The following is a 55,988-nucleotide window of genomic DNA, read 5'->3' as shown; positions in this document are numbered from 1 at the left end:
TGGAGGCGCGGGCCATCAGTACGGGGAGCGTCGGCACGCCCTCCTTGAGGTCGGTGCCAGGCGTCTTGCCGGACTCCTCGGTCTCGGAGGCGATGTCGAGGATGTCGTCGGAGAGCTGGAACGCCGTACCGACGAGCTCGCCGTACTCCGTGAGGGCGGCGACCACGGCCGGTTCGGCACCGGAGAACAGGGCGCCGTAGCGCGCAGACGTGGCGATCAGCGAGCCGGTTTTGCCAGCGACGACCTCGAGGTAGTGCTGCAGGGCGTCGTCCTCGGGGCCGGGCGTCACCGTCTCGAGGATCTGGCCCTCGACCAGGCGGGTGAAGGTCTCGGCCTGGATCCGCACGGCTTCCGCGCCGAGCTGCGACGTCAGCTCGGACGACTTCGCGAACAGGAAGTCGCCCGTCAGGATCGCGACGAGGTTGTCGTAGCGCGAGTTCGCCGAGTCGGAACCGCGGCGCAACTCGGCCTCGTCCATGACGTCGTCGTGGTACAGCGAGCCGACGTGGGTGATCTCGACGACGCAGGCCGCCGTGAGGACCTCGGGGGCGTCCGGTCGCGGTCCGACCTCGGCCGCGAGCAGCACCAGGAGCGGACGGAAGCGCTTGCCGCCGGCCGCCAACAGGTGGCGTGCCGCCTCGGTGACGTACGGCGCCCGGCTGGTCGCGTGGCCGAAGAGGGCCTCCTCGACCGTGGCCATCCGCTCGCGCAGGCGCTCAGCGAGGGCAGTGTCAACGATCGGCAGGGCCAACTCGGCCGGGCTCGGAGCGGGAGTCACCTGATGAAGTCTCCCGCATTCGTGACCAGATCCAGCACCGGCCCCGGCACGACGCCCAGGACGAGGGTTGCGGCGAGGCACACGACGATGGTGCCGGAGGTCAGCAAGGACGACGCCGTGACCTCTCCGACGCCGTCCGGGTGGGCCTCGGTGAAGAACATCAGGCGGATGTGGCGGACGTAGAAGCCGACCGCGATCACGCTCGACGCGATCGCGACGAGCACGACCGGCCAGGCGCCCGCCGACATGGCGGAGGTGAACACGGCCCACTTGCCGATGAAGCCGGCGGTCAGCGGGATGCCGGCCATCGAGAGCAGGAAGAAGGCGAACGCACCGGCCACGAGCGGCGAACGACGACCCAGGCCGGCCCACCGGTCGTAGTGGGTCGCTTCGCCGCCGGCGTCGCGCACGAGCATCACGATCGCGAAGGCGCCGATCATCGAGAAGCCGTAGGTCGTCAGGTAGAACAGCACGCCCTCGAGGGAGGTGTACTGCCCCTTGGCGAGCTCGTCGGCTCCCTGGACTCCGAGGACACCGACCAGCAGGAAGCCGGTGTGGGCGACCGAGGAGTACGCGAGCATCCGCTTCACGTCGTTCTGTACGGCGGCCAGGACCGCACCGACGAGCATCGACGCGATCGCGACGACCCACAGCATCGGCACCCAGCTCCAGCGCTCCCCGCCGAACGCGACGTAGAACAGGCGCAGGAGAGCGCCGAACGCGGCGACCTTGGTGCCGGCGGCCATGAACGCCGTGACGGCGGTCGGGGCGCCCTGGTAGACGTCGGGCGTCCACGCCTGGAACGGCGCGGCACCGATCTTGAAGAGCAGGCCCACCGCGAGCAGCGCGATGCCGGCGAGGAGCAGGCCGTGGTTGGGCCCGCCTGCGCGGACGGCTTCGTTGATGCCGGCGAACGTGACGGAGCCGGAGTAGCCGTAGACCAGCGCGGCGCCGTACAGGAAGAAGCCGGAGGCGAAGGCGCCGAGCAGGAAGTACTTCATCGCCGCTTCCTGGCTGAGCAGGCGACGTCGACGGGCGAGGCCACACAGCAGGTACAGCGGGAGCGAGAGAACTTCGAGCGCGACGAACATCGTCAGCAGGTCACCCGACGCGGGGAACAGCAGCATGCCGCCGACCGCGAAGAGCATCAGCGGGTAGACCTCGGTGTGCTCGAGGCCGCGGGTCGACGCCTCGCGCTCGGTGTCCGTGCCGGGGAGCGCGGCGGCCTGACCGGTGAAGGCCGAGACACCACCCTCGAGGCGACGCTCGGCGAACAGGGCGACGCCGCCGATCGCGAAGATCAGCACCAGGCCCCACAGGTAGACCGTGGGTCCGTCGACGATGACGCTGCCTTCAGCACCGACGAGGCCGCGGCCTTCGCTGCCGGCCGCGCCGGTGTGCTCCTGGAGGTCAGCACCGACGACGATCGTGGAGACCAGAGCGGCGACGAGCACCGACAGGGCCAGCGTGATCTGCGGGATGCGGCGAGCGCCGCGCGCGAGGAACGCCTCGATCAGGACGCCGACACAGGCGCCGCCGAGGACGAGGAGCAGCGGGAGGAGTTCGAAGTATTCGAGCTCGGGCTTGGAGAACTCCATCAGTGCGACTCCCCTTCGTCCTTGACCTGCGTCTCCCCTTCAAAGGTGAACCAAGTACCGACGGTCGGTGGGTCGTCGTGCACACCAACGTGTTCGAGCAGGTCACCCACCATCGGGTTCGCCGCGTCGAGCAGCGGCGCAGGGTAGAAACCGAAGAACACCAGCGCCGCAATCAACGGTGCGACCGCGACGATCTCGCGCAGGTTGAGGTCCTTGGTGCCCTCGAGGTCCGCGGACGTCGGCCCGGTCATCGTGCGCTGGTACATCCACAGCACGTAGATCGCCGACAGGACGACCGCGGTGATCGCGATCGCGCCGACGTACCAGCCGTAGTCGAAGGCAGCCAGCAGCACCAGGAACTCGCTGACGAACGGCGAGAGGCCCGGCAGGCCGAGGGTCGCGAGACCGGCGATGAGGAACAGGCCGGCCAGGATCGGCGCCACCTTCTCGATGCCGCCCATCTCGCTGATCAGCGAGGTGCCGCGACGGTCGAAGAGGTAGCCGGCGACGAGGAACAGCGCCGCCGTGCCGAGGCCGTGGTTGACCATGTAGAGAATCGCGCCGGTGCCGCCCTGCGTGCTCATCGTGAAGATGCCGAGCGTGATCAGGCCGAAGTGGCTGAGCGAGGTCAGACCGATCAGGCGGAAGACGTCGTCCTGCCCGATGGCCACCAGGGCGCCGTACACGACGGAGATCAGAGCGAGGACGACCACCAGCGGCGTCGCCCACTGCGACGCCTCGGGGAAGATCCCGAGGCAGAACCGCAGCATCCCGAAGGTGCCGATCTTGTCGAGGATGCAGACCAGCAGCACACCGGTGCCGGGGGTTGCCTTCTCGGTGGTGTCCGCCAGCCACGTGTGCAGCGGGAACAGCGGCGCCTTGATCGCGAACGCGATGAAGAAGCCGAAGAACAGCCAGCGGCCGGCCTCGGTGTCGATGTCCAGGTTCTCGAGGTCCGAGAGGAGGTACGACGGCGAGCCCTGCTGGGCCGAGACGACGTACAGGCCGATGACCGACGCGAGCAGGATCAGGCCGCCGGCGAGCTGGAACATCAGGAACTTGAGCGCTGCGGCGCCGCGTCCCTCGCGGCCGAAGCCGCCGACCAGGAAGTACGCCGGGATCAGGGTGGCCTCGAAGACGACGTAGAACAGGAAGACGTCGGTCGCGCAGAACACCGCGAGCGACAGGCCCTCCAGAGCCAGCGCCCAGGCGACGAACGCCTTGGCACCCGCGCCGTTCTTGTCGTCAGCCTTGGCCCATTCCGCGCCGAGGACGACGGGGACGAGCAGGACGGTGAGCAGCACCATCAGCAGACCGAGGCCGTCGAGCCCGAAGGCGTAGTGCACGCCGAACGCTTCGATCCAGTCGTGCACCTCCTCGAACTGGCGGCCGCCGTCGACGTCGTAGTTCAACGCGATGACGAGGCCGAGGACGAGGGTCACGAGCGCGACGCCCAGACCGGTGACCTTGCTGACCGCAGCGGGCAGCAGGGCAACCGCAATGGCGCCGGCAATCGGGAGCCAGACGAGCAGGCTCAGGATCGGGAAGTCACCCATCAGTGACCCTCCTCGGAGGCAGTCGGGTCCTGAGCGTGCTCAGGGTGGGTAGATCGCAAGGCGGCGGCGCGAAGGCCAGCCTGACCGCTAGTCGAGCGTCGCCAACGCAGCGAGGTGCGCGCCATGGGCGCGCTCAGGGCTCGAGTGTCTCCGAGGAGGGTCACAAGTTCACCGCCACGAGGGTCAGGACGAGGATGACCGCGCCCACGAGGATGGACAGTGCGTAGGTGCGGACGTAGCCGTTCTGCAGGCGCCGGACCCATTCACCGGTTCCGGTGAGGATCGTCGAACCGCCCGTGAAGGCGCCGTCGACGAGCGTCCGGTCACCGGCCACCAGCGCGGTGACGGTGGCCTTGCCGGGCGTGACCACGAGCCCTTCGTTGATCGCGTCGCCGTACAGGTCGGCACGGGCCGCCTTGGTGGCGAAGGAGACGTCGGTCGGGGCGGTCCGCGGGACGTCCTGCTTGCCGACGAGGAACCAGGCGAGACCGACACCCACAGCGACCACCGCAACGGTGATCAGTGTGATCACGATGACCGGGATCGGGGGCTCGTGGTGCTCGGCGTGGCCGACCACCGGACTGAGCCACTCGACGATCCAGTTGCTGGCGAGCATCAGGCCACCGAGGACCGACAGCGCGGCGAGGACGATGAGCGGGATCGTCATCACCTTCGGGCTCTCGTGCGGGTGCACGCCCTTCTCCCAGCGCTTCTGGGTGAAGTACGTCATCAGCATGAGGCGGGTCATGTAGAAGCCCGTGATGCCGGCGCCGAGGAGGGCACAGATGCCGACGATCGGGTTCTCGATCAGCGCGACCTCGATGATCTTGTCCTTGGACCAGAACCCCGAGAACGGCGGGAAACCGATGATCGCGAGGTAGCCCATGGCGAAGGTCAGGAAGGTGACGGGCAGCAGCTTGTTCAGCGCGCCGTAGTGGCGCATGTCCACGTCGTCGTCCATCGCGTGCATCACCGAACCGGCGCCGAGGAACATGTTGGCCTTGAAGAAGCCGTGCGTCAGCAGGTGGAAGATCGCGAAGGCGTAGCCCGCGACACCGAGACCGGCGCCGAGCATCATGTAGCCGATCTGGCTCATCGTGGAACCGGCCAGGGCCTTCTTGATGTCGTCCTTCGCGCAACCGATGATCGCGCCCCACAGGAGCGTCACCGTGGCCACGATGACCACCGCGGTCTGGGCGTTCGGCGCGAGCTCGAAGATGAAGTTGGAGCGGACCACGAGGTAGACACCGGCCGTGACCATGGTCGCCGCGTGGATCAGGGCCGAGACGGGGGTCGGGCCCTCCATCGCGTCGAGCAGCCAGGACTGCAGCGGCACCTGCGCGGACTTGCCGCAGGCACCGACGAGGAGCAGGACGCCGATCCAGGTCAGCGTGTTCTCGGAGGCACCTCCGGCAAGCAAGCTGACGCCGCTGAAGCTCGTCGTACCGAAGGTCACGAACATCAGGAAGATCGCCAGGCCCAGGCCCATGTCGCCGACCCGGTTGATGACGAAGGCCTTCTTGGCGGCCGCCGCTGCGGACGGCTTGTGCTGCCAGAACCCGATCAGGAGGTACGACGCCAGGCCGACGCCTTCCCAGCCGAGGAACAGTCCGACGTAGTTCTCCGCGAGGACGAGCATCAGCATCGCGGCGACGAACAGGTTGAGGTAGGCGAAGAACCGGGAGCGGCGCGGGTCGTGCTCCATGTAGCCGACGGAGTACAGGTGGATCAGCGCACCGACCCCCGTGATCAGCAGCAGGAACAGCGAGGACAGCGGGTCGTAGAGCAGGTCGAGTCCGACGTCGAGGTGACCGGCCTCGATCCAGGTCCACAGGTGCCTGGCGACCTGGCGGTCACCCTCGTCGCGGCCGAGCAACTGCAGGAACATCACCAGGCTGAGCACGAAGGAGCCGGTGATCGTCGCCAGCCCGATCCAGTGGCCGTAGGCCTTGGTCCGGCGATTGCCGAGCAGCAGGAGCACCGTGGCGCCGAACAGCGGCAGCGCGATGATCAGCCACAGCAGGCTGAAGATGCCGTCGGCCTCGCTGGGAGCAACAACAGGGATGTGGGTCTCGCTCGAGGCGAGCGCGACAGCAGAGAGAGCGTTCATGGTCCGGTCCTCAGAACTTCAGCAGGCTCGCGTCGTCGACCGAGGCCGAGCGACGAGTCCGGAAGATGGTCATGATGATCGCGAGTCCGACGACGACCTCGGCCGCAGCCACCACCATCACGAAGAAGGCGGCGATCTGGCCGTCGAGGTTGCCGTGTTGGCGCGCGAACGCCACGAAGGCCAGGTTGCAGGCGTTGAGCATCAACTCGACGCACATGAACACCACGATCGCGTTGCGGCGGGTCAGCACCCCGATCGATCCGATCGTGAACAGGATCGCCGACAGGACGACGTACTCGGTCACTTCGGGTCCTCCCCGGTCTCGGCGGTGTCGGAGGTCGCGGCAGCGTCGGGCTTGGCGGTCAACTCGCCGGAACCCTCACCGATCTGCGCCTGCATTTTGTCGATGTCGCGCAGTCCGGCCGGCCGCATCGTGCCGCGGGCCGCGAGCACCCGGGACACCGACGCCGCAGCCGGGCTCCCGTCGGGCAACAGGGCGGGCGTGTCGACGGCGTTGTGCCGGGCGTAGACGCCCGGTGGGGGCAGCGGTCCGAGGTGGGCGCCGGTCTCGGCGTAGGCCCGGATCCGCTCGGCCGCGATCTCGTGCTGCGTACGACGCGGGGTGAGCCGCTCGCGGTGCGCGAGCACCATCGCGCCGACCGCGGCGGTGATCAGCAGGGCGCTGGTGGTCTCGAACACGAAGACGTAGCGGGAGAAGAGCAGGTTGGCGAGCGCCTGGACGTTGCCGCCCTTGTTCGCGTCGTCGAGCCCGACCGCCGTACCGAAGGTCAGCTGGGTCAGGCCGACGATCATGATCACGGCGAAGGCCAGGCCGACGAACCAGGACAGCGCGCGCTGGCCCTTGATCGTCTCGACCAGGGAGTCGGAGGCATCGACGCCGACCAGCATCAGCACGAAGAGGAACAACATCAGGATCGCGCCTGTGTAGACGATGATCTGCACCGCGAAGAGGAACGGTGCCTCCAGGACGGCGTACAGCACGGCCAGGCTGATCATCACGACGGCCAGCAACATCGCGGCGTGCACGGCCTTGCGGACGAACAGCAGGCCGAGCGCGGCCAGCACCATGATCGGGGCGAGGACCCAGAACGCGGTCATGCGTGGCCCCCTTCGACGCCGTCCGTCGCCGGCACTGTCGGCACCGGGATCGGGGCCGCGAAGTCCCCGCGGTAGTAGGCCAGGTCGTCCTTGCCGAGCTGCATCTCGTGCGGCGGCTGCTGCATGCCGGGCAGCAGCGGAGCCAGCAGGTCGGACTTCTCGTAGATCAGGTCAGCGCGGTTGTCGTCGGCCAGTTCGTACTCGTTGGTCATCGTGAGCGCCCGCGTCGGGCACGCCTCGATGCACAGGCCGCAGAGGATGCAGCGCAGGTAGTTGATCTGGTAGACGCGGCCGTAGCGCTCGCCGGCAGAGAACCGGGCCGACTCGTCACCCTCGCCGTCGACGTTCTCGGCGCCCTCGACGTAGATCGCGTCCGCAGGGCAGGCCCACGCGCACAGTTCGCAACCGATGCACTTCTCGAGCCCGTCGGGCCAGCGGTTGAGCTGGTGCCGGCCGTGGAAGCGCGGTGCCGTCGGGAACTTCTCCTTCGGGTACTGCTCGGTGACGACCTTGCGGAACATCGTCCGGAAGGTCACTCCGAACCCGGCAACCGGGTCCCAGAGCTGCTCCTTGAGCGTGGGGCCGTTCTGGTCAGCCATGGGGTACCCCTGCATCCATTGGGTTGTCGGCCGGGTTGTCGGTGGTGTTGTCCGCGGTGTTGTCGGCCGGGTGGACGTCGGACCGGAAGGTCAGCGGCGCGGCGGCGCCCTGAACGGCTCCACCGGTCGGCATCGGCGGCACGGGGTAGCCCCCGGGCCGCGGGGTCGTGACGGACACGATCGCGGAGTCGTCCTTGCCCTCGGGGATCAGGAACGTGAGCAACATGACGACCAGGACCACGCCGATGGCGACCATCCAGAACTGCGGGTTGCCGCTGAAGCCGCCGTCGAAAACACCCTCGTTGCGGGCGACGCGCATGGTGGCGACCGCGATGATCCAGACCAGTGCGATCGGGATCAGCCGCTTCCAGCCGAAGGCCATGAACTGGTCATAGCGCAACCGCGGGAGCGAGCCGCGCAGCCAGATGAACACGAAGATGAAGAAGAAGACCTTGCCGAAGAACCACAGCACCGGCCAGTAGCCCTCGTTGGCGCCCGCCCAGACCTCGTCGATCCAGAACGGCGCGTGCCAGCCGCCGAGGAACAGCGTGGTGGCCAGGGCCGAGACGGTCGCCATGTTGATGTACTCGGCGAGGAAGAACAGGGCGAACTTCAGGCTGGAGTACTCCGTGTGGAAGCCGCCGACCAATTCGCCCTCGGCCTCCGGGAGGTCAAAGGGCGCACGGTTGGTCTCGCCGACCATCGCGATCGAGTAGATGACGAACGACGGCAGCAGGATCAGGCCGAACCAGACGTCGCCCTGCGCGGCCACGATCTCGCTCGTGGACATCGAGCCGGCGTACATGAAGACCGCGACGAGCGCGAGGCCCATGGCGACTTCGTAGGAGATCATCTGCGCGCTCGAGCGCAGCCCACCCAGCAGCGAGTACGTCGACCCGCTGGACCAGCCACCGAGGACGATGCCGTAGATCCCGATCGAGGCGATCGCCATCGCGAAGAGCACGGCGACCGGCATGTCGGTGAGCTGGAGCGGGGTCCGCTCACCGAAGAAGCTCACCTCGGGGCCGAAGGGGATGACCGCGAAGGTGACGAAGGCCGGCACCACACAGATCACCGGCGCCAGCACGAAGACCACCTTGTCGGCGGCCTTCGGGATCAGGTCCTCCTTGAACGCCAGCTTCACACCGTCGGCCAGGGACTGCAGGAGGCCGAAGGGGCCGTGCACGTTGGGGCCGATCCGGTGCTGCATCCGGGCCACGACCCGGCGCTCCAGCCAGATGTTGAACAGGGTCAGGAGCACCAGCACCAGGAAGACCAGCAGGGTCTTGAGGCCGATCACCCACCAGACGTCCTTGCCGAAAGCACTGAGTCCGGTGTTCATGCCGCACCTCCCGTGATCGTGACAGCCGAACCCGGCGAGGCGAGGTCAGCGAGGACGCCGTTCCCGACGGAGTTCGCCGGCACCCAGACCACGCCGTCGACCAGGTCGTCAGAGATCTCGGCCGGCAAGGTCACCGAACCGCGATCGCCGGTCAGGGTGACGGTCGGCCCGTGGGCGTCGTAGATCTCCCGGGTCACCAACGCCACCGGCGTCCGGGCGGTTGCCTTGAGGTACTTGTCGCCGTCCTGCAGCGAACCGTTGTCGAGCAACTGCTTCCAGGTGGCCAGGACGATGGTGACGCCGCCCTGGGCAGGCTTCTTCGCGGCCTTCTTGGTGGCCTTCTTCGTCGCGAGCTCCAGCGCGGGACGCGCACCGTCCCAGGGCCCCAGCTGCGACATCTCGGCCCGGGCCTCGTCGACGGTCCGGAACCCGAGCGACGCGCCGAGTTCCTCGGCAATGCCGGCAAGCGCACGCAGTTCGGGCAGCGAAGCCGGGTTGCGCAGGGCGACCTCCCAAGGCCGCACCCGTCCTTCCCAGTTGACGAAGGTGCCCGACTTGTCGGTGGTCGGAGCGACCGGGAACACCACGTCGGCGGCGTCGGTCACCTCGGTGCTGCGCAGGTCGAACGCTACGACGAAGTCGGCGGCAGCGATCGCGGCGCGGGTGGCCGCTGGATCGGCCGTGTCGTCGGGGTCGACGCCCGCGATGACGAGTCCGTTGAGGTCACCGGCGCCGAGCGCGGCGACGATGCCGTCCGCGTCACGACCGGCGGTCTCGGGCAAGGAGTCGACACCCCAGGCAGCGGCGACATCGATCCGGGCGTCGGCCACAGCGACCGGGCGTCCACCGGGGAGCAGGTTCGGCAGGCAACCGGCCTCGACGGCACCGCGGTCACCGGCGCGACGCGGGACCCACGCCAGGCGCGCACCGCTGGAGGCAGCGACATCAGCCGCTCCGGCCAGGGCCCCGGGGATCGTGGCGAGGCGCTCACCCACGAGCAGCACGGTGCCCGCGTCGAGTTCGCCGGCCAGGTCGCTGAGGCCCGTGACCTCGGCACCGGGAACGGTCGGGATGACGCGAGCGGACAGTTTGGCCAGCCCGCGCGTCGTGTACGGCGCCAGGCTGATCACCTCGGTGCCACCAGCCAGCACGGACTTGCGCAGCCGCAGGAAGATCACGCCGGCCTCGTCCTCAGGCTCCAGACCCACGAGGACCACCTTCGTGGCGGACTCGAGGTCGTCGTACGTCACGCCGCCGAAGCCGGGGCCGGTCAGCGCGACCGACGAGGCGAGGAAGGAGGCTTCCTCGGCCGACAGCGGACGAGCGCGGAAGTCGATGTCGTTGGTGCCGAGCGCGACCCGGGCGAACTTGCTGTAGGCGTAGGCATCCTCGACGGACAGCCGCCCACCGGTGAGTACGCCGACGCCGCCGGCCTGCTTCGCCGCGGCAAGCCCGCGGGCTGCGACGGCGAAGGCCTCGGGCCACGACGCGGGACGGAGGCTGCCGTCCTCATCGCGGACCTGCGGATACGTGAGGCGGTCGTCGGACTGCGCGTAGGCGAACGCGAAGCGGTCCTTGTCGGTGATCCACTCCTCGTTGACCGCCGGGTCGTTGCCGGACTGGCGACGGAGCACCTTGCCGCGACGGTGGTCGATCCGGATCGCCGAGCCGCAGGCGTCGTGCTCGGCCACACCGGGCGTCGAGACGAGGTCGAACGGACGGGACCGGAACCGGTACTGCTCGGAGGTGAGTGCGCCGACCGGGCAGATCTGGATCACGTTGCCGGAGAAGTACGACAGGAACGGCGCGTCCTCGGCGATGCCGATCTGCTGCTGCGCGCCGCGCTCGAGGAGCTCGATGAACGGGTCGCCGGCAATCTCGTCGGCAAAACGCGTGCAGCGCTGGCAGACGATGCAGCGCTCGCGGTCCAGCAGGACCGTCGGCGACAGGTTGATCGGCTTCGGGAAGGTGCGCTTCACGCCGCGGTTGCGGTCATCGGAGAACCGCGACTCGCCCTGCCCGTTGGACATCGCCTGGTTCTGCAGGGGGCACTCGCCGCCCTTGTCGCAGACGGGGCAGTCCAGCGGGTGATTGATGAGCAGGAGCTCCATGACACCGCGCTGCGCCTTGTCGGCCACGGGGCTGGACTCCTGGGTGCTGACGACCATGCCCTCTGCGACCGGGAGCGTGCAGGACGCCTGCGGCTTGGGGAATCCCCGACCGTTGCCGGCGTCGGGTACGTCGACCAGACACTGGCGGCACGCACCGGCGGGTGCGAGCAGCGGGTGGTCGCAGAACCGCGGGATCTGCACGCCGATCTGCTCGGCAGCGCGGATGACCAGGGTGTCCTTGGGGACGCTGACCTGGACGCCGTCGATGGTGACGGTGACCAGATCGGTCTTCTCCACTGCTCCGGTTGTCGAGCCTGTCGAGACACTCATGCGCTGACCTCCGTACCGGCCCAGGCGGTGGACTTCGCCACGTCGAACGGGCACCCGCCGTGCGACAGGTGCGCGAGGTACTCCTCGCGGAAGTGCGCGATGGAACTGGAGATCGGGCTCGTGGCACCGTCACCGAGCGCACAGAACGAGCGACCCAGGATGTTGTCGCACTGGTCGAGCAACTGGTCGAGGTCGGCCTCGGAGCCCTGGCCGTTCTCCAGACGCGTGAGCGCCTGCACCAGCCACCACGTGCCTTCGCGGCACGGGGTGCACTTGCCGCAGGACTCGTGCTTGTAGAACTCGGTCCAGCGCAGCACCGCACGCACGACGCAGACGGTCTCGTCGAAGATCTGCAGGGCGCGGGTGCCGAGCATGGAGCCGACCGCACCGACACCCTCGAAGTCGAGGGCGATGTCGAGGTGCTCGGCCGTGAGCAGCGGGGTGCTGGAGCCACCGGGCGTCCAGAACTTCAGCTCGTGGCCGTTGCGGATGCCGCCGGCCAGGTCGAGCAGTTCGCGCAGCGTGATGCCGAGCGGCGCTTCGTACTGGCCGGGCTTCTCGACGTGGCCGGACAGCGAGAAGATGCCGTGGCCCTTGGACTTCTCGGTGCCCATCGAGGCGAACCAGGCGGCACCGTTCTTCACGATGGCCGGGACCGAGGCGATGGACTCGACGTTGTTGATCACCGTCGGGCTGGCGTAGAGGCCCGCAACGGCGGGGAACGGCGGGCGCAGACGCGGCTGGCCGCGGCGACCCTCGAGGCCCTCGAGCAGCGCGGTCTCCTCGCCACAGATGTAGGCACCGGCCCCGGCGTGAACGACCACGTCGAGGTCGTAGCCCGAGCCGTGGATGTTCTTGCCGAGGTGGCCGGCGGCGTACGCCTCTTCGACGGCCGCCTGGACGCGACGGATGACGTGCAGGACCTCGCCGCGGATGTAGATGAACGCCTTGTTCGCGCGAATGGCGTACGAGCTGATGATGACGCCCTCGACGAGGACATGGGGGTTGCCCATCATCAAAGGGATGTCCTTGCAGGTGCCCGGCTCCGACTCGTCGGCATTGACCACGAGGTACTTGGGCCGCGGGTTGTCCTGCGGGATGAACGACCACTTCATGCCGGTCGGGAAGCCGGCACCACCACGGCCACGAAGGCCGCTGTCCTTGACGGCGGTGATGACGTCGTCCTGGCTCATGCCGAACGCGATGTCGAGAGCGGCGTACCCGCCCTTGGACTCGTACGGCGCCAGCTTCCAGCCCCGCTCGACGTCCCACATGTCCGTGAGGACCGGCGTCAGCATGTCGCTCACTTGTCCGCCTCCTTGGCCGCGGGCCTGGCTTCGATCGCCGGAGTCGCGGGTGCGTCCGGTGCCGTCCAGCCGCGCTCGCGCGCGATCTTGAGGCCCGCGAGGCTGGCCGGTCCGGCCGTGGGGCCTTCGTCGACGCGGCCGTCGGGGAAGCCGGCGAGCACACGCTCGGCCTCGCGCCAACTGCAGAGTTTCGGGCCACGGGTCGAGGACACGTCGTGTCCGGCGCGCAGCGACTCGACCATCTGGACCGCCGACTCGGGCGTCTGGTTGTCCATGAACTCCCAGTTGACCATCATCACCGGGGCGAAGTCGCAGGCCGCGTTGCACTCGATGTGCTCGAGGCTGACCGTCTTCGAGTCACCCTGCCGTTGTACGGCGACCTCGTCGTTGCCGATCTCGAGGTGGTCCTTGAGACGGGCGAAGATCTCGTCGCCACCCATCACCGCGCAGAGCGTGTTGGTGCACACGCCGACGTGGTAGTCGCCGACGCCGTGGCGCTTGTACATCGTGTAGAAGGTCGCGACGCCGCTGACTTCGGCGGCACTGATGTCGAGGACCGCGGCGCAGGCCTCGATCCCTTCCGGGGTGACGCGTCCCTGCACCGACTGCACGAGGTGCAGCATCGGCAGCAGGCCCGAGCGCGGCTCCGGGTATCGCTCGGAGATCTCGCGGAGTTCGGCGAGCGTCTTCTCGTCGATCGGTGGGGTGCTCATCTGTCCACGCCTCCCATGACGGGGTCGATGCTGGCGATCGCGACGATGACGTCAGCGATCTGGCCGCCTTCGCTCATGACGCCCATCGCCTGGAGATTGTTGAACGAGGGATCGCGGAAGTGCGCCCGGAACGGGCGGGTGCCGCCGTCGGAGACGACGTGGGCACCGAGCTCGCCGCGGGGCGACTCGACCGGCACGTAGGCCTGACCGGCGGGGACCCGGAAGCCCTCGGTGACGAGCTTGAAGTGGTGGATCAGTGCTTCCATCGACTCACCCATGATGTGGCGGATGTGGTCGAGGCTGTTGCCCATGCCGTCGCTGCCGATGGACAGCTGGCTGGGCCAGGCGATCTTCTTGTCGCCGACCATCACCGGCGCACCTTCGAGCTTTGCGAGGCGGTCGGCAGCCTGCTCGATGATGCGCAGCGACTCCCACATCTCGTTGAGGCGAACGCGGAACCGGCCGTAGGAATCGGCGGTGTCCCACGTCTGCACGTCGAAGTCGTAGGTCTCGTAACCGCTGTAGGGCTGGGCCTTGCGCAGGTCGAAGCCGTAACCGGTGCTGCGCAGGACCGGGCCGGTGAGGCCGAGCGCCATGCAGCCCTCGAGGTCGAGGTGGCCGACGTCGACGAGGCGGGCCTTGAAGATCGGGTTCGCGTTGCAGAGCGCGGCGTACTCGGGCAGCCGCTTCTTCATCAGGGCGACGAAGGAACGGATGTCATCGAGGGCGCCGGGCGGCAGGTCCTGCGCGACACCGCCGGGACGGATGAACGCGTGGTTCATCCGCAGGCCGGTGATCAGCTCGAACAGGTCGAGGACCAGCTCGCGCTCACGGAAGCCGATGGTCATGACAGTCAGCGCGCCGATCTCCATGCCGCCGGTCGCGATGCAGACCAGGTGGGAGGAGATCCGGTTGAGCTCCATGAGCAGGACCCGCATGATCTGGGCCTTCTCGGGGATGTCGTCCTCGATGTCGAGCAGTCGCTCGACGCCCAGGACGTACGTCATCTCGTTGTAGAACGGCGAGAGGTAGTCCATCCGCGTGCAGAACGTGACGCCCTGCACCCAGGAGCGGTACTCCATGTTCTTCTCGATGCCGGTGTGGAGGTAGCCGATGCCACAACGGGCCTCGGTGACCGTCTCGCCCTCGATCTCGAGGATCAGCCGGAGCACGCCATGGGTCGACGGGTGCTGCGGGCCCATGTTGACGACGACCCGCTCCGCGGCGTCGCCCTCCCCCAGACCCGAAGCGATCGCGCTCCAGTCCTGGCCGGTGACGGTGAAGACCTTCCCGTCGCCGGTCTCGCCGGTGCCGGCGTAGAAGTCCTGATCGGTCGTCATGAGTAGGACCTCCGCTGGTCCGGGGGTGCGATGGTGGCGCCCTTGTACTCGACGGGGATGCCGCCGAGGGGATAGTCCTTGCGCTGCGGGTGGCCCGGCCAGTCGTCGGGCATCAGGATCCGGGTCAGGGCCGGGTGGCCGTCGAAGATGATCCCGAACATGTCCCACGTCTCGCGCTCGTGCCAGTCGGCTGCGGGGTACAGCGGCACCAGGCTCGGGAAGTGGGCGTCGCCGTCGGGAGCGCTGCTCTCGACGCGGATCCGGCGGTTCCACGTGTAGGACATGAAGTGATAGACCGCGTGCAGCTCGCGGCCGGTGTCGCCGGGGTAGTGGACCGCGCTGACGCCCGAAAGGAACTCGAACCGCAGCGCCGGGTCGTCCCGCAGCAACTTCGCCACGGCGAGCAGATTGTCGCGGTGGACGTGGAAGGTGATCTCCCCGCGGTGGATGACCACGCTCTCGATGAGCGCGTCCAGCTTGTCCGCCACCGTGTCGAACCAGCCACCGAAGGGCCGCTGCGCGGCCGTCGGGAGTACGACGGGCGCGACCAGTCCGCCGAAGCCGCTGGTGTCACCGGTACCTCGGACGCCGAACATGCCCTGGCGTTCTCCGACCGCACGCACCTCGACGGGTGCGGCCGTCTCCTCGGGCGTCAACTCGCCACCGTTGGTCGAGCCTTCGCCGTTGGTCGAGCCTGTCGAGACCGTCACCGGAGCATTCCCCTCATGTCACCGGTGGGCACTGCAACGAGGCCCTCGGCTTCCATCTCGCGGATCTGGGCCAGGCGGTTCGCGCCGAGCGGCGTGGACTGGACCTTGTCGTGCAGCTTGAGGATCGCGTCGATCAGCATCTCCGGACGCGGCGGGCAGCCGGGGAGGTACATGTCGACGGGCACGACGTGGTCGACGCCCTGCACGATCGCGTAGTTGTTGAACATGCCGCCGCTGCTGGCGCACACGCCCATGGCGAGCACCCACTTGGGCTCGGCCATCTGGTCGTAGATCTGGCGCAGGACCGGGGCCATCTTGTTGCTCACCCGGCCGGCGACGATCATCAGGTCGGCCTGGCGCGGGCTGGCCCGGAAGACCTCCATGCCGAACCGGGCGAGGTCGTACTTCGGACCACCCGACGTCATCATCTCGATGGCGCAGCAGGCGAGGCCGAACGTCGCGGGCCAGAAGCTGGCCTTGCGCATGTAGCCGGCCAGTCCCTCGACCGTGGTCAGCAGGACGCCGCTGGGCAGCTTTTCTTCTACTCCCATGGAACTAGTCCCAATCCAATCCGCCGCGGCGCCACACATAGGCGTACGCGACAAAGACAGTGGCGATGAACAGGACCATCTCGATCAGGCCGAACCACGCCATGGCGTCGAGGTGCAGGGCCCACGGGTACAAGAAGATGATCTCGATGTCGAAGACGATGAAGAGCATCGCGGTGATGTAGTACTTCACCGGGAAACGGCCGCTGAGCGCCTGGGGCGTCGGCTCGATGCCGCATTCGTAGGAGTCGAGCTTCGCGCGGTTGTAGCGGCGCGGCCCGATCATGGTGCTCATCGCCACGGACCCGACCGCGAACAGCGCGGCCAGTGCGGCAAGAACAAGAACCGGTGTGTAGAGCTCCATGAGCCTCCCTCTCGTGACCTTGTGAACAGAATCACTAGTGGTGTGGCCCACATCCTGCCACTCCATCGGAGGGTCGCGACAGGGGGGTGGGTCAACCCGAAAGAGCGGCCTGACCTGCGGATTTAGGGCACGGAGGGGTTGCCAAAATGAAGGTGGGTCTGTGGGCGCGGGTTGCCCGGGTGGGCCACGGCAGCGCCTCCCGGCTTGCCCCTCGCTGGCTTAGGAGCGGGGTCCCGCCGTCGGCGCCCAGGTGCGCCCGCGACGGGAATGTTGTTCGGGCGCCGACGACGGCACCCCGAAGCGCCCGCGAGGGGCAGCCGTACGGCGCCGCCGTGGCCCAACCGGGCACGCAGCACGAAGGTCGTTCAGGGGTCGGTCGGGTCGAGCCGAGGCAACCACTCGTCAGGGAAGAGCACGCGCGGGATCAGCATCGAATGCCGGCTGACCCGATCCTTCGCGACAATGAGTACCGGCCCCACCCGGTGGCGTCCGATCCGACTCCAGGGCAGTTCCATCGCTCCGGACGCCGTGCGCATCACGAACGCCGCATCAGTCGCCTCCGTGGTGATCGTTGCACCGACCGGGAACGCGGCCCCGAACATCCGCCGGACCGAACGCGCGGCGACGAGAGCTCCACCGAGCACCGCCAGTCCGGGGACGGCGCTGAAGGCTGCCAGAGGCCAACCACTGAGGAGTCCGAAGACGGGTGCCACCACGAGGACGAGAAGGAGTCCGGGCAGGCCAACGGTGAAGAAGGTGCGCAGGACGGCAGCGCGCAAGATCGTGTCGTACTCGTCCTGCGAAACGGTCCAGGTCACCTGCCGCATCGGTCAGGCGGTGGCGCGGTGCATCGCGACGATGCCGCCGCTGAGGTTGCGCCACTCGGGCGCGTTCCAGCCGGCCGCGCTGATCAGGTCGGCCAGGCCGCGCTGGTCGGGCCAGGCGCGGATCGACTCGGCGAGGTAGACGTAGGCGTCGGGCGCGGAGGAGACCGCGGTGGCGACGGCGGGGAGTGCCTTCATCAGGTACTCGAGGTAGACGGTGCGCCACGGCGACCAGGTCGGGTGGCTGAACTCGCACACGACGAGGCGCCCGCCGGGCTTGGTGACGCGGCGCAGCTCGGCCAGGCCGGCCTTCGGGTCGACGATATTGCGCAGGCCGAAGGAGATGGTGACCGCGTCGAAGGTGGCGTCGCGGAAGGGCAGCTTCGTGCCGTCACCGGCGGTGAAGGGCAGGTGCGGGAACTGCGACTTGCCGACCTGCAGCATGCCGATCGAGAAGTCGCACGGTACGACGGTCGCGCCCGCGTCGCGGAACGGCTGGCTCGACGTGCCGGTGCCGGCCGCGAGGTCGAGCACCATGTCGCCGTACGCCGGATCGACGGCCTCCAGCACTTCCTTGCGCCAGCGGCGATCCTGCCCGAAGGAGAGGATGTCGTTGGTCAGGTCATAGCGCCGCGCGACGGTGTCGAACATCCGTCGTACATCGGCGGGCTGCTTGTCGAGCTCTGCGCGGGCCACCGCGGAAGCGTACCTACGCAGGCCGGACGGGCTGATCGCCGGGTGAGCAAAAGTCGTTCGCAACCAACCGCCTCCTTGTGGCGTCTACCTAGACATGAACACCAAGTCGCGCGTCGCTCGCCGGATCAGCCTCATCACGCTGGTGGCCGCCCTGTGCTCCGTACTGGCGTACGGCGTCGGCTGGGCCGTCCAGAAGGACACCCTCCCGTGGGAGTCGAACCCCCGGGCCACGGGGCCGATCGGCGAACCCGCAGCAATGGATGACCCGTCGGAGCCGGTGGATCCGGGCGCAACCCCCGAAACGGATCCCTCGCCGGAGCCCAAGCCCTCGGCGGAGCCCAAGCCGGACCCCGAGCCGGCCAAGGACCCCGGTCCGCCGCCCGCCGGACCGGCGCTGCTCTCCCCTGGTGACCGTGGACCCGAGGTCCGCGACCTCCAGGCCCGGCTCAAGCAGATCGACTGGTTCAGTGGCGACGTCACCGACAACTACGGCGACGTCACGACCAAGGCCGTCCGTGGCTTCCAGGCCAAGCGTGGCTTCGAGGTGACCGGCGAGGTCGACAAGCGCACCCTCGACCGCCTGCACTCCATGACCCGCGTGCCGACCAAGGCCGAGCTGACCAATCAGCCGCCTCCGGGCAACGGTGGCAACAAGCCAGGTGCGCTCGACCCGCGCTGCAAGACCGGCCGCGTGATGTGTGTCGACAAGAGCAGCCGAACCCTGCGCTGGGTCGTGGACGGCCAGGTCCGCAAGACCGTCGACGTCCGGTTCGGCTCAGCCGAACTGCCGACCCGCGAGGGCTCGTTCCGCGTGAACAGCAAGAGCGCCAACCACGTGTCGAGCATCTATCACACGCCCATGCCGTTCGCGATGTTCTTCTCCGACGGCCAGGCCGTGCACTACTCGCCGGACTTCGCGGCGAACGGCTACAACGGCGCTTCCCACGGATGTGTGAACGTGCGGGATCGCGACGCCGTGGCGTGGCTCTTCAATCAGGTCCAGGTCGGCGACAAGGTCATCGTCTACTGGAGCTGACCTGCCCCTGAACAGCCTCGAGCGGACCGTCAGTCCTTGGCGGTCTGCTCGAGGACCAGCCCGAGGTAGTGCGCCGCTTCCTCGGGCGTCACGCCTGAGGAGTAGATGTCATAGGTCAGGCCGGCGCGCACCGTGCGGCACTCGACCTCCTGGTAGCTCGAGCCGGTCCGCTCCGCGCCGGTCGGGAGACCGGTGGTGGGGTCGACGGCCTCGGCCCAGATCGACGAGCACTGGTAGCCGTCAACCTCGGTGAGTTCGTAGTGGGTGCCGGACTGGTCGAACTCGAACGGACCGTGCGGGATGAGCGGACCGCCCTCGCCGGGCGCGATCGTGATCGCGAGCTGCGGGGGCCGCACCTGCGCGGCGGGGTCGATCGTGGCCGGGATGTCGAGGTAGGTACGGACGGCGACCTCGCCGTACATGCCGTCCAGGCGGGCGGTGGCCTTCTTCTCGCTCTCAGCGGACCCGTCGACGATGGCCTTTGCCTGAGCGATGTCCTCGGGGGTCGTGGCCTTGACGTCCTCAGCGGTCACCGACGACAGCGCGATGAACCGGTCATCGAGGCGGTCGGGCAACGTCGGCAGTTCGGCGGCGGTGGCGCCGGGGTTCTCGACAACCTCCGGCAGGCCCACGCCGAAACCGACGGCACCGGCGAGAAGGACGACTCCGGTAGCAGCACCGGCGAGGGAAGAACGTGCGATCGGCATCGGGCCATCATGCCCGGTCCACCTGAGAGTCCCGGACCCTGCCTACAGGTCGGAACCGTCGGGCAGCCGGACGTAGTCCAGGCCGCGCGCCCCGAGCAGCCGGCCGAACTGGCCGTCGATGATGCCGAGGCCCTCGCCGGAGTAGATCCGGTCGTGGATCGCCACGTTGCGCGCAGCGCCCACGGATCGGGCGAAGTCGACGCCCTCACTGGCGCGCATCCAGGGCGCGCACACCGGCGCCAGCAGTACGTCGACCGGCAGGCCGGGCACGGTGAGTGCATCGCCGGGGTGGAACACGGTCTGGTCCTCCACGGTCAGGACGTACCCGCTGTTGTGGAACCGCGGCAGGTCCGCGTGGATCACGGCGTGCAGCTCCCCGATGGCGCGGATGCCGATGGAGCCGATCTGCCAGGTCTGGTCCGGCGCGACGACGGTGACCCGTTCGGCGACGTCCGGAGCCGAGTCCCTGATCTGAGCGGCCACGGCGGCGATCGTGAAGATCGGCGCGTCGGTCGCCCGCAGGTGCTCGGGGTCGTAGTGGTCGACGTGCTCGTGCGTGATCAGCACGGCGTCGACCCCGTCGACGGCCTCGCGCTGGGTCCAGCAACCCGGGTCCAGCACCACGGTGGTGCCCTCGGTCTCGATCCGCACGGCGGCGTGCCCGAACTTCGTCAGTCGCATGGCTCCAACGCTAGCCGGTCTGGTGGTGCACGAAGCACCACCGCCAGTCCTCGCCGGGCTCGATCGAGCGCATCACCGGGTGCTGCTCCTCGCGGAAGTGCGCGGTGGCGTGGCGGCCGGGCGAGGAGTCGCAGCATCCGACGTGCCCGCAGGACAGGCACATCCGCAGGGCAACCCAGCGTTCGCCTTCAGCGGCGCAGGCCGGGCAGGCGAGTTCGGTCGGCGGGTCGAGGAGAGGCAACGACGCGAGGTGCTCGCACCCGTCGGCGCGGCTCACGGTCGTCGTATTCCGGAGCTCGGCGCGTTCGGCCTCGGCGGCGTCCAGCATCGATTCCTCGACGTCGAGCATGGCGAGCACCTCGCTGATGATCTCCGACGGGACCGTGCCCGTCGAACGGATCTCCAGCACCCGGCGCCGTTCGGCGTCGATCATCTCCCCGCGCCAACGGGCGTAGAGGTCGCTCGGGCTCTCCTCGCCCTCGGTGGTGCCAAGGCGTTCCCAGGCGGCGAAGTTGCGCTGCTCGATGCGCTGGATGATCAGGTCCCTGACGCGATGGGGGTCGCTGCAGTCCTCGGCCAGTTCGTCGAGCTTGTGGAAGCCGGCCTTGGCGGCCTGCTGCAACAGCGTGGCGCGGGCAAGGGCGTCGTCGTGCGGGTCGGGCGAGGGAACGCGCAGTCGTCGGGCGACCCACGGCAGGGTCATGCCCTGGCCGAGCAGGGTGCCGGCCACCACCGTGAACGCGATGATCAGCAGCACCTCGCGGTGCGCGGTGTCCTCGGGCACGGTGAACGCTGCTGCGAGCGTGACCACACCGCGCATGCCGGCCCAGCCGATGAGGAACGAGTAGCGCCAACTGGCCCGCTCGCCGGTCACCGGGTCCGGGCCTGGACGGATCAGCAGGTACCGGGACACGAACACCCACACCAGGCGCAGGACGACGACCGCGACCAGCGTTGCGGCGCACGCAGTCGCGATGGTGCCGACGCCGAACTCGCTCTCCCCCACTTCGGCGAGCAGCCAGTCGGCCTGCAGTCCGATCAGCAGGAAGACGGTGTTCTCGAGGACGTAGGCGATGGTGCGCCAGTTGGTGCGTTCCGCGATCCGCGACTGCGCGGTCTGCAGGATCGGCGCGACGTGGCCGAGCAGCAGGCCGGCGACGACGACGGCGACCACACCGGAGGCGTGGATCTCCTCAGCGAGGATGTACGACGCGAACGGGATCACCAGCGAGATGGCGGTGTCCATCAGCGGGTCGGTGATCTTCTTGCGGAGGAAGCCGACCACGAGGAACGCGAGGACTCCGATGACGAGGCCGCCGCCGGCCGCACGCACGAAGTCGAACCCGACCTCCCACACCGTCACGGTGGTCCCGATGGCCAGGACCGCCGTGCGCAGGGCCACCAGGGCGGTCGCGTCGTTGAGCAGGGACTCGCCCTCGAGGATCGTGACCACGCGGCGCGGAAGCCCGATCCTTCGGCCGATCGCGGTCGCAGCGACCGCGTCGGGAGGCGCGACCACGGCGCCGATCGCGAGCGCAAGCGGCCAGTCGATCTCGGGGATGACGGTCTTGACGACGGCGCCGACACCGACCGTCGTGAACGCCACCAGCCCGACGGAGAGCAGCAGGATCGGGCGCCGGTTGGCGTTGAAGTCGACGAGCGAGGTGTTGACCGCGGCGGAGTAGAGCAGCGGCGGCAGCAACCCCAGCAGGACCACCTCGGGTTCGAGCCGCAGTTCGGGCACACCCGGCACGTACGACGCCGCGACGCCCACCACGACGAGGGTCAGGGGCGGCGGGATCTCGACGCGTTCGGAAATGGCGGTGACCGTCAGCACCACCACCGCAATGGCAACCAGCAGGAAGGCGATGTCCATGGCTATGCGTCCTCGGGGGTGGTGGCGAGGGCGCGAATCTGGAGGTCCAGGTCGCGCCGCCCGACGCGACTGATCATCGCCTCGATGACCTCGATGCCGCCATTGGGACTGGCGAGCGCGTGCTCGAGCTCGGGGCGCGACGTGACCCGCAGGTGCGGGATCCGGGCTGCCCCACACAAGCTGCCCAGGTCCATGCCGTGCGGCGTTCCGAAGAGCCGTTCGAACGACGCGGCGTGCGCGGGAGCGCCCTGCTCCAGCATCGAGAAGATCGCACCGCCGTCATCGTTGGCGACCACGATCGTCAGGTTCGGGCGCGGCTCCTCGGGGCCGAGAACGAACGCCGTCTGGTCGTGGAGGAACGTCAGATCCCCCATCAGTGCGAGGTTTCTGGCCGAATCGCGGCGACCGAGCGCGGCACCGATCGACGTGCTGATCGTGCCGTCGATGCCCGCGAGACCACGGTTGGCGATCACCTTGCGACGGGTGCCGACCGCCGGCGGTCGCGCCATCACGTCCAGGTCGCGCACCGGACTCGACGCGCCCACCACGAGCAGCCCGGCGGCGGGCAACGCTGCGAATGTGCTCCCCGCGACGTCGTACGGCGTCAGGGTGGGCTGGTCCGCGAGCAACCGGTCGATCCGACGACCGAGGGCGCGGTCGGCGTCTTTCCAGGCGTCGAACCAGGCCGGGTCGTCCACGTCGTCCTCGCCCCAGCGGGGCGCGAAGATCGCCGTCGAGCGCTCCGGCTTCGGCGGCCAGATGCCGCGGCCCGGCACGACGAGCACCTCGACATCGGGGCGCTCGAGGAGCCGGGTGACGGGACGGGACAGGGTCGGGCGACCGAAGACGACGACCCGCTCGATGCGCGCGCCGAGGTCGGTACCGAGCAGCAGGCGGTAGGTGCGCAGGGCGTTCTCGCCGGTGCGGGCACCGCTCGTCGGTTCGGCCAGGAGCGGCCACCCGGCCGTTTCGGCGAGTTGGCGGGCTGGCGGGCCCGAGTCGTCACCGGCCACCACGACCGTGCGCGGACCGCGGGTGAGCAGGGTGGTTTCGAGGCTGGTCGCTGGCGCTCCTCGCACGTCAACCCCCGGCTGGCGCGCCATCGGCCCGTTGGCTGTCTCGACAAGCTCGACCGACGGACGGGTCACGGGCCCGGCGGGCACGAGAGGGGCATCCAACTGCAGGTTCACGTGGACGACGTCATGGGGACCTGCTGCGACGGCATCGAGCGCGGCCACGGTCGCGACGTCGTACGACTGCAGGAGGGGGCCGAAGATGCCGGTCTGTTCGGTGGTCTGGTTGGCGCCGGTGCCGCGCAGGCGAGCGGGTCGGTCGGCGGAGACCACGATCAGGCCGACGCCTGCGTGGATCCCCTCGAGCACCGCCGGGTGGAGGTTGGCGACGGCCGTCCCCGACGTGGTGAGGACCGCGGCGCGCGAGCCGCTCTTGGTCAGCCCGAGGGCGAGGAAGCCGGCGGTCCGTTCGTCGATCCGCGTGTGCAGGCGGGCTCCGCCAGCCTGCGCCGCTGCCCACAACGCCATCGACAAGGGGGCATTGCGTGATCCCGGCGCGACGACGACGTCGGTGACCCCGGCCCGGGCGAGCCAGGCGACCAGGGCGTCCGCCAGGGCGGCGGCGCTGTCAGCAGCGCTCTCGGGCGAGGTCGGGGAGGTCATGATGGACGATTCTCCCGCAGCGAGCGCACTGCGGCGAGCCTGGCCTCCCAGTGCTCGACCCGGTCCGGAGCCGCACCCAGCGCCGTCAGCTGTTGTACGTCGACCGTGGGCCGTTGCACGGGCAGGGCTCCGTCGACGGGGAGCAACGGGTGGGCCACCACGTCCGAGGTGAGGAGCTGCACCGTGGCGAGCCCGCAGGCGTACGGCAGGTCGGGCAGCGCGGCCGCGAGCGCAACCCCGGCGGCGATGCCGACCGAGGTCTCGAGCGCGGACGACACGACGACCGGCAGGCCGATCCGTTCGGCGATCTCGAGGCAGGCACGGACTCCGCCCAACGGCTGCACCTTGAGCACGGCGATGTCGGCGGCCTCGAGATCCCGCACCCGATAGGGGTCCTCGGCCCGGCGGATCGACTCGTCCGCTGCGATCGGGACGTCCACGCGGCGACGAACGCGGGCGAGGTCCTCGACGGACGCGGTCGGTTGTTCGGCGTACTCCAGACCGCCAGCAGCACGATCGAGGCGACCGATCGCGAGCACTGCTTCGTCGACGGACCAGGCGCCGTTGGCGTCGACCCGGATCCGGCCATCGGGTCCGAGCGCGTCCCGCACCGCTTCGACCCGGGCCTCGTCATCAGCGAGGGTCTGGCCGGGTTCGGCCACCTTCACCTTGGCCGTGCGGCAACCGCCGTCGAGCACGATGGCGTGCGCGCGCTCCGGACCGACGGCAGGGACGGTGACGTTGACCGGGATCGAGGACCGGAGCGGTGCCGGCCAGTCGCCGGCAGCGGACTCCTCCGCGCAGCGCAGCCAGGCCTCGGCCACGTCGGGGGGGTACTCCAGGAAGGGGCTCCACTCACCCCACCCGCCGGGCCCGCGCAACAGCGCGACCTCGCGGACGGTGATTCCACGAAAGCGCGTGCGCATCGGGATCGCGACGACCTTCACCGGGCGACCTCCTCGACGAGCGAGAGAAGGCCCCGGCGGTCGGGCTTGCCGTTCGGCAGCAGCGGGATCTCGTCCAGGACGACGAACTGGCGCGGCGCCCAGGCGCGGGGGTGGGCCTCGGCGACCCAGGCGCGGAGGGTGGTTTCGAGGCTCGTCGCTGGCGCTCCTCGCACCTCAACCACCGACGGCACTCCGGTGGTTGAGGTGCGAGCGTCAGCGAGCCTCGAAACCCCCGGAGCGACCACCACGAAGGCGACAACGCGGTTCCCCCACTCCGCATCCGGCACACCGAGCACTTCGACCGCAGCGATCGACGGATGGGCCAGCAACCGCTCGGCCACCGCGGGCCCGGGGACGTTCAGGCCACCACTCACGATCACGTCGTCGATCCGCCCGATCACGACCAGTCGCCCGTCCTCGTCGATCCGGCCGGCGTCGGAGGTGAGGAACCACCCGTCGACGAGCGTCCCGCGCGTCAGGTCGGCCTGGTCGACGTACTCGGTGAAGAGGGTGGGGCCGGCGATCCGGATCCGGCCAGCGTCGCCGAGCGCGACGGCGACGCCGTCGAGGGGCAGACCGTCGTACACACAGCCACCGGCGGTCTCGGCGGAGCCGTAGGAAGCGACGACATGGACGCCGGCGCCGGCCGCACGGGCGCGCAGCGCAGGGCCGATCGGGCCGCCGCCGAGCAGCACCGTGTGGGCCCGCTGCAGGGCAGCCAGGCCCGCGGGATCGTCGAGCATCCGGGTCAATTGGGTCGGGACGAGCGAGACGAACCAGCCACTGCCCTCGGGCCAGCCATCGCGCTCCAGCAGGATCGGCTCGTGACCGGCCGCCAGCGACCGCGCGATGACCTGGACCCCGGCCACGAAGGTCGGCGGTACGGCGAGGACCCACGGCCCGGTGGCGCCCATCCGGGCGGCCGACGCGTGGACCGATGCCAGCAGGGCTTTCCGGGTCAGCAGGACCCGCTTCGGAGCCCCCGTGGATCCGGACGTCTCGACCACCAGGGCGCGCGCGGATGTGTCGCCCTCGAACAGCCACGAGCGCAGGCCGTCGACCACCTCGGCGGGGTTGCCGCGCACCGGCCAGATATCCACCTGACAGACGCTAGCGGGAGGGGCGAGGATGGGCGGCGATGAGCACCCCTGTCTCGGACACAGGATCGGGCACGTCGGGCGTCTTCCGTCGCCTGATCCCGCCCACTCCCCTGTCGCGCCGCCTCGCTGTCCAGTCGATGCTGTTCTCCACCGGCGACGGTGCGTTCGTCACGGGAAGCGCTGTCTTCCTGACCCAGGTGGTCGGCATGTCGGCGGGCAAGGTCGGCATCGCGATCACCATCGCGGGCATTGCGGAGTTCCTGTTCGCATATCCGGCCGGGCGGGTCGTCGACAGGTTCGGCCCCAAGCGGGTGTGGGTGATCTCGACCGTGTTCCGGGTGGCGTGCTTCTGCGTGCTCCCGTTCGTCGGTTCCTTCTGGGAGTACGTCGCCCTGGCGATCACCTTCGCCGTGTTCGAGTCCGCGGGCCATTCGTCCCACCACGCCTACGTCCTGGACGTCCTGCCACCCAAGGAACGGGTGGAGACCCAGGCGTACATGTACTCCGCGCTCAACGTGGGCTTCACCCTCGGCGCGATCATCGGCGGCATCGCGCTGGCCTTCGACAACCTGACGGTGATCCGCTGGACGCCACTGTTCACGGCGGCGTTGCTGCTCGCGAACGCTTTCTGGATCAGCCGACTCCCCGCCGCGCCCCATGACCTGCGCGTCGCCAGCGGCGAGCAACGGGTGAAACCGGTCGGCCCCGGGCCCATGCGCAACTGGGGCTGGATCCTGGTGTCCTTCTTCCTCGGCACCCTCTGGACCAACCAGGTGCTGCTCCACGTCGTGATTCCGCTGTGGCTGGTCGAGGCCACCGACGCACCCCACGTGCTGCTGGCCTGGCTGTTCGGCACCAACACGGTGCTCTGCATCTTCCTGCCGGCGTACACGTCCAAGGGTGTACGGACGCTGGATGACGCGCTGCGATACACGTGGATCAGCTCGGGTTTCTTCGTGATCTCGTGCGTGATCACGATGGCCACCCACTCGACGGTCGGCCTGATCACTGTCTTGCTGGTGTGGCTCGGGCACGTCACGGTGACCGGCGCCGAACTGGCCGTCTCCGGCGCGAGTTGGTCCTTCCAGGCTGAGCTGATGGACCCGAAGCGGCGCGGCGAGTACCAGGGCGTGAACGACGTGTTCGGTGCTCTCGGCTCCCGCTGGGCGCCGGCGCTCTACACGTTCCTGGCGCTCTCGTGGGGCGCCGAGGGCTGGCTGGTCATCGGCGGCATCATCGTGGTCGCGACGATCTGCATCGGCCCGTCGGTCCGCATCGCTCAGGGCTTCGCCCAGCGGAACTTCCCGGAGGAGCAGGAGGAAGTGGAGCCCGTCGCCACGGCCTAGAGTCCGGGGCGGACGGCCAGTGGCACCGGCTGCTCCGGTGTGTTCGGGGCGAGCAGTTCGCGGACCCGGCGCAGCACCGTGCGGGTGATCTCCAGCTCGGCCTCGCCGAACTCGTCGGCAAAGGCTCGTTCCAGCGCCATGATGTGGTTGAAGCCTTCCTGCGCGACCTTGGCGCCGTAGTCGGTGTAGCGAACGAGCTTCGCCCGTCGGTCCGACGGGTCCTCGACCATCTCGAGGATCCCGAGCTTGACCATGTCGCGGATCGCCTCACCCATCGACTGGCGGGTGATGCCGTTGCGCGCCGCCATGTCGGCCGCCCTTGCCCCTTCCGAGGGAAGCGTCGCGAAGACCGCGTTGTGCGACGGCGCGAGCTCCGTGTAGCCCGCACGGTGGCCGTTGGCCAGCATGTCGTCGCGCAGCGCCCGCGCCGCCTTCTCGGCGAGCGCGATGAAGGGCTCGAAATCCGGGCGGACCAACTCGCTTGACATTTGACAGGCTACCTTCCATTATTTGACAGGTCGCCTTACTTTATCAGGAGTTGCCATGAATGCACCAACGATCCGCTCCCAGGTCGCCCGGCTCTTCCGCCCGCTGCGCTCCAGCGGCACCCGCACCGTCCGCGCCGCCATCGAGCAGGAGTTCTTCGCCGTCGACTTCTTCAACGGCAGCAGCGTCCACCCGACGCGGGTCCGGGACGCCGTCGCCGGTCGGCCCTACGCCCCCTGGGTGAGTTTCGAGCCCGGCGGCCAGGTCGAGCTCAGCCTCCCCGTCTCGCCCTCCGCGAGGGTCGCCGCCGAGCACCTCGCCGAGGTGACGCGGGCGCTCGCGGCAGACCTGCTCGGCGCCGGGATCGTCCTGTACGCCCAGCCGGTGCGGACATCCGAGCCCACCACCCCCAGGTTCCTGCGTTCCCCGCGGTACGACGCCATGGAACGCCACTTCGACACGATCGGCCCCGCCGGCCGCCGGATGATGCGCCACACCACTTCGACCCAGGTGTGCCTCGACTGGTGGCCGGGCCGCGCGGGCCTCGAGCAGTGGCGACTCCTGCTCCTCGCCGGTCCGTTCCTGGCCGCCGCGACCGCACACAGCACCGGCCCGACCGGCCGGCTCACCACCTGGCTGGCCGCCGACCCCGACCGGACTGCATTCGACGACCGACTCCTGCACGGCGACCCGGTGGCGGCGTACTCCTCCTTCGCGGCCGGCGCCACGGACTTCCTCGGCGAAGGCATCGAGGCCCATCTGTCCACGCTCTTCCCGCCCGTGCGGCCGCGGGGCAGCTACCTGGAGGTCCGGTTCCCGGACGGCCAGCCGACCGAGCACGTCGGTGATCTGGCCGAGGGCCTCGCCGGCCTGTTGTACGACGACGAGCGCCGCCGTTCGGCCCTCGCCTCCCTGGCGGGCGAACAGTCCCGGCTCGCCGAGCACTGGGCGGCTGCGGCCGCCGGGACCGGCGACGTGGAACGCGGCCTGGCGCTGCTCACCGGCTCAACCCGCACCCTGGAGGTGGCGGCATGAACGTCCTCGTGGTCACCGACCCGGTGGCCGGCATCGACCCCACCATCGACGCGACGGTCGGCCTGGTCGCAGCCCTCCAGCGCCTGGACGTCCCGGTCTGGGTCAGCACTCCCGCGGACCTGTCGGTCGTCGACGGCCGGGTCCGGACCCTGGCCGCGCGCGTCGTCCTCGCCCCACGGAAACGGGGCAACGACCACCGCTGGCTCGTGGAGCGCGACTGGTTCCGTGTCATCGAGCGAACGCACTTCGACGTCGCTGCCGAGATGGACCTGGTGCTGCTGCGGATCGATCCACCCGTCGATGCGCGGTACCTCCACACGACGTACCTCCTCGACCTCGTCGAGGCGGCCGGCACCCGCGTCACCAACCGGCCCGAGGGCGTGCGCGCGCTGCACGAGAAGGCCGTTGCCCTGCACTTCCCCGAACTGTGTCCGACCACGCTGGTCACCGCTCGGGTCGCGGAGATCCAGCGGTTCGTGACCGATCACGGAGCGGCGGTCATCAAGCCCGTCGACGGGTTCGCCGGAACCGACGTGTGGCTGCTGCAGGACGACGCGTCCGCCCGGGCGCTCGCGGAGTCGGCGACTGCGGGAGGGACCCGGCACGTGATCGTGCAGGAGTACCTCGCTCGCGTGGAGGCCGGCAACAAGCGCCTGTTCGTGCTCGACGGGGAGATCGTCGGCGCGGTGTTGCGCCGCCCCGACGACGGCGACTTCCGGATCGGCGCGCCCAGCGCGTCGGCCGAGATCGACGACGCGGACCGCCGCATCGCGGACTCCCTGGCTCCCCTGCTCCGCCAGCACGGCATCGCCCTCGCAGGACTCGACGTCATCGACGGCCGCCTGATCGAGGTCAATGTCACCTGCCCCGGCGGGATGGCCAAGACCGACGCCCTGCTCGGGACCGACCTGTCCGGCGCGATCGTGCGCCGACTGCTCGACCTCGCACCCAACCCCACCACCCCGGCAACCCTGAAAGAGATGGCCTCCTCATGAGCACGATCGTGATCACCTGCATCGCCCTGATGGGCATCCTGCTGTTCCTCCTCGGCGCCAACGTCACCCGCCACCGGGCAATCCGCGGCGACAAGGGCCCACAGATGCCGACCGATCCCGCCGACCGCCTGCTGATCGCGCAGCGCGCGCACGGCAACGCGGCGGAGTACGTGCCGACCCTCGTCGTCCTGCTCGTCGTCTGCTCGACGCTGACCGACGGGTGGTGGCTCGACGCGCTGGCGATCGCCGCGGCCGCAGCGCGCTTCACCCACGCCTACGGCATGCTCCGCGCCACGACCCTCGCGGCCCACGGCCCCGTCCGCGACTCGGGCGCGCTGTTCACCTACCTGGCCGGCGTCGCCCTCGGGGTGACGGCGCTGGTCGCGATGTGACCTCATGAAGGAACACCGGAAGCGACCACTGATCGGCATCGCCGGTCACGGGTACGACGTCCCGCGGCCCTTCGGCACCCTCCCGGTGCACGGCGCCCCCCGGACGTACGCGACGGCGGTCCGGGCGAGCGGAGGGCTGCCGGTGATCGTCCCGCCCGGCGCGGGCGTCGAACTGCTGGACGTGCTCGACGGACTGGTGCTCACCGGCGGCGGGGACATCGACCCCGCTCGCTACGGAGGCCGGCCCGGGTCGGCGATCGACGTGGATCCCGCCCGCGACGACGACGAGATCGAGCTGGTCCGGGCAGCGGCCGCGGCCGGGGTCCCCGTGCTGGGTGCGTGCCGTGGCCTGCAGGTGCTCGTCGTGGCGTTCGGCGGCACTCTGCGTACCGACGTGGACCACCAGCATCCCGCGGCGGGGCACGCTGTCACGACCGCACCCGGTTCGATCGTGGGCACCCTGATCGGCGCCGCCGCAACGACCAGTGCGCTGCACCACCAGGCAGTGGAGGATCCCGGACCGACGTGGGTCCCCACGGCCTGGGCGGGCGACGGGGTGATCGAGGCCGTCGAGCCACGGATCCCGGGCTGGCCCGTGCTCGGCGTCCAGTGGCATCCCGAGATGTCCTGGAACGAATGGCCGCACGACCCGACCGGCCCGGCAATCTTCGGGTGGTTGGTCGCGACAGCAGAAAAACGTTCGACACGAACACCGGTGCCGTCGTAAAATCGTCTTGATGTCAAGACAGCTCTCGGAACGAATCACCCGCCTCGCCGGCCCGACCCCGCTGGTCCGCCGCCTGTCCGCACAGTCGGTGCTCTCCGCCTTCGGCGACGGTGTCTTCCTCACCGGTAGCGCGGTCTTCTTCACCCAGATCGTCGATCTCTCCCCCGCCCAGGTCGGCCTCGGCCTGACCATCGCCGGCGTCGTGTCCTTCTTCCTGGCGGTGCCCCTCGGCAAGCTCAGCGACAAGTACGGCGCCCGCCGCGTCTGGGCGATCGCGTCCCTCATCGAGGCCCTGCTCTACATCGCGTGGTTGGCCGTCGGCGGCATCTACACCTTCATCGCGATGATGATCCTGCTCGAGGCCGTGCAGGTCGGGAGTCGCGCAGCCCGCAACGCGTACCGCTTCGACATCTTCCCGCGCGAGGAACGCGTCTCCTCCAACGCCTACTTCCGCGCCGCCCGCAACGTGGGCTACACCTTCGGCGCACTGCTCGCCGGCATTGCCCTGGCGACCAACAGCAACGACGTGATTCGCGCCGTGCCCCTGATCACCGCCGGGTTGTTGCTGCTCAACGCAGTGCTCGTGTCACGACTCCCGGCCGCCGTACACGCGGCGACGGAGGAGGCGGCCGAGTCGGCCCTCGAAGCCGCCTTCGAGGACGCGGGCGACAAGCAGAGCGCGCTGCGCAACCGTGGCTACCTGTTCATGTCGATCTGCGGGGGCGTGCTGGCCACCCACCAGGTCCTGCTCAACGTCGTGATCCCGTTGTGGCTGGTCGAGGAGACCGACGCACCGCGGGTGCTGCTGGCCTGGCTGTTCGGCACCAACACCGTGATGGCCGTGGCCTTGCAGGTCGCGGCCGCCCGCGGCATCACGACGGTTGCCGACTCGCTGCGCGCCCAGCGACGTGGTGCGGTCTTCTTCATGCTGTCCTGCGGCATCGTCCTGGTCACCCACGACACGATCGGCTGGGTGACCATCGTGCTGGTCTGGGTCGGCCACGTCACCGTCACCGGTGCCGAGCTGTTCCAGTCGGCCGGCGAGTGGGGTCTGCAGGCCGAGTTGTCGGACCCGAACCGCCGCGGCGAGTACCAGGGCGTCTCCCAGCTGGGCCACACCATCGGCTCGGTCTGGGCGCCGGCGGCGTACACGTTCCTCGCCATGGAGTGGGGTGCGCAGGGCTGGCTGGTGATCGCGGCGATCGTGCTGGTGGCTGCCGTGGCCATCCATCCGGCCTCCCGCGCAGCCGAACGCCACATCGAGCGCATGACCCCTGCGCCGCGCCCGGCGCCCGAACCTGCTTGAATCGCCGATCATGGCTACCCCCGCCCACTGGATCGCCGGCGCCCGTCTCCGGACCCTGCCCGCAGCCGTCGCCCCCGTCCTGGTCGGCACCGCCATCGCTGTGTACGACGACAGCGCGGTGTGGTGGAAGGCGCTGCTCGCCCTCGTGGTGAGCCTGGCCCTGCAGGTCGCGGTCAACTACGCCAACGACTACTCCGACGGCATCCGCGGCACGGACGACGAACGGGTCGGTCCGCTGCGCCTGGTCGGCTCCGGGCTGGCGACCCCAGCAGCCGTGAAGCGCGCAGCCTTCCTCGCCTTCGGCGTGGCCGGTGTCGCCGGCCTCGCCATCGCGGCAACCACGTCGTGGTGGCTGGTCGCGCTCGGTGCGGCCTGCGTGCTGGCCGCCTGGTTCTACACGGGCGGCTCGAAGCCGTACGGCTACCTCGGCCTCGGCGAGGTCATGGTCTTCGTCTTCTTCGGACTCGTGGCCGTCGTCGGCACGACCTGGGTGCAGACCGAGTCTTGGGGCACGATCGGCTGGGCGTCCGTCGTGGCCGGTGCCGGTGTCGGCGCCCTGGCCTGCGCGATCCTCGTGGCCAACAACCTGCGCGACATCCCGACCGACACGCTCGCAGAGAAGATGACGCTCGCCGTACGCCTGGGCGATGCCCGCACCCGCAAGTTCTACGCGCTGCTGGTGCTCGCCTCGGCGGCAGCCGTCGTCGGCCTCGCGGCCCTCACCACCTGGTGGGCACTGCTCGGCCTGGGCTTCCTGCTCCCCGCTGCCCGCGCGACGAAGATCGTGCTGGGCGGCGCCCGCGGACCGGCCCTGATCCCGGTGCTGCAGCAGACCGGCATCGCCGAACTCGGCTGGGCGGTCCTCGCCGGACTCGGCCTGGTTGTTGCCTAGTCTTCGTCCTCTTTGGCCTTCATCTCGTCGAACTTGTCGACGATCCGGTCGGCCCGACCGGCGACCCGGTGCGCGAATGCGTTGCGCTGCGGCGCGAGCAGGACGTACGACGCGAAGCCGCTGACCAGGAACGCAGCCATGATGACGATCAGCACGTTGACGGAGTCCGCCACCAGGAACCAGACGCCGAAGATGACAAGGAACGCGGCGACGAACATGGCCGCACGCAGGCCGGTGTAGATCCAGAACTCCTTCACCCGGACAGGGTAGGCGCCGCCCGTGCGTGTCCGGGCACGGGCATCCGCCAACGAGATGACCTGCCCGGGCCTACGCTGAGGGGGTGAAGTTCCTGCTGGTGGTCATCATCTTCGCGGTCGTGACGTATTTGGCGATCCGCTGGATGCAGGACCGCGGCCCCGGCGCCTCCCCGGCCAAGCGCCACCCGTCGCGGCCGCAGCCGCCCAGCCGCCCGATGGCCCCGGACGACGACGAGTCGTTCCTGCGCGATCTGGAGCGCAAGCGCCGCAAGCAGGCGCGTGACGCGAAGCCGCCGGAAGATCCCACTCCACCCGCGCCGCCGGCCCCCACACCCGACTCCTGAGCGCCGCAGTCGGTCAGCGGCCGCCGGCCACCCGCAACGTGGTGGCGGTGACATAGGCCGCCTGGTCGCTCATCAGCCACGCGACGGCGTTGGCGATCTCCTCGGGCTGTCCGGCCCGGCCGAGCGGGATCTGCGGCGCCATCCGTGCCACCCGTTCCGGGTCACCGGTGGTCGCGTGCAGGTCGGTCGCGATCAGGCCGGGCGCGATCGCAACGACCCGGATGCCCCGGTCGGCGACCTCGAGTCCGAGCCCCCGCGTGGCCGCGTCCAGTCCGGCCTTGGCCGCGGCGTAGTGGACGTACTCCCCCGGCGACCCGATGGTCGCGGCGCCCGAGGTGATGTTGACGATCACGCCGCCGCGGTCCAGGACGGCGACCGCAGCCCGGGCGACGAGGATCGGCCCGGTCAGGTTGATGTCGATGGTCCGCCGGATCTCTTCGGTCGGCGTCTCGTGCAAGGGCGCGAAGCGGTACGTCGCGCCGGCGTTGTTCACGACGCCGGTGACCGGACCCACCTCGGCGGCGCGGGCGAACAACTCTTCGATGCCGGCATCCGTCGTCAGATCGGCGCGGACGGTGACGCAGCGGACCCCCCGCGCATGGATCGACTCGGCCGTCGCGCGTGCACTCTCCTCGTCGCTGCGGTAGCCGAGCACCAGGTCGTGGCCCTCGGCGGCGAGGCGAGCGGCGATGGCGGCGCCGATGCCGCGCGTTCCTCCGGTGACGATCGTCAGTGACATGGGCCCCGACTCCGGTTCAACTACCGAATTCGTCGTACCCAAGCCCCGGAGGCAGCAAATTCGGTAGTTGAACCGGGGCCGGTGCGTCGACGAACTGCTCGACGGCGTACGAGTGCTGGCTGGTCGTCGAGAAGTAGTTGATCCCGATGAAGTTGAACCACAGGGTGCCGAGGCCGACGAGCGCGAGCATGGCGGCCTTGCGGCCCTTCCAGCCGGCGGTGGCGCGGGCGTGGAGGTAGCCGGCGTAGACGACCCAGGTGATGAACGCCCACACCTCCTTGGGGTCCCAGTTCCAGTAGCGGGACCAGGCCTCGTGCGCCCAGATCGGGCCGGTGATCAGGACCGCGAAGGTCCACACCGGGAACGCGAACGCGTGCACCCGGTACGCGAGGCGGTCCAGGGCGGGCAGTTCGGGGGTACGGGCGATCCAGCGGGAGAGCGGCCGGCCCTTCTCGGCTGCGCGACGCTCGGCCCGCATCCGGACCAGGTACATGATCGAGGCGATGCCACCGAGGGTGAAGGTGCCGGTGGCGATCACGGCCGAGACGACGTGGATGACCAGCCACGGCGAGTTGAGTGCCTCGGTCAGCGGTGCGACCTCGTCGTGCAGCCAGATCACCGCGGTCATCAGCACGGTCAGCACGAAGCCGACCACGATCGGGCCCATCCAGGCGAGGGCGAACTTCTTGTGCAGGACGACGTACAGGAGGGTCACGACGAAGGTGCCGGACACCGTGAACTCGTACATGTTGCCCCACGGCACCCGGTTCGGGTCCGCGGCCATGCCGCGCCCGAGAAGGGCGACGAAGTGCACCGCGCAGGCGACGATCGTGAGCAGGAAGCCGAGGCGCCCGAGGAAGGCCACCCGCGCTCCTCGCTCCACCTCCGAGGCGGCGGAGGCACTGCCAGCATCGGTGACGTCGCCGCCACCGGCCGCGACGAGCTCCCGCTCATCAGCGGGCTGGCGCAGGGCCGCCCACTCGGCGAGGTGCACGAGCAGCGCCAGGAAGTAGACGAGACCTGCCATCGCAACCGCCTGGTTGCTCAGGTTCTCCCACGCCGTGTTGCTCACTTCGGTGCCTCCTGCAGTTGCGCCATCAGTCTGGCGAGGATCTCGTCCGTCTCGCCGTTGCCGGAGCGATCGAGTACGGCGACCTCGACCCGAGTGCCGCCCGTGCTGTCCATTGTGTCTCCCGCGTCTGCGTCACCAGTGTCGGGTCCGGCCCCGGCGGCGTCCACTGCCACCGCCCGCACCCACACCCGGCGCGGCCGCAGGAACAGCGACGCGCACAGGCCGATCAGCGCGAGCACGACACCGAGCAGGGCAACGCCCTTGCCCGGGGTCTGGCTGATCTGCACCCGGATCCACGGATCGACGCGGTCGAAGGTGACCGTCCCGAGCCCATCGGGCAGTTCGACGGTGTCACCGACCTGCAGGTCGAGGCGGAACGGCTTGCCGTCCTCTCCCTTGACCGGGGTGGCCTTCGACTTGTCGAGGACGTAGACCGACTGCGACCGACCGTCGTCGAGGCCAAGGTCACCGGTGTAGGCCAGCAGCGACAGCGTGGGGAAGAGGTCGTCTCCGAAGACGGTGACCGGGTCGCCGTCGAGCATCTCGAACGTCGGGTAGAACAGCCCCTCGAGGCCGATCTGGCCGGGCTTGGCCGCCGGCGCCTTGACCACACCGAAGGACAGGAAGGTTGCGTCCTGCGGCAGGAACACCGTCGGGCCGGTCGCGACCACATCGCCCTTGCCGTCACGCACCGTGATCACGGGGGCGTACCCGTGGCCGATCAGGAACACCTCGGTGCCGTCCACGTTCAGCGGGTGATTGACCCGGAGCGTGTAGTCCTTCGCGTCGGACTGACCCTCGCGGTAGGACAGGTCGGCCTCGAACTTGCGGGCCTGTCCGGCGCGCGGTCCGTCCTTGAGCCAGTCGACCCGGAACTCGTTGACGTCGAAGCGGAAGTCCTTCATCTGCTGCTGGGTGAAGAGGCCACCCGGCTTGAAGTCGTCGTACTGCGTCAGGTTGTTGCTGAAGGTGCTGCCCTCGACGAGGATCACGCCGCCCTGATAACCCCAGAGCCCGCCGACCGCGAAGCCCGCCAGCACGATCAGCACCGACAGGTGGAAGACCAGGTTGCCGGCCTCACGCAGGTAGCCCCGCTCGGCCGAGACCGCGTCGTCGGGAACCCCGTCGGTCGAGCTCGTCGAGACCCTCAGCCGGTGCCGGCGCCCGAGCACCGCGCGCGCCCGGTCGAGCACCTCGTCCACCGTCAGGTCCGTCGTGTACGACGAATGGACCGGCAGCCGCGACAGGTGGCGTGGCGCCGCGGGGGGCTGGGCGCGGAGAGCGCGGAGGTACACGAAGAGGCGTGGCACGATGCAACCGACGAGCGAGATGGTCAGCAGCAGGTAGATCGCGGAGAACCACGGGGAGCTGTAGACCGAGAACAGGTCGAGACGTTCGTAGAGCGGCGTCAGCTTGGGGTGCTGGTCCTTCCAGCGGGTGACGGCGAGCGAGTCGACGCCCTGCTGCGGGATCACCGAACCCGGGATGGCGGCCAGCGCGAGGACCAGCAGCAGGATCAGCGCGGTACGCATCGAGGAGATCTGGCGCCAGATCCACCGGGCGAACTCGCGCGCGGTCAGCTCACCGGGACGGCGTTCGCGGGCGTCGGGCTTCGGGGCGCTCACAGTGCGGTCTCCCCGAAGTCGACGGTCCGCAGTTGCGCCCACTGCACGATGTGGTCCCACCAGCCGGTGACCATCAGCAGCCCGATGGCGACGAGGAAGAACCCGCCGGTGCGCATCACGAGGACCTGGTGGCGGCGCACCCAGCGCAGCGCGCCGATGGTGCGGTTGTAGAACAGCGCGACGATCACGAACGGGAGCCCGAGGCCGAGGGCGTAGCAGAGAGCGAGGAGCCCGCCGCGGGCCGCGGTCGCGCCGTCGGCGTAGGTGAGGTTCAGGATCACGCCGAACGTCGGGCCGATGCAGGGCGTCCAGCCGATGGCGAACATGGCACCGACGACCGGGGCGGCGCCCAGCCCGACCGCCGGGATCTTGTGCATCCGGAAGTCCCGCTGCAGCCACGGCACGACGCCCGCGAAGACCAGGCCGAGCACGATCAGCAGCAGGCCGAGCACGAGGGTGATCGTGTTCTCCCAGCGCTGGAGCTGCCCGGCGAAGCCGCCGAACGCCGTACCGGCGAAGACGAAGACGACCGCGAAGCCGAGCACGAACAGCAGCGAACCGAGCACCATCCGGCCGCGGCGCTGGCCGGCCTCACCGCTGGCGAGGTCGGCGCCGGACAGGCCGGTGGCGTAGGAGAGGTAGCCCGGGAGCAGCGGCAGTACGCACGGGGAGAAGAAGGAGACGAGGCCGGCGATCAGCGCCACCGGCACGGCCAGGCCGAGCGAGCCGGCCGCCGCCTGCTCCGTGAACCACTCGCCCATCAGTCGGACTCGGCCAGGGTGTCGTCGATCAGCGTGGAGAGCGTGCTCTTCGACGGGATCGGGCCGTTGATCAGCGCAGCGACGCGGCCCTGCTGGTCGAGCAGGATCGTCGCAGGCGTGGCGTGCGGGGCGTACTTGCCCAGGCGCAGCAGGGTCTCGCTGCCCGGGTCGTAGAGCGAGGGGTACTTCACGCCCCGGTCGCGCTCGAACGCCGCAGCGTTCTCGGGGGCGAGGTCGCGGATGTTGATCCCGACGAAGGCCACCTCGTCGGCATCGACCTCGGCCTCGGTGTCGACCAGCATCGGCATCTCGGTGCGGCACGGGCCGCAGCCCGACCACCAGACGTTGAGGACGACGACCTTGCCGCGCAGGTCGGTCACGTCGAGCGCCTCACCCTGGACCGTCGTACCGGCGAAGTCGACGGGGTCTTCACGGTCCGCCTTCGCCACCTCGATGACCTGGCCGTCGCCGGGGACGTAGTCGAGGTCGCCGGTGCCGCCAATGTCCGAACATCCGGCCATCAGCACCAGGGCAGCGAACAACGCCACCGCTCGGGCGACACGAGTCATGCGGGCGGAGTCCCCTCGGGCTTCTTCTCTTCGGGCGCGTCACCGGCGGAGAACGGCGCCGCGATGTCACCGGTCGGGATCAGGTCGATGGCAGGCTCGGCGTAGCTGACCTGGACCAGTTCCTCGCCCGCGAAGTGGAACGAGGTGATCGAGCAGAGCGTGCACTGACGCTTGCGCGGGTCGTGCAGGAACGAGCGCTTCTCGGCCGCCAGGCGGGTGGTCCAGATCGGGAGCTGGTGCGAGACCAGGACGGCCTCGTGACCGGCCGCGGCGACGCGGGCGTCGTGGACCGCCGCCATCATCCGCTCGACGATGAGCTTGTACGGCTCACCCCAGGACGGCTTGAAGGGGTTGTAGAGGTGGCGCCACAGCAGCGGGTTGCGCAGCGCGTTGTTGCCCTTGCCGAAGGTGAGCCCCTCGAACTGGTTGGTTGACTCGATGACCCGCGGCTCGAGGGTGACCTCGAGACCGAGCTTCGCGGCGAGCGGCGCGGCCGTCTCTTGGGCCCGCTCGAGCGGTGAGGAGCGGAGCACGGTGATGTCGTTGGACCCCAGCGCCTCACCGATCCGGTCGGCCATCGCAAGGCCGCGGGTGGAGAGGTGGAACCCGTCGCGGCGGCCGTAGAGGACACCCTCCGGGTTGTGGACCTCACCGTGGCGGACCAGGTGAACGATCGTGTCGGGCGTGCTCATGCGTCTTCTCCGGCGGTGGTTGAGGTGGTCTCGACAGGCTCGACCAGCGGCGAGCGGGCCGCTGCAGCGGCCTCGGCCGCTGCGGGAAGGGCATCAAGGACGTGCTGGACGGCGCGGTCGTCGTGGGACGACGACACGAACCAGGCTTCGTACGCCGACGGCGGCAGGTGCACTCCGCGGTCGAGCATGGCGTGGAAGAAGGCGCCGTACGCCGCCACGTCGGTGCGCTGAGCCTCGGCGTAGTTGGTGACCGGGTCCTCGGTGAGGAACACCGAGAACATCGAGCCGGTCGACTGGATGACGTGCGGGACGCCGGCAGCCGTGAACGCCTCGGCGGCACCGGCGCGCAGCGCGTCGGCGACGACGTCGAGCCGTGCGTAGACCGCGTCGTCGGCAGCGGTCAGCGTGGCGAGGCCGGCGGCCGTGGCGATCGGGTTCCCCGAGAGCGTGCCCGCCTGGTAGACGGGGCCTTCGGGCGCGAGGTGGGCCATGACGTCGGCGCGACCGCCGAACGCGGCAGCCGGGAAGCCGCCACCCATCACCTTGCCGAACGTCGTGAGGTCGGGGGCCCAGCCCTCGACGGCACCGTCGGTGCCCCACTGGCCGGATGCGGAGACCCGGAACCCGGTCATCACCTCGTCGCTGATGAACAGGGCACCGTGGGCGCGGCAGGTCTCGGCAAGGAACTTGTTGAAGCCGGGCGCGGGCGGGACGACGCCCATGTTGCCGGGCGCGGCCTCGGTGATGAGACAGGCGATCCGGTCGCCGTACTCGGCGAAGACGGCAGCGACCGCGGCCGTGTCGTTGTAGGGCAGGACCAGCGTGAGGTCGGTCGAACTGGCCGGCACCCCGGGCGTACCCGGGATGGAGAAGGTGGTCAGGCCCGAGCCCGCCGCAGCGAGGAGCGAGTCGACGTGGCCGTGGTAGCAACCGGCGAACTTCACGATGACATCGCGGCCGGTGAAGCCGCGCGCCAACCGGATCGCCGACATGGTCGCCTCGGTGCCCGAGGAAACCAGGCGCAGGCGCTCGACCGGGGTACGCGCGACGATCGCCTCGACCAGCGCGACCTCACCTTCGGTGGGCGTGCCGTACGACGTCCCGCGACCGACCGCTTCGCGCACGGCGTCGACGACGGCCGGGTGCGCGTGGCCGAGCAGCATCGGGCCCCAGGAGCAGATCAGGTCGACGTACGTGTTGCCGTCGACGTCGGTCAGCCAGGGACCGGAAGCGGAGGCAATGAAGCGGGGCGTTCCGCCGACCGCGTTGAAGGCGCGGACCGGGGAGTTGACCCCGCCGGGAGTCACGGCCCGGGCCCGGGCGAAGAGGGCGTCGGAGCCGCTGGTGGGGCCGGTGGTCACGAGGTCAGGCACCGCGCCATTGTCACTGATCGACCCCAGCGGTCCCCCATCGCGGTCCGAATGGGGCCGGCGGATAGTCCTTCGGGCACATATCACGTCGTCCGCTTTGTGAGCGGGAACATGTGACACCCGTAACGTCGGTGTGTCAAACTTCGTTGTCCAGGTGTCGCGCCATTCGGTTGGTCCACATCGTGGGTCACCGGACTACGCGTGACGCACGGGTGGGCCCAGCGAGGGAGTGGCCCACGGAAATCGGCCGAAAGGCCCGGGGAGAGAGTCCGATACATGTCGAGGAAGCGTCTGGGGCGTCTGCAGCGCGTCGCCACCATCATTCCGCTCGCTCTGCTTTCAGCAGCGTGGACCGCATCCGTTGCCGGCATCGGCAGCGTCGCAGCACCGGTCATCGCCGCTGAGGGTCCGGGACAGGTCACCGACGGCACCAGCGTGCCCGAGGAGTCGATCGAGGACCCGGCCAGCTTCTCCGACCCGGCCAACGTCGAGGGTCTCAACGGTGGCAACGAGGCGGGCATCATCTCCGCCGCGTCGACCAACGCGATCCCGGCCGCCGCTCTCGCCGCTTACCAGCGCGCTGAGACGGTCATCAACTCCGCGGACGAGTCCTGCAACATCACCTGGCAGCTCATCGCCGCGATCGGCCGTGTGGAGTCCAACCACGGTCGCTTCGGTGGCAACGTCCTCAACGACGACGGTGTCGCCACCCCCGGCATCTACGGCCTCCCGCTGAACGGCACGAACAACACCCAGGCGATCTCGGACACCGACGCCGGTGTCTACGACAACGACGCCAAGTGGGACCGCGCCGTCGGCCCGATGCAGTTCATCCCCTCGACCTGGCAGGTCGTCGGCGTGGACGCTGACGACGACGCCGCCCGCAACCCGCAGGACATCGACGACGCTGCTCTCGCTGCCGCCGTCTACCTCTGCTCGGGCGATGGCGACCTCTCCACGGTCGTGGGCCAGCGCGCCTCGGTCTACCGCTACAACCACAGCCAGGCGTACGTCGACCTGGTTCTCAAGATCATGAACGCCTACCTCGAGGGCGACTTCACCTCGGTGCCGAACAACTCGACCGCCGCGGGTTACGTCGTTCCCGAGCCGCCGAACTTCAACTTCGGCAACAAGGGCAAGGGCGGCAAGGGCAGCAGCACCGGCGGCTCCTCCACCGGCGGCAGCACCACCAACCCGGGCACGACCCCCGGCGGCGAGACCCCCGGTGGCGAGACCCCCGGTGGCGAGACCCCCGGTGGCGAGACCCCCGGCGGCACGCCGTCCATCCCGAAGACCAACACCCCGCTCGACCCGGTCATCGAGACCGTCGACGACGGTGTCGGTGCGGTCACCTCGAACCTGATCAGCGGCCTCCTCGGCCCGCTCGTCAAGGCTGAGGCCGGCCCTGCCTGCAAGGCGGCCTACCCGAAGCTCACCCAGACGGTTCAGCTCCTGAACTGCCTGCTGAGCTACGGCCTCCAGGCGCCGTAACCAGAACAACAAGCGAACGGCCCCGGACCTCACGGTCCGGGGCCGTTCGCAATTGGTCGTCGAGCAGACGCGTATCGAGACGCCGGTCAGCGGCGCAGCAGACCGGCGGCCTCGGTCGCCCAGTACGTCAAGATCATGTCCGCGCCAGCGCGGCGGATCGAGGTGAGCGTCTCCAGGATCGCGGCCTCCCGCTCGATCCACCCGTGGGCCGCAGCGGCCTCGACCATGGAGTACTCCCCCGAGATGTTGTACGCCGCCACGGGCACCCCGAAGTCGGCGGCCGCGTCCGCGACGCGGCGCAGCACGTCGAGGTAGGCCAGGGCCGGCTTCACCATCACGATGTCCGCGCCCTGCTCGATGTCCAGGAGGGCCTCACGGACGCCCTCACGGGCGTTGCGGCCGTCCTGCTGGTACGTACGCCGGTCGCCCGTCAGCGAACTGTCCACGGCCTCACGGAACGGTCCGAAGAAGGCGGAGGCGTACTTCGCGGAGTAGGCCAGGATCCCGACGTCGGTGTGACCGGAATCGTCGAGGGCCGCCCGGATGACGGCGACCTGGCCGTCCATCATGCCGCTGGGGCCGACCAGACCGGCACCGGCCTGCGCCTGGACGACGGCCATGGCGGCGTACTGCTCGAGCGTGGCGTCGTTGTCGACCCGACCCTGGGCGTCGAGGACACCGCAGTGGCCGTGGTCGGTGAACTCGTCGAGGCACAGGTCGCTCATCACGACGAGTTCCTCGCCCACCTCGGCGACGACGTCGGCGATCGCGACGTTGAGGATGCCGTCGGGGTCGATGCCGCCCGAGCCGGTCGCGTCCTTGTGCTCAGGGATCCCGAACAGCATCACGCCGCGCAGCCCGGCCTCGGCAGCCTCCGCGGCCGCCTTCCGCAGCGAGTCCCGGGTGTGCTGGACGACGCCCGGCATCGAACTGATCGGCAGCGGCTCGGTGGCGCCCTCGCGGACGAACATCGGCAGGATCAACTGGCCCGCGGACAGGTTCGTCTCCGCGACGAGGTCGCGCATCGCGGCCGTCGTACGGAGACGGCGGGGGCGTACGACGGGACGGTCGATGTCAGTCACAACACCATCCTAGTTTCGTCGCGGTAGACGCCCCCCGGCCCCACGCTCAGCGCCAGCGCACCAGCCATTGGGTGGCGCCCTGGTCCTGGCCGAGATCGCCCTTGCCGTCGCCGTACGCCGTGTCCCAGAGCAGTTGGCCCGACGGCGCGGACCCGCCGAGTGCCCACGACGACACCGAGTCACTGACGCGCTTCCAGCCCCCGGTGTCGAGGTCGTAGACGTACTGGCCCTCGGTGGTCGCCGTGTGGCTGCGGACCAGGACGAGGTGGCCGTCGCGGCTTCCGTTGTCCGCGATCCAGCCCTCGATGCCGTCGCCCTGGATCGTGGTGACCAGGTCCCCGTCGGTGCTCAGCACCTGGATCCGGTCGTCACGTCCGTCGTCGTAGGTGCCGCAGTACTGGCTGAGCACGATCCGGTCACCGGTGGCACCGAAGCCGAGCAGGTTGCACCGCTCCCCCGACTTCGGATCGAAGTCGTGCTCGGCGCCGGTCGCCAGGTCGCGGACGTGGATCCGGTCGTTGATGCCGTTGGTCGTCGTACTCCAGACCAGGGCGTCGTCCGTGAACGCGAACGCCCCGACCCGAAGGCCCTCGTCGCGGACGTCACCGGCGTCGGTCAGGGACACCGACCAGAGGTCGAACGTGTCGCCCTTCGCGGCCGCGTCGTCCGCCTCACCGTCAGGTCCCGTCGGCCACCCGCCGGGGGGCGGGCTGCCCTCGGTCGCGCGTACGCCGACGTAGAGGCGTCCGTCGGGTCCGACCTCGCCACCGAAGGGTTCGGCGCCCGCGGGGAGCGACGGCCACGTGATCGTCGCCCACTGCATCCGCGCCCGGTCCAGGACGTGCATGGTCAGCACACCCGGGTCACCGTCACTGGTGAAGCCCAGCGAGGCGAACACCAGCCGCTCGGCACCGAGTTCGAGAGGAATCATCTGCTGGTCGTCGGCAAGGTCCGGCAGCCAGGTCTTCTTCTCCGTGACCGGATCGAGCAACGCCAGCCGCTCGGTGTTGTCGACACCGTGCGGCCCGTCGCGGAACAGGATCAGCCCGTCGTCCGTGACGCCGTCGTAGTACTGCCCGTTGGCGGCGTTCAGGTCCTTGTTCGTGTACGACGACAGCACGTCGTAGTCCGTGCCCTCCACCGCCGCCGTGGCATCCCCGATGCGCAGCACCGGCCCCTGGGCCTGCGGGACCGTCCGGTTCGCGACCTGGTCGCCGTCCTTCCCGCCCGGTCGCCAGCCGATCCCCACGGTCACGACCGCAGCGAGGACGAGCGCCCCGGCAACGACGCCGGTGCGCCGGCGGCGGACCCGACGTCGACCGGACCGCAGGACGTCGGCGAGGGCGTCGCCCTCGGCCGGAGGCGAGGCGACGGCCTCGCGCATGATCTCCCGGATGTCGTTCACCATGATGCGGGTCCTCCCAGCGTGAGCTCGCCCAGTGGCGAGTCGTCGAACATGGCGCGCAGTGTGGCCAGCGCGCGGGCGGTCTGGCTCTTGACCGTGCCTTCGGTGCACCCGAGGGACGCGGCCGTGTCGGCCACGCTGAGATCCTCGAAGTAGCGGAGTACGACGCACGCGCGCTGGCGTGGTGCCAGGTCGGCGAGCGCCGCCATCAGGGCCGCTCGGGCCGTCACCTGCTCGGCGAGATCGCCCTCGGCGGCCCGGGACGGATCAGGCTCCGCCACGATCTCCGAACTCGACCTGCGACGACCGTGGTCGAGCACCACGCTGACCAGGGCCTTGCGGGCGTAGGCGTACTCGAAGCCTGCGCGGTGCAAGCGGGGCCAGGCGACGTACACCCGGATCAACGCTTCCTGGACGTGGTCCGAGGCCCGTTCCCAGTCACCGCACATCAAGAAAGCGGTACGGCGCAGGCGCACCCGGGCGCTCTGCGCGAACGCAACGAACTCGGCCTCGTCACGCATCGGTCAGGCGCTCCATGCCGAACACAACGCAGTGAGCATGCCAACAGGTTGCACCACCACAACGAGAAACCCCCGAACAACGCAGATGCGTCGTTCGGGGGTCTCGTTGAGCGGGGCCGCCCGGACTACTCCGAAGCGGTCTTGCGGCGGCGAGCCGACGGCTTGCGGTCGCTCGGCTTGGTGACGGGGTCACCGGCCTCGAGCATCGCCACGCGGCGCGAGGCACCGAAACCGGCGAGGGCCTCGACGAGCAGTTCGACGTCGGGCGCAGGCGCCATCACGTCGACCCGCAGGCCGTGCTCCTCGGCGGTCTTGGCCGTGGCCGGACCGATGACGGCGATGATCGTCGACGGGTGCGGCTTGCCGGCGATGCCGACGAGGTTGCGCACCGTCGAGGACGACGTGAACACGACGGCGTCGAACTTGCCCGTCTTGATCGCGTCGCGGGTCGGAGCCGGAGGCGGGGCCGCCCGGACCGTGCGGTAAGCGGTGACGTCGTCGCATTCCCAGCCGAGGTCGATCAGGCCGGCGACGAGGTTCTCGGTCGCGATGTCGGCGCGCGGCAGGAACACCCGGTTGATCGGGTCCAGCTGCTCGTCGTACTCGGGCCAGTCGGCCAGCAGGCCGGCAGCGGACTGCTCGCCGGAGGGCGTCAGGTCCGCACGCAGACCCCAGTCAGCGATCGACTGGGCGGTCTTGTCGCCGACCGCGGCGATCTTGAGGCCCGAGAAGGCGCGGGCATCGAGGCCGTACTCCTCGAACTTCTCGCGCACGGCCTTGACGGCGTTGACCGACGTGAAGGCGATCCACTCGTAGCGACCCTCGACGAGACCGCGGACGGCCTTGTCCATCTGCTGCGGGTTGCGCGGCGGCTCGACGGAGATGGTCGGAACCTCTTCCGGCACGCCACCGAACTCACGCAGGCGGTTGGACAGCGACGCGGACTGCTCCTTGGTGCGGGGCACCAGGACGCGCCAGCCGAACAGCGGCTTGGTCTCGAACCAGGAGAGCTTGTCGCGCAGGTCGACGACGGCACCGATGACGGTGATCGCCGGCGGCGTCATCCGCGCAGTGCGGGCGTCGGCAGCGATCCGCTCGAGCGTCGAGGTGATCGTCTGCTGCTCGGTGGTGGTGCCGACGCGGGTCATCGCGACAGGCGTCTGCGGCGAGCGACCGGCAGCGACGAGCGCCTTGGCGATCTCACCGATCTGGCCGACCGCGGAGAGCAGGACGAGGGTCGGGGTGTCGGCGTACCGGGTCCAGTCGACGGCCTTGTCGCTGCAGGTCACCACGGCCACCTCGCGGTGGTCCTTGGTGGTCAGCGGGATGCCGGCGTAGGCCGGGACCGCACCGACCGAGGAGACACCGGGGACGACCTCGAAGGGCAGACCGGCCTTGGCCACGGCCTGCGCCTCTTCGGGACCCGAGGCGTAGAGGAACGGGTCGCCGCCGAGCAGGCGTACGACGCGCAGCGGGCGCTTGGCCTGCTTCACGACGACCTTCGAGCGGTTGGCGTGGGTCAGCGGCTGGCCGTCCTCGCCGAAGCCACCGTCGATCAGTTCAGGCGCGACATCGGAGGCGAGTTCACCGGTCGCCGCCGCGCGGGCGCGGACGATGTCGACGAGCGCGGCGTGACCGGGCTCCTCGGTGATGATCACGTCCGCTTCTTCGATGAGCCGCACCGCACGCACGGTCAGGAGGTCGGGGTCGCCAGGACCCGTGCCGACGAAGGCGACCCCACCGGGGCGAGCCTGGGGGGAGGCGGGAGTCGGGGCAGCCTTGGCTGTCGTGGCTCGCGTCATGCGTTGTGCACCTTTGCGGATCGTGCGGATGGGTCAGGGAGCGTGGTCAGTTCGGCCGCGCCGTCTTCGATCATTTCGTTGGCAAGGGCTGCGCCCAACGTGACTGCGGTGCCGGGCCACGTCGTGACGTCCTCGCCCAGGGGCGTGGAAGCCGAGCGGCGGACCGCGAGCGCGCCATCAGTGGACAACGCCACGGCCCGCAACCACAATTCGGGGCCGTCATCACCTTCTGCTATGTCAGCGAGGGCGCCGATGGGTGCCGAGCAGCCACCTTCGAGGGTCGACAGCGCGGCGCGTTCGGCCGTCACGGCCGCCCGGGTCGCCGGGTCGTCGAGGCCCAGCAGCACGGCGAGGGTCGCGGTGTCGTCGGTGCGGCACTCGACCGCGAGCGCCCCCTGGCCGGGAGCCGGCAGCACCTGGAGCGGGTCGAGCACCTCGGTCGCCTCGTCCACCCGACCGAGCCGGGCCAGCCCGGCGCGCGCGAGCACGACGGCGTCGTACTCACCGGAGGTGACCTTGGCGATCCGCGTGTCCACGTTGCCGCGTACGCCGACGAGGTCGACGCCGAGGCCGAGGGCCTCGATCTGGGCGACCCGGCGGGGAGATCCGGTGCCGACGCGGCTGCCCTGCGGCAGCTCGCCGAGGGTCAGTCCGTCGCGGGCGACGACGACGTCACGCGGGTCCTCACGGACCGGAATGGCGGCGAGCGTGATGCCGTCGGCGGGGTAGGTCGGGAGGTCCTTGAGGGAGTGCACCGCGACGTCGACCTCGCCGGACAGCAGCGCGTCGCGCAGGGCGCTCACGAAGACACCGACCGAGGAATCGGGGCCAGCCAGCGGCGTGCCCTTGGCCTGGCTGCGGTCGCCGTCGGTGTTGATCTCGACGAGTTCGGTGGCGACACCGAACCGGTCACGGAGGGCGTCGGCGACGTGGCCGGACTGGGTGGTGGCGAGCGCACTTCGGCGGGTGCCGATCCGAAGCGTCATGCGGAACCCTCCTCGACGACGACGGGACGGGTCACGGCGTCGACGGCTTCGGGGTCGAGCGCGAAGAGCTCGGCCAGCGCGGCAGCGTACGAGACGGCGCCCTGGTCGTTGGCGAGCTCCTTGACCCGGACGGTCGGCTCGTGGAGGAGCTTGTCGGCCACCCGGCGAACCGCGTGGCGGATCTCCTCGCGGGTGAGGTCGTCGAGGTCCGGGAGCCGGCTCTCGAGGCGGGTCATCTCGGCGTCGACGACGCCGGTCGCCATCGATCGCAGCGCGACCACGGTCGGCGTGACGCTGGCCTGACGACGTGCGGCGAGGAAGGCGTTGACCTCCTCGGCCAGGATCCGGCGGACCTCCTGGACCTCACGTCCGGTGGCACCGCCCTGCAGCACCTTGGCCAGTTCGGCCAGGCCGACGAGGCTCACCTGGGGCAGGTCGAGGACGTCGCGGGCGATGTCGTGCGGGAGCGCGAGGTCGATCAGCGCGAGCGGTCGCTCGGGAGCGTCGCCGCGGGCGGACTCGACCATGGCCCGGTCGATGATCGCTCCCGACGATCCCGTGCAGCTGATCACGATGTCGGCGCGGCCGATCTCCTCGCCGATGTTCTCGAGCGGGGCCGAGCGTGCGTCGTACTGCGCAGCGAGCCGGTCCGCTCCGTCGGTGGAGCGGTTGACGACGACGAGGGTGCCGGCTTTGAGGCGGCTGGCGGTCGCGGTGGCCAGGCCGGCCATGGCTCCGGCGCCGACCACGACGACGTACTTGCCCTCGACAGGGCCGACGGCCTGCGCGGTGACGTCGAGCGCGGCGCTGACGAGAGACGGTGCGACCTGGTCGATCTCGGTCTCGGCACGAGTGCGCTTGCCGACGCGGAGCGCCTGCTGGAAGAGCAGGTTGAGGGCGGGCCCGACGGTGCCGAGCTCCTGGCCGCGACGCAGCGCATCACGCGTCTGGCCGAGGATCTGGCCCTCGCCGACAGCCATCGAGTCGAGGCCGGCCGCCACCTGGAAGAGGTGCGAGATGGCGCCGTCGTCGTAGTGGACGTAGAGGTGCGGAAGCATCCCCTCGGTCGACTCGCCCGCGCGCTCGACGAGGAGGCGGGAGATCTGTTCGATGCTTCCGTGGAACCGCTCGACCTCGGTGTAGATCTCGAGCCGGTTGCAGGTCGCGATGACCGTGGCTTCGGTGACGTGCTCGCAGGCAGCCGCATCGGCGACGAGCTTCTGCACGCCGTCGTCGTCGAGGGCGACCCGCTCGAGCAGCGACATCGGTGCGGAGTTGTGGGAGATCCCCACGACCAGAACGCTCATGCAGCACCTCCATCGGCAGAATTTGCCAGCGCAGCAGCGGCCGCGGCGTCAGCACCGTTGGCCTTGCGCTGCTCGTGATAGGCGAGGATCTGCAGCTCGATCGACAGGTCGACCTTGCGCACGTCGACGCCCTCGGGCACCGCCACCACGGCAGGCGCGAAGTTCAGGATGCTGGTGATGCCGATGGCGACCATCCGGTCGGCGACGGACTGCGCTGCGAGAGCGGGGGTGGCAATGACGCCGATCGCGACGTCGTGCTCCTGCACGATCGCCTCGAGCTCGTCGAAGGCGCGCACGGCGACGCCGGCAACCGTCTGGCCGATCAGGTCGGGGTCGGCGTCCAGCAGCGCGACCACCCGGAAGCCGCGGCTGCGGAAGCCGGAGTAGTTGGCAAGGGCGTGGCCCAGGTTTCCGATGCCGACGATGACGACCGGCCAGTCCTGGGTGACCCCGATCTCGCGGGCGATCTGGTAGCGGAGGTAGTCGACGTCGTACCCGACACCGCGGGTGCCGTAGCTGCCCAGGTGGGAAAGGTCCTTGCGGAGCTTGGCGCTGTTGACGCCCGCTGCGACCGCGAGATCCTCGCTGGAGCAGGTGCGGATACCGCTGTCGGCCAGAGCCGTCAGCGCCCGCAGGTACACCGGCAGGCGGGCGACCGTGGCCTCCGGGATGACCCGGTTGGCGTCTGTCGAACTCCGTGTGGTCACAGCTCCACTTTCCAGTCACGACCAGCAGAACTAGGTGGGTCGCGGCTCGATCACTGTAGGAGTTTGTGAACGTGAGAACAAAATTGGTGCGACCCCCCACGCAGGGCGTAGAGAGGGGTTTCGGGGCGGCTTCAGACCGCCGCCGGCTCCTCGGTCTCCCCGCGGTGTTCCACCGGCCACACGACGAACCGGTAGGCAGCGAAGTTCAACACCAGGCAGCACGCGATGGAGGCGAGCTTCGCGCCCCAGATGCGTACGTCGTCCGCGGCCATGCCGGCGAGGGTCAGGTCGGGCCCCTGCTCGAGCACCCACAGCCAGCCGTGGATCAGCAACGGCTGTGCCACCCACATGACCAGACCGGTCGTGGCGACGAAGAGCGCCGCGTGCCGCAGCGTGAGCTTGTCGGACTTGAACGTGAACAGCCCGTTGACCACGAAGCTGAAGACCATGCCGGCGCTGCTGGAGATGAGGTTGGCGACCGTGATGCCGAGCTGGTCGTGCAGCAGCACGAACAGCACCGCGTCGATGGCGGTGTTGCAGAGTCCGACCGCGCCGAACCGGAGCGCTGTCGCCCGGTGGCTCAGGACTCGACCCCTGGGCTCGGCGGCGCCAGGTCACGGTGCCGGCGCGCAGGAGCCGTCCGCCCGGCATCGTCGCGAGCCGCCACGGCGTCCCGCGCGACCATCGCCACGGTGTAGAGCGGGCGGTCCTGCGCCTCGACGTAGATCCGTCCGAGGTAGCTGCCGATCACGCCCATCATCACCAACTGGATGCCGCTGAGCATGAACATGCCGACGCCGAGGAACGCCCAACCGGGGACGGACTCGTCGGGCTGGAAGATGCGGACGGCCAGCACGTAGAGACCGAGCAGGACGCTGAACGCGGAGATCGCGAAGCCGAAGCGGGAGATCAGCTTCAGCGGCGTGGTCGAGAAACCGAGGATGCCGCTGGCGGCGAAGTTCAGCATCTTGCGGAACGGGTAGCCCGTCTCTCCCGCGAACCGCTCGTCGCGGTCGAAGAGGTGTGCCTCCTGGCGGAACCCCACGTGGGCCACGATGCCGCGCAGGAACCGGTCGTGCTCGCGGTAGCGGGAGATCTCGGCGACGACGCGCGCGTCCATGAGCCGGAAGTCCCCGACGTTGCGCGGGATCTCGATCGACGCGAGCCGGTCGAGCACCCAGTAGAAGCCGAAGGCGGTGAACCGCTTGAAGGGCGTGTCCTTGCGGGTACGACGCTGCGCGTAGACGACGTCGACGCCGTCCTCCCAGCGCTCGATCATCTCGACGCTGACGCGCGGCGGGTCCTGCAGGTCGGTGTCCATCACGATCACGGCGTCGGCCGACTTCGCCTCGGCGACGAGGTCGAGTCCGGCCGTCACGGCGAGCTGGTGACCGAAGTTGCGCGAGAACTGGACCACGGTGACGCGCGGGTCCTGGGCGCGCAGGTCGATGAGGCGTTCCAGGGACGCATCGCGGCTTCCGTCGTCGACGTACACGAACTCGAAGGCCAGGTCGGGCCGCGCCGCCGTCGCCTCGACGAGGGCCGCATGGAAGACCGCAATGCCCTCCTCCTCGTTGTAGACGGGGAGGACGTAGGCGATCCGGCGAGGACCGTCCTGCGTCGCGGGGGCGTCCGAGTCGCCGCGTGTGCCTTCCATGGGGGGTGACTCTAGAGGAGCGCTCACAGGATCACGGCGCCGAGAAGGACGACGACCACGATGCCGGTCAGCACACTGAGCAGCCCCTGCACGCGACCCAGCCAGGCCACCGCGGTTCCGTCCATCGGCGTGACGATGCCCTCCGGCGGCGCCACCGCCCCTTCCAGCGCGAGCTGGCGCTCCCGGAGGAACGAGAAGGCCGCGATCGCAAGGATCGGCCCGGCCGTCGTCCAGTAGCGCCCGCCGGCGATGTGGACGAACGGCTGCACCAGCAGGGCGCCGAGGGCGAGCTTGGTCAGTACGTCGAGCAGCCGGGCCTCGAGGCTGCGACGGGCATGGAACAGCAGGGACACCGCACCGAGCAGGACGAGCGGCACGTAGAGCGCCCACGTGATCGCGTTGGCGACCTGCGCACCGGCGTTGCCGAACGTGCCCCGGCCGTCCTCCGGCTCGAGGTAGCCGGTGAAGTTGTTCGGCTGCAGTGAGTAGGCCCCGAGGTTGTGCACCACCTGGTCGAGGTAGTGCGACGGAGTCAGGTCGCGCAGCGCGTAGCTCGACATGTGCTTGAGGACCTCGACCTCACTGGTGTCGGTCGAGCGGCCCACTTCGCGGGCGTAGCGCAGCGGCCGGAACCACTGGGTGCTGTCGGGGTCACAGTGCCCGAAGCAGACCTCGCTGCGGTTGCCGAAGGTGTTGGCCATGACGGTGGGGACGGTGGTGGTCGTCATGACCCGGCCGCCGAGGGACTCGGACGCGAAGTAGGACCACGGCGCGAGCAGCAACACGAAGACCACGCCGGCCAGGACGGCCGAGCCGATGGCGCGGACCCGGACCTTGCCGCGCAGCATCACGATCGCCGTCGCCAGGGTCGCCACCCCGAGGACCGCGAGCAGGATCGACGTGCTCGAGCGCAGGTAGAGCTCGGCGGTCGCGAGCAGGCCGAGCACCAGCCCTTCCTTGAGGGTGGGCGCCTTGCCCTCGCGCAGACCGCGGTACATCTCGACGAGATGGACGAGCAGCAGCACCAGCACCAGTCCGGCGCACAGGTCGCCCCAGGCGCCGTACGAGAAGACGACATAGCTCGGGATCAACCCGGGTACGACGACCAGGACGCACGCCCAGCCGGGGCTGAGTCGACGCGCCACCGAGCGCACCACGATCAGGAACAGGACGAGCGTGAACAGCCCGAGGTAGGCGCGAACCAGCCACATCGGTGCGTCCGGGAACAGCACGTAGACCGGTGCGATCACCACCGGCATGCCGGGCATGAACCATCCCGAGGCAACCACGTTGCGTTCGAGTTCGGCCGAGTCCGGAGAGGTGAAGGCGAAGCTGTCGCGCAGCAGGTTGGACAGCGCACGGCCACCGTTGAGGTACGCCGACTCGTCACCGACGGGCGCGGCGTTCATCACCAGCGGGAAGATCAGCAGCTTGAGGAGCACGTGGGCCACGACGAGCCAGCCGAGCATGATCTCGGGGCGCGGCAGCCAGGCCGGTCGGGCCAGCAGGAAGCGGGTCACCTGGTCGGCTCCCGACGCTTCTTGCCGGCGTCGGCCCACCGCTTGGTGGAGGACGGGGAGTCGCAGACCGGGTCGTCCTTGGCCTTGGCCACGACGGGCAGGTCGAGCTCGAACTCACCGCGGACCAGGGTCTCGGCGCTGGTGCCCGGCAGTGAGGTGACCGTGATGCCGACCTCCTCGTCGCCCTTGGCCAGGTTGACGTCGACGGTACGGATGCCGTTCTTCGTCAGCTCCTGCGAGCCGTACTCGTCGAAGCCGACCCTCGTGAAGGCCGCCACCAGCAACCGCTGCGCTTCGACGCTGTCCACCAGGTCGTACTGCCCGTACAGGTGGCGGCGCTTCCCCTCGGGCGTCTCGACGTCCTCGTCCCACCGCACCTGGTAGGCGAGTCCGTCGAACTTTGCGTCGCCCGGCAGCGGGTAGCAACCGCTCTCGATCGCGTCGGTCGTGAGCAGCGGCCGGTAGTTGTTGGTCGGGACGGCCCGACCGAACGAGTGGCTGAACAACAGCACGACGAGGACGGCGATGACGCCGGCCGCGACGCCGACCCGACGGTGGCGCGGCGAAACGAGAGGGAGCATGGTGCCCCGAGGATAGTCAGCCGCGCAGCGCGCGGCGCAGTCGCTCGGGGTCGACCCGCCAGAAGTCGTGCTGCTTGCCGTCGACGAAGGTCACCGGGATCTCGTTGGCAAACCGGCTGCCCAGCGCCGGGTCGTCGTCGATCGAGACCTCCTCGTAGGACTCCCCCGTCTCCGCGCAGATCGCTTCGATGACCAGGCGCGCGTCGTCACAGAGGTGGCAGCCGGGCCGGCCGTAGAGCGTGATCCGGGGAGCGGTCACTGTTCGAGAAGACCCATCGCGAGGCGGCGCTGCTCGCCACGGAGCACGCCCTTGCGGATCTTGCCGGTGATGGTGCGGGGCAGCGCTTCCACGACCTCCACCCGCTCCGGTCGCTTGTACGGCGCCAGTCGCTCCGCGCACGATGCGCGCACCGCCGCCACCAGGGCGTCGGCGTCCGCATCGGCGTCGTCCGGGACGACGTACGCGATCACGGCCTCGCCGGTGCTCTCGTCGGGGGAACCGACCACCGCGGCCTGGCGGACGCCGGGGACCTCGTTGATCACCGCCTCCACCTCACTCGGGTAGACGTTGAAGCCCGAAACGATCACGAGTTCCTTGACCCGGTCGACCAGGAACAGGTCGCCGTCGCCGTCGAGGAAGCCGACGTCGCCGGTGGACCACCAGCCCTCGGCGTCCGGGCCGTCGGCGCCGTCGGGCCAGTAGCCGCTGAAGAGGTTCGCGCCGCGGATCTGGATCTCGCCCGGGTCGTCGGCCTCGGATCCGGCGAGCACGTGTCCGTCCTCGTCGATCAACCGCAACTCGATGCCGGCGAGTGCGGCACCGACAGAGCCGGGCTTGGAACCCGCGGACAACAGGGTGCTGGTCACCACGGGCGAGGCCTCGGTGAGGCCGTAGCCCTGGTGCACAGGCACCCCGGCCAGCGCGGTGAACTCCTCGACCACCTCGGCAGCCAGAGGCGCGGAGCCGGACAGGATCATCCGGACCGGCCCGAGCCGCTCGGCGAGAGCGTCGACATGGCGCCAGGCAGCGAACACCGGCGGCGCCACCGGGATCACGCTGCAGGCCTCGTCCTCGATCAGGTCGAGGGTGCCCTCGGGGTCGAACCGCTCGGCGAGAACCAGCTTCGCCCGGTGCCGGATCACGCCACCGAGCACGGCACCGAGGCCATAGACGTGGAACAGCGGCAGGACGCCGAGGACGACGTCGTCGGTGTGGATCATCGGCGGCTCGACATCCGCGACCTGCGCGACGTTCGCGAGCAGCGCGCGATGGGTGAGCATCGCCGCGCGCGGCAGACCGGAGGTTCCGCTCGTGAAGAGCAGCACGGCCAGCTTCTCGGGGTCCTGCAGCGGCGGAACTGCGCGGCCATGCTCGGCCCGCAGGTCGTCGTACGTGCTCTCGCCGTCGGCGGCGGCCGCGCCGACCGCAACCACCTGCGGCGGCCGGGTTTCCAGTCGTACGACGCCCGCCCGAACCGCTTCGACGGCGGCGCCGTCGGCCAGGACCATCCGCGCGCCGGAATCGGCGAGCATCCGCGCGAACTCCTCGGCCGTCGAGCCCGGATTCACCGGGACGGCGACGGCCTGGGCGCGCAGGATGCCGAGGTAGGTGACGACGAACTCGAGGCGGTTGCCCATCGCGACCATCACCCGGTGGCCGGCCAGGATGCCCGCGGAGCCGAGCCCGGTCGCGACGCGTCCGACCGCGTCGTCCAGCTCGCCCCAGGTCAGGCCGCGACCGCCGGCCTCGACCAGTGCGAGCCGGTCAGGCAGGTCTGTCGCAGCGGCCGCCACCAGCGCTGCCACGTCCGGCGCAGCGGTGGCCTCGGCAAATGACATAGGGGCGATCCTATGTGGCGTGAATCGGAAATGCTTGGCTGGTTGGCGTGCGATCGGTGCGTGCATCGCAAGGCGGCCAATGATTCCCGATTCACGCCACCAGACCGGTGGTCGTCCGTAACGTCGGATCCCTAAGGTTGGGGCATGACCCCCGCCGATCGCCCCCGCCGGCTGAACCTGCAGCAGCGCTCGACGCTCGCAGGCGAAGCCGCGGCCGCTGCCGCGGAAGTCGAGAGCGCACTGACCCCGGCCAAGGACACGCAGGCCGCCGCATTCTTCGACGTCGACAACACGGTCATGCAGGGCGCCAGCATCTTCCACCTCGCCCGCGGCCTGCACCGCCGCAAGTTCTTCACCACCCGCGACATCCTGGGCGCCGCCTGGAAGCAGGCGTACTTCCGGATCTCCGGCAAC

At 69.7% G+C, this 55,988-nt stretch carries 56 protein-coding genes (2 of these 56 running past the window's edge); 11 read left to right on the top strand and 45 right to left on the bottom strand.

What is annotated here, in order from left to right:
* The 17 genes from HRC28_RS05260 to HRC28_RS05180 all read right to left on the bottom strand — a co-directional run.
* Positions 1–778 carry the 5' portion of a polyprenyl synthetase family protein gene (locus tag HRC28_RS05260; protein ID WP_237111712.1) on the bottom strand. 245 nt of this gene lie to the left of the window's left edge, so the window shows 778 of its 1,023 coding nt (coding positions 1–778); its start codon is at positions 776–778; the stop codon falls past the left edge of the window.
* A complete protein-coding gene (gene nuoN, locus HRC28_RS05255; protein ID WP_182379108.1) occupies positions 775–2,376 on the bottom strand; it encodes an NADH-quinone oxidoreductase subunit NuoN in 1,602 nt (533 codons plus the stop codon). The genes HRC28_RS05260 and nuoN overlap by 4 nt, the downstream gene beginning before the upstream one ends.
* Positions 2,376–3,932 carry an NADH-quinone oxidoreductase subunit M gene (locus HRC28_RS05250; RefSeq protein ID WP_182379107.1) on the bottom strand — a complete coding sequence of 519 codons (1,557 nt, stop codon included), beginning with the start codon at positions 3,930–3,932 and terminating at the stop codon, positions 2,376–2,378. The genes nuoN and HRC28_RS05250 overlap by 1 nt, the downstream gene beginning before the upstream one ends.
* A 160-nt stretch (positions 3,933–4,092) precedes the next feature.
* A complete protein-coding gene (gene nuoL / locus HRC28_RS05245; RefSeq protein WP_182379106.1) occupies positions 4,093–6,042 on the bottom strand; it encodes an NADH-quinone oxidoreductase subunit L in 1,950 nt (649 codons plus the stop codon).
* Between the two features lie 10 nt (positions 6,043–6,052).
* Entirely contained in the window at positions 6,053–6,346 is a 294-nt protein-coding gene (nuoK, locus tag HRC28_RS05240; RefSeq protein WP_141800503.1) for an NADH-quinone oxidoreductase subunit NuoK, read from the bottom strand.
* On the bottom strand, positions 6,343–7,161 hold the full coding sequence (locus HRC28_RS05235; protein WP_182379105.1) for an NADH-quinone oxidoreductase subunit J: 819 nt from the start codon (positions 7,159–7,161) through the stop codon (positions 6,343–6,345). The genes nuoK and HRC28_RS05235 overlap by 4 nt, the downstream gene beginning before the upstream one ends.
* Positions 7,158–7,760: an NADH-quinone oxidoreductase subunit NuoI gene (gene nuoI / locus HRC28_RS05230; protein ID WP_202033228.1), complete on the bottom strand. Its 603-nt coding sequence runs from the start codon at positions 7,758–7,760 to the stop codon at positions 7,158–7,160. The genes HRC28_RS05235 and nuoI overlap by 4 nt, the downstream gene beginning before the upstream one ends.
* Positions 7,753–9,102, bottom strand: coding sequence for an NADH-quinone oxidoreductase subunit NuoH (gene nuoH / locus HRC28_RS05225; RefSeq protein WP_182379103.1), 1,350 nt, complete (start codon positions 9,100–9,102; stop codon positions 7,753–7,755). The genes nuoI and nuoH overlap by 8 nt, the downstream gene beginning before the upstream one ends.
* Positions 9,099–11,543, bottom strand: coding sequence for an NADH-quinone oxidoreductase subunit G (locus tag HRC28_RS05220; RefSeq protein WP_182379102.1), 2,445 nt, complete (start codon positions 11,541–11,543; stop codon positions 9,099–9,101). Before HRC28_RS05220 ends, nuoH begins: the two co-directional genes overlap by 4 nt.
* Complete coding sequence (nuoF, locus tag HRC28_RS05215) at positions 11,540–12,841, bottom strand: NADH-quinone oxidoreductase subunit NuoF (RefSeq protein ID WP_182380467.1); 1,302 nt, start codon at positions 12,839–12,841, stop codon at positions 11,540–11,542. The genes HRC28_RS05220 and nuoF overlap by 4 nt, the downstream gene beginning before the upstream one ends.
* A gap of 5 nt (positions 12,842–12,846) precedes the next feature.
* Complete coding sequence (nuoE, locus tag HRC28_RS05210; RefSeq protein ID WP_182379101.1) at positions 12,847–13,563, bottom strand: NADH-quinone oxidoreductase subunit NuoE; 717 nt, start codon at positions 13,561–13,563, stop codon at positions 12,847–12,849.
* Positions 13,560–14,903, bottom strand: a complete 1,344-nt coding sequence (locus tag HRC28_RS05205) for an NADH-quinone oxidoreductase subunit D (protein ID WP_182379100.1) — start codon at positions 14,901–14,903, stop codon at positions 13,560–13,562. Before HRC28_RS05205 ends, nuoE begins: the two co-directional genes overlap by 4 nt.
* Positions 14,900–15,499, bottom strand: a complete 600-nt coding sequence (locus HRC28_RS05200) for an NADH-quinone oxidoreductase subunit C (protein ID WP_237111831.1) — start codon at positions 15,497–15,499, stop codon at positions 14,900–14,902. Before HRC28_RS05200 ends, HRC28_RS05205 begins: the two co-directional genes overlap by 4 nt.
* 110 nt (positions 15,500–15,609) lie before the next feature.
* On the bottom strand, positions 15,610–16,164 hold the full coding sequence (locus HRC28_RS05195; protein ID WP_182379099.1) for an NADH-quinone oxidoreductase subunit B: 555 nt from the start codon (positions 16,162–16,164) through the stop codon (positions 15,610–15,612).
* Positions 16,165–16,168: 4 nt separating this feature from the next.
* On the bottom strand, positions 16,169–16,525 hold the full coding sequence (locus tag HRC28_RS05190; protein WP_182379098.1) for an NADH-quinone oxidoreductase subunit A: 357 nt from the start codon (positions 16,523–16,525) through the stop codon (positions 16,169–16,171).
* A 365-nt stretch (positions 16,526–16,890) separates the two neighbouring features.
* Positions 16,891–17,343: a hypothetical protein gene (locus tag HRC28_RS05185; RefSeq protein WP_182379097.1), complete on the bottom strand. Its 453-nt coding sequence runs from the start codon at positions 17,341–17,343 to the stop codon at positions 16,891–16,893.
* 12 nt (positions 17,344–17,355) lie between these two features.
* Positions 17,356–18,045, bottom strand: coding sequence for a demethylmenaquinone methyltransferase (locus tag HRC28_RS05180; protein ID WP_182379096.1), 690 nt, complete (start codon positions 18,043–18,045; stop codon positions 17,356–17,358).
* A gap of 94 nt (positions 18,046–18,139) precedes the next feature.
* Between HRC28_RS05180 and HRC28_RS05175 the strand changes: the two genes are divergently transcribed.
* A complete protein-coding gene (locus HRC28_RS05175; RefSeq protein ID WP_182379095.1) occupies positions 18,140–19,081 on the top strand; it encodes a L,D-transpeptidase family protein in 942 nt (313 codons plus the stop codon).
* Between the two features lie 29 nt (positions 19,082–19,110).
* Here the strand turns inward: HRC28_RS05175 and HRC28_RS05170 are convergent, their stop codons facing one another.
* Genes HRC28_RS05170 through HRC28_RS05145 form a run of 6 tightly spaced genes read right to left on the bottom strand, consistent with a single transcriptional unit; the run spans position 19,111 to position 26,068 of the window.
* Positions 19,111–19,788 (bottom strand): hypothetical protein, encoded by a 678-nt coding sequence (locus HRC28_RS05170; RefSeq protein ID WP_182379094.1) that lies wholly within the window; start codon positions 19,786–19,788, stop codon positions 19,111–19,113.
* A gap of 42 nt (positions 19,789–19,830) precedes the next feature.
* A complete protein-coding gene (locus tag HRC28_RS05165; RefSeq protein WP_182379093.1) occupies positions 19,831–20,469 on the bottom strand; it encodes an MBL fold metallo-hydrolase in 639 nt (212 codons plus the stop codon).
* Between the two features lie 10 nt (positions 20,470–20,479).
* Entirely contained in the window at positions 20,480–22,345 is a 1,866-nt protein-coding gene (locus tag HRC28_RS05160; protein ID WP_182379092.1) for a Na+/H+ antiporter, read from the bottom strand.
* 2 nt (positions 22,346–22,347) lie between these two features.
* Positions 22,348–24,021 carry a 2-succinyl-5-enolpyruvyl-6-hydroxy-3-cyclohexene-1-carboxylic-acid synthase gene (menD, locus tag HRC28_RS05155; RefSeq protein ID WP_182379091.1) on the bottom strand — a complete coding sequence of 558 codons (1,674 nt, stop codon included), beginning with the start codon at positions 24,019–24,021 and terminating at the stop codon, positions 22,348–22,350.
* A complete protein-coding gene (locus HRC28_RS05150) occupies positions 24,018–24,968 on the bottom strand; it encodes an o-succinylbenzoate synthase (protein ID WP_182379090.1) in 951 nt (316 codons plus the stop codon). Before HRC28_RS05150 ends, menD begins: the two co-directional genes overlap by 4 nt.
* Positions 24,965–26,068 carry an AMP-binding protein gene (locus tag HRC28_RS05145; protein WP_237111711.1) on the bottom strand — a complete coding sequence of 368 codons (1,104 nt, stop codon included), beginning with the start codon at positions 26,066–26,068 and terminating at the stop codon, positions 24,965–24,967. The genes HRC28_RS05150 and HRC28_RS05145 overlap by 4 nt, the downstream gene beginning before the upstream one ends.
* A 38-nt stretch (positions 26,069–26,106) precedes the next feature.
* On the opposite strand from HRC28_RS05145, the gene HRC28_RS05140 reads away from it, so the two are divergent.
* Complete coding sequence (locus tag HRC28_RS05140; RefSeq protein ID WP_182379089.1) at positions 26,107–27,414, top strand: MFS transporter; 1,308 nt, start codon at positions 26,107–26,109, stop codon at positions 27,412–27,414.
* Here the strand turns inward: HRC28_RS05140 and HRC28_RS05135 are convergent.
* Positions 27,411–27,902 carry a MarR family winged helix-turn-helix transcriptional regulator gene (locus tag HRC28_RS05135; RefSeq protein WP_182379088.1) on the bottom strand — a complete coding sequence of 164 codons (492 nt, stop codon included), beginning with the start codon at positions 27,900–27,902 and terminating at the stop codon, positions 27,411–27,413. The genes HRC28_RS05140 and HRC28_RS05135 overlap by 4 nt on opposite strands.
* A gap of 55 nt (positions 27,903–27,957) precedes the next feature.
* Between HRC28_RS05135 and HRC28_RS05130 the strand changes: the two genes are divergently transcribed.
* Genes HRC28_RS05130 through HRC28_RS05105 form a run of 6 tightly spaced genes read left to right on the top strand, consistent with a single transcriptional unit; the run spans position 27,958 to position 33,247 of the window.
* Positions 27,958–28,935, top strand: coding sequence for a glutamate-cysteine ligase family protein (locus HRC28_RS05130; protein ID WP_182379087.1), 978 nt, complete (start codon positions 27,958–27,960; stop codon positions 28,933–28,935).
* Positions 28,932–29,930, top strand: coding sequence for a glutathione synthase (locus tag HRC28_RS05125; RefSeq protein ID WP_182379086.1), 999 nt, complete (start codon positions 28,932–28,934; stop codon positions 29,928–29,930). Before HRC28_RS05130 ends, HRC28_RS05125 begins: the two co-directional genes overlap by 4 nt.
* Positions 29,927–30,322 carry an MAPEG family protein gene (locus HRC28_RS05120; protein ID WP_182379085.1) on the top strand — a complete coding sequence of 132 codons (396 nt, stop codon included), beginning with the start codon at positions 29,927–29,929 and terminating at the stop codon, positions 30,320–30,322. The genes HRC28_RS05125 and HRC28_RS05120 overlap by 4 nt, the downstream gene beginning before the upstream one ends.
* 4 nt (positions 30,323–30,326) lie before the next feature.
* Positions 30,327–31,049, top strand: a complete 723-nt coding sequence (locus HRC28_RS05115) for a gamma-glutamyl-gamma-aminobutyrate hydrolase family protein (RefSeq protein WP_182379084.1) — start codon at positions 30,327–30,329, stop codon at positions 31,047–31,049.
* Between the two features lie 10 nt (positions 31,050–31,059).
* On the top strand, positions 31,060–32,355 hold the full coding sequence (locus HRC28_RS05110) for an MFS transporter (RefSeq protein WP_182379083.1): 1,296 nt from the start codon (positions 31,060–31,062) through the stop codon (positions 32,353–32,355).
* 10 nt (positions 32,356–32,365) lie between these two features.
* On the top strand, positions 32,366–33,247 hold the full coding sequence (locus HRC28_RS05105) for a 1,4-dihydroxy-2-naphthoate polyprenyltransferase (RefSeq protein WP_182379082.1): 882 nt from the start codon (positions 32,366–32,368) through the stop codon (positions 33,245–33,247).
* Here HRC28_RS05105 and HRC28_RS05100 read toward each other — a convergent pair.
* Positions 33,244–33,504, bottom strand: a complete 261-nt coding sequence (locus tag HRC28_RS05100) for a DUF4229 domain-containing protein (RefSeq protein WP_182379081.1) — start codon at positions 33,502–33,504, stop codon at positions 33,244–33,246. The two genes, HRC28_RS05105 and HRC28_RS05100, sit on opposite strands and share 4 nt — an antisense overlap.
* 83 nt (positions 33,505–33,587) lie before the next feature.
* Between HRC28_RS05100 and HRC28_RS05095 the strand changes: the two genes are divergently transcribed.
* Positions 33,588–33,848: a hypothetical protein gene (locus HRC28_RS05095; RefSeq protein ID WP_182379080.1), complete on the top strand. Its 261-nt coding sequence runs from the start codon at positions 33,588–33,590 to the stop codon at positions 33,846–33,848.
* Positions 33,849–33,861: 13 nt separating this feature from the next.
* On the opposite strand, the gene HRC28_RS05090 is transcribed toward HRC28_RS05095, so the two are convergent.
* Genes HRC28_RS05090 through hemL form a run of 7 tightly spaced genes read right to left on the bottom strand, consistent with a single transcriptional unit; the run spans position 33,862 to position 40,679 of the window.
* Positions 33,862–34,587, bottom strand: a complete 726-nt coding sequence (locus HRC28_RS05090) for an SDR family oxidoreductase (protein WP_182379079.1) — start codon at positions 34,585–34,587, stop codon at positions 33,862–33,864.
* A 16-nt stretch (positions 34,588–34,603) separates the two neighbouring features.
* The gene (ccsB, locus tag HRC28_RS05085; protein ID WP_182379078.1) at positions 34,604–35,659 is read right to left on the bottom strand and encodes a c-type cytochrome biogenesis protein CcsB; all 1,056 of its coding nucleotides are present in this window, start codon (positions 35,657–35,659) and stop codon (positions 34,604–34,606) included.
* On the bottom strand, positions 35,656–37,284 hold the full coding sequence (locus tag HRC28_RS05080; protein ID WP_237111710.1) for a cytochrome c biogenesis protein ResB: 1,629 nt from the start codon (positions 37,282–37,284) through the stop codon (positions 35,656–35,658). The genes ccsB and HRC28_RS05080 overlap by 4 nt, the downstream gene beginning before the upstream one ends.
* Positions 37,281–38,045, bottom strand: coding sequence for a cytochrome c biogenesis protein CcdA (locus HRC28_RS05075; protein ID WP_182379077.1), 765 nt, complete (start codon positions 38,043–38,045; stop codon positions 37,281–37,283). Before HRC28_RS05075 ends, HRC28_RS05080 begins: the two co-directional genes overlap by 4 nt.
* A complete protein-coding gene (locus tag HRC28_RS05070; RefSeq protein ID WP_182379076.1) occupies positions 38,045–38,614 on the bottom strand; it encodes a TlpA disulfide reductase family protein in 570 nt (189 codons plus the stop codon). Before HRC28_RS05070 ends, HRC28_RS05075 begins: the two co-directional genes overlap by 1 nt.
* The gene (locus HRC28_RS05065) at positions 38,611–39,306 is read right to left on the bottom strand and encodes a histidine phosphatase family protein (RefSeq protein ID WP_182379075.1); all 696 of its coding nucleotides are present in this window, start codon (positions 39,304–39,306) and stop codon (positions 38,611–38,613) included. Before HRC28_RS05065 ends, HRC28_RS05070 begins: the two co-directional genes overlap by 4 nt.
* A complete protein-coding gene (hemL, locus tag HRC28_RS05060; protein WP_237111709.1) occupies positions 39,303–40,679 on the bottom strand; it encodes a glutamate-1-semialdehyde 2,1-aminomutase in 1,377 nt (458 codons plus the stop codon). The genes HRC28_RS05065 and hemL overlap by 4 nt, the downstream gene beginning before the upstream one ends.
* 273 nt (positions 40,680–40,952) lie before the next feature.
* Here hemL and HRC28_RS05055 point away from each other — a divergent pair, with 273 nt between their 5' ends.
* Positions 40,953–42,167, top strand: a complete 1,215-nt coding sequence (locus tag HRC28_RS05055; RefSeq protein ID WP_182379074.1) for a lytic murein transglycosylase — start codon at positions 40,953–40,955, stop codon at positions 42,165–42,167.
* An 86-nt stretch (positions 42,168–42,253) separates the two neighbouring features.
* On the opposite strand, the gene hemB is transcribed toward HRC28_RS05055, so the two are convergent.
* From hemB to HRC28_RS04990, 13 genes are all read right to left on the bottom strand, one after another.
* Complete coding sequence (gene hemB / locus HRC28_RS05050) at positions 42,254–43,249, bottom strand: porphobilinogen synthase (protein WP_182379073.1); 996 nt, start codon at positions 43,247–43,249, stop codon at positions 42,254–42,256.
* A 46-nt stretch (positions 43,250–43,295) separates the two neighbouring features.
* Positions 43,296–44,657 (bottom strand): hypothetical protein, encoded by a 1,362-nt coding sequence (locus HRC28_RS05045; protein ID WP_182379072.1) that lies wholly within the window; start codon positions 44,655–44,657, stop codon positions 43,296–43,298.
* Positions 44,651–45,175, bottom strand: a complete 525-nt coding sequence (locus HRC28_RS05040; RefSeq protein WP_182379071.1) for a SigE family RNA polymerase sigma factor — start codon at positions 45,173–45,175, stop codon at positions 44,651–44,653. Before HRC28_RS05040 ends, HRC28_RS05045 begins: the two co-directional genes overlap by 7 nt.
* 125 nt (positions 45,176–45,300) lie before the next feature.
* Positions 45,301–46,977: a uroporphyrinogen-III synthase gene (locus tag HRC28_RS05035; protein ID WP_182379070.1), complete on the bottom strand. Its 1,677-nt coding sequence runs from the start codon at positions 46,975–46,977 to the stop codon at positions 45,301–45,303.
* On the bottom strand, positions 46,974–47,963 hold the full coding sequence (gene hemC, locus HRC28_RS05030) for a hydroxymethylbilane synthase (protein WP_182379069.1): 990 nt from the start codon (positions 47,961–47,963) through the stop codon (positions 46,974–46,976). The genes HRC28_RS05035 and hemC overlap by 4 nt, the downstream gene beginning before the upstream one ends.
* Complete coding sequence (locus HRC28_RS05025; RefSeq protein ID WP_182379068.1) at positions 47,960–49,270, bottom strand: glutamyl-tRNA reductase; 1,311 nt, start codon at positions 49,268–49,270, stop codon at positions 47,960–47,962. Before HRC28_RS05025 ends, hemC begins: the two co-directional genes overlap by 4 nt.
* Positions 49,267–49,977, bottom strand: a complete 711-nt coding sequence (locus HRC28_RS05020; RefSeq protein ID WP_237111708.1) for a redox-sensing transcriptional repressor Rex — start codon at positions 49,975–49,977, stop codon at positions 49,267–49,269. Before HRC28_RS05020 ends, HRC28_RS05025 begins: the two co-directional genes overlap by 4 nt.
* A gap of 131 nt (positions 49,978–50,108) precedes the next feature.
* Positions 50,109–50,561, bottom strand: coding sequence for a GtrA family protein (locus HRC28_RS05015; RefSeq protein WP_182380461.1), 453 nt, complete (start codon positions 50,559–50,561; stop codon positions 50,109–50,111).
* Positions 50,558–51,634, bottom strand: a complete 1,077-nt coding sequence (locus HRC28_RS05010; RefSeq protein ID WP_182379067.1) for a glycosyltransferase family 2 protein — start codon at positions 51,632–51,634, stop codon at positions 50,558–50,560. Before HRC28_RS05010 ends, HRC28_RS05015 begins: the two co-directional genes overlap by 4 nt.
* A 23-nt stretch (positions 51,635–51,657) precedes the next feature.
* Entirely contained in the window at positions 51,658–53,154 is a 1,497-nt protein-coding gene (locus tag HRC28_RS05005; protein WP_182379066.1) for a hypothetical protein, read from the bottom strand.
* A complete protein-coding gene (locus tag HRC28_RS05000) occupies positions 53,151–53,735 on the bottom strand; it encodes a hypothetical protein (protein WP_182379065.1) in 585 nt (194 codons plus the stop codon). The genes HRC28_RS05005 and HRC28_RS05000 overlap by 4 nt, the downstream gene beginning before the upstream one ends.
* Before the next feature lie 16 nt (positions 53,736–53,751).
* A complete protein-coding gene (locus HRC28_RS04995) occupies positions 53,752–53,994 on the bottom strand; it encodes a glutaredoxin family protein (RefSeq protein ID WP_182379064.1) in 243 nt (80 codons plus the stop codon).
* Positions 53,991–55,574 carry an AMP-binding protein gene (locus HRC28_RS04990; protein WP_182379063.1) on the bottom strand — a complete coding sequence of 528 codons (1,584 nt, stop codon included), beginning with the start codon at positions 55,572–55,574 and terminating at the stop codon, positions 53,991–53,993. Before HRC28_RS04990 ends, HRC28_RS04995 begins: the two co-directional genes overlap by 4 nt.
* A gap of 144 nt (positions 55,575–55,718) precedes the next feature.
* Here HRC28_RS04990 and HRC28_RS04985 point away from each other — a divergent pair, with 144 nt between their 5' ends.
* A protein-coding gene (locus HRC28_RS04985) for an HAD-IB family hydrolase (protein WP_182379062.1) crosses the window boundary here: on the top strand, positions 55,719–55,988 show its 5' end (the start). 615 nt of this gene lie beyond the right edge of the window; only the first 270 of its 885 coding nucleotides appear in the window; the start codon lies at positions 55,719–55,721; its stop codon lies off the right edge, out of view.

Origin of the sequence: Nocardioides sp. WS12 (genome assembly GCF_014108865.1) — a bacterium.
In the GTDB taxonomy this organism is placed as follows: Bacteria; Actinomycetota; Actinomycetes; order Propionibacteriales; family Nocardioidaceae; genus Nocardioides.
This window is presented reverse-complemented; position numbering and strand designations above follow the sequence as displayed.

Excerpts from the sequence above, each read along its gene's own strand:
- nuoN (WP_182379108.1), bottom strand. The coding sequence starts at position 2,376 with ATGGAGTTCTCCAAGCCCGAGCTCGAATACTTCGAACTCCTCCCGCTG.
- HRC28_RS05250 (WP_182379107.1), bottom strand. The coding sequence starts at position 3,932 with ATGGGTGACTTCCCGATCCTGAGCCTGCTCGTCTGGCTCCCGATTGCC.
- nuoL (WP_182379106.1), bottom strand. The coding sequence starts at position 6,042 with ATGAACGCTCTCTCTGCTGTCGCGCTCGCCTCGAGCGAGACCCACATC.
- HRC28_RS05235 (WP_182379105.1), bottom strand. The coding sequence starts at position 7,161 with ATGACCGCGTTCTGGGTCCTCGCCCCGATCATGGTGCTGGCCGCGCTC.
- nuoI (WP_202033228.1), bottom strand. The coding sequence starts at position 7,760 with ATGGCTGACCAGAACGGCCCCACGCTCAAGGAGCAGCTCTGGGACCCG.
- nuoH (WP_182379103.1), bottom strand. The coding sequence starts at position 9,102 with ATGAACACCGGACTCAGTGCTTTCGGCAAGGACGTCTGGTGGGTGATC.
- HRC28_RS05220 (WP_182379102.1), bottom strand. The coding sequence starts at position 11,543 with ATGAGTGTCTCGACAGGCTCGACAACCGGAGCAGTGGAGAAGACCGAT.
- nuoF (WP_182380467.1), bottom strand. The coding sequence starts at position 12,841 with ATGCTGACGCCGGTCCTCACGGACATGTGGGACGTCGAGCGGGGCTGG.
- nuoE (WP_182379101.1), bottom strand. The coding sequence starts at position 13,563 with ATGAGCACCCCACCGATCGACGAGAAGACGCTCGCCGAACTCCGCGAG.
- HRC28_RS05205 (WP_182379100.1), bottom strand. The coding sequence starts at position 14,903 with ATGACGACCGATCAGGACTTCTACGCCGGCACCGGCGAGACCGGCGAC.
- HRC28_RS05200 (WP_237111831.1), bottom strand. The coding sequence starts at position 15,499 with ATGTTCGGCGTCCGAGGTACCGGTGACACCAGCGGCTTCGGCGGACTG.
- HRC28_RS05195 (WP_182379099.1), bottom strand. The coding sequence starts at position 16,164 with ATGGGAGTAGAAGAAAAGCTGCCCAGCGGCGTCCTGCTGACCACGGTC.
- HRC28_RS05190 (WP_182379098.1), bottom strand. The coding sequence starts at position 16,525 with ATGGAGCTCTACACACCGGTTCTTGTTCTTGCCGCACTGGCCGCGCTG.
- HRC28_RS05175 (WP_182379095.1), top strand. The coding sequence starts at position 18,140 with ATGAACACCAAGTCGCGCGTCGCTCGCCGGATCAGCCTCATCACGCTG.
- HRC28_RS05170 (WP_182379094.1), bottom strand. The coding sequence starts at position 19,788 with ATGCCGATCGCACGTTCTTCCCTCGCCGGTGCTGCTACCGGAGTCGTC.
- HRC28_RS05165 (WP_182379093.1), bottom strand. The coding sequence starts at position 20,469 with ATGCGACTGACGAAGTTCGGGCACGCCGCCGTGCGGATCGAGACCGAG.
- HRC28_RS05160 (WP_182379092.1), bottom strand. The coding sequence starts at position 22,345 with ATGGACATCGCCTTCCTGCTGGTTGCCATTGCGGTGGTGGTGCTGACG.
- menD (WP_182379091.1), bottom strand. The coding sequence starts at position 24,021 with ATGACCTCCCCGACCTCGCCCGAGAGCGCTGCTGACAGCGCCGCCGCC.
- HRC28_RS05140 (WP_182379089.1), top strand. The coding sequence starts at position 26,107 with ATGAGCACCCCTGTCTCGGACACAGGATCGGGCACGTCGGGCGTCTTC.
- HRC28_RS05135 (WP_182379088.1), bottom strand. The coding sequence starts at position 27,902 with ATGTCAAGCGAGTTGGTCCGCCCGGATTTCGAGCCCTTCATCGCGCTC.
- HRC28_RS05130 (WP_182379087.1), top strand. The coding sequence starts at position 27,958 with ATGAATGCACCAACGATCCGCTCCCAGGTCGCCCGGCTCTTCCGCCCG.
- HRC28_RS05125 (WP_182379086.1), top strand. The coding sequence starts at position 28,932 with ATGAACGTCCTCGTGGTCACCGACCCGGTGGCCGGCATCGACCCCACC.
- HRC28_RS05120 (WP_182379085.1), top strand. The coding sequence starts at position 29,927 with ATGAGCACGATCGTGATCACCTGCATCGCCCTGATGGGCATCCTGCTG.
- HRC28_RS05115 (WP_182379084.1), top strand. The coding sequence starts at position 30,327 with ATGAAGGAACACCGGAAGCGACCACTGATCGGCATCGCCGGTCACGGG.
- HRC28_RS05110 (WP_182379083.1), top strand. The coding sequence starts at position 31,060 with ATGTCAAGACAGCTCTCGGAACGAATCACCCGCCTCGCCGGCCCGACC.
- HRC28_RS05105 (WP_182379082.1), top strand. The coding sequence starts at position 32,366 with ATGGCTACCCCCGCCCACTGGATCGCCGGCGCCCGTCTCCGGACCCTG.
- HRC28_RS05090 (WP_182379079.1), bottom strand. The coding sequence starts at position 34,587 with ATGTCACTGACGATCGTCACCGGAGGAACGCGCGGCATCGGCGCCGCC.
- HRC28_RS05075 (WP_182379077.1), bottom strand. The coding sequence starts at position 38,045 with ATGGGCGAGTGGTTCACGGAGCAGGCGGCGGCCGGCTCGCTCGGCCTG.
- HRC28_RS05070 (WP_182379076.1), bottom strand. The coding sequence starts at position 38,614 with ATGACTCGTGTCGCCCGAGCGGTGGCGTTGTTCGCTGCCCTGGTGCTG.
- HRC28_RS05065 (WP_182379075.1), bottom strand. The coding sequence starts at position 39,306 with ATGAGCACGCCCGACACGATCGTTCACCTGGTCCGCCACGGTGAGGTC.
- HRC28_RS05055 (WP_182379074.1), top strand. The coding sequence starts at position 40,953 with ATGTCGAGGAAGCGTCTGGGGCGTCTGCAGCGCGTCGCCACCATCATT.
- HRC28_RS05045 (WP_182379072.1), bottom strand. The coding sequence starts at position 44,657 with ATGGTGAACGACATCCGGGAGATCATGCGCGAGGCCGTCGCCTCGCCT.
- HRC28_RS05040 (WP_182379071.1), bottom strand. The coding sequence starts at position 45,175 with ATGCGTGACGAGGCCGAGTTCGTTGCGTTCGCGCAGAGCGCCCGGGTG.
- HRC28_RS05035 (WP_182379070.1), bottom strand. The coding sequence starts at position 46,977 with ATGACGCGAGCCACGACAGCCAAGGCTGCCCCGACTCCCGCCTCCCCC.
- hemC (WP_182379069.1), bottom strand. The coding sequence starts at position 47,963 with ATGACGCTTCGGATCGGCACCCGCCGAAGTGCGCTCGCCACCACCCAG.
- HRC28_RS05025 (WP_182379068.1), bottom strand. The coding sequence starts at position 49,270 with ATGAGCGTTCTGGTCGTGGGGATCTCCCACAACTCCGCACCGATGTCG.
- HRC28_RS05010 (WP_182379067.1), bottom strand. The coding sequence starts at position 51,634 with ATGGAAGGCACACGCGGCGACTCGGACGCCCCCGCGACGCAGGACGGT.
- HRC28_RS05000 (WP_182379065.1), bottom strand. The coding sequence starts at position 53,735 with ATGCTCCCTCTCGTTTCGCCGCGCCACCGTCGGGTCGGCGTCGCGGCC.
- HRC28_RS04990 (WP_182379063.1), bottom strand. The coding sequence starts at position 55,574 with ATGTCATTTGCCGAGGCCACCGCTGCGCCGGACGTGGCAGCGCTGGTG.